We start from the raw sequence: 54,001 nt of genomic DNA, 5'->3' as shown, positions 1-54,001 counted from the left end.
GTGAATGGGGAGGGCGGGCGTGAATGAGATTGAGTTCTAGTTTGTTGGGTAGGTGTTTGTTGTTTAAAGAGTTGTTGTGTCTGTGGGGGCAGATTGTTCCGTTACTGTTTGTCAGTGGACATCTGTGGGTGATGCTTGGCTTTGGGATTTGGTGGGGGCTGCGTGGGCGTATTGGTAGTACCGGGGGTGCAACCTTTGCTGCTTGCGGTAGCGCTTTTGGCTTTTTTCCAAGTGTTGAGCGTTTGATAAGTCAAATGTTGGGAGCAAGCCAAATAGCCGACCAGTCTCTTTCAGGTGTACATATCCATTCCTGCGGTAACGGCCGCTTAGGGTTTTGCCCTTAACGGCGAGTCCCTTTTTGATCGTTCCCACGCTCCGCGTTCCGCTTTTTAAGCCTTCGGCAACTCCTACAGGGGGACTACGTGGGTTTTGGTCTGGCATAAAAAACGGCGATCACTTCGGTGATCGCCGTTTTTGTGTACGGGTTATCGAATCAAGGCATCAACACTTCAATCGAACCATCCGCCGTCATGCTGACCTGACTTGTACCAGCTTCGACTTCCGGCGTAACCGGCGCACCGTCCATGCTCGCCGCTTTCATCATCATCGGCCCACGCATGTACGGTTGTGGATAACCGTTGCTGTTCAAATTCAGGTTAACGATTTTATAACCCTTGCCACCCAACGCGTCGGTCGCCAATTGAGCACGGGCCTTGAAGGCTGTCACGGCTTCTTTAAGCAGCGCATCTTCGCTGGCCTGGCGGGTTGGTGTGGCGATGGCGAAGTCCATGCCACCCATTTTCAGGTCGGTGAGCAGTTCGCCGGTCAGTTTCGACAGCGCCGCGAAGTCGGAGCTTTCCAGGCGCAGTTCGGCGCGTTCGCGCCAGCCGGTGATTTTCTGGCCCTTGGTGTCGTAGATCGGGTAGCTGTTGCGGCTGCCCTGGCGCAGGGTGACTTCCTTGACCTGTTTGGCCTGGGCCAGCGCTTTGTTCATGGTGGTGCTGACGTCGGCGGCGAGTTTGGCCGGGTCGGTGTTTTGTTCTTCGGTGTAGAGGGTCACGATCATCAGGTCGCGGGCGACTTCCTGACTGACTTCGGCGCGCAGGGCGATCTGGTTGTAATGAAGTTCGTCGGCGGCCAGGGCCGGGAGGCTGGCGACGGTGCCAACGCTAAGGGCAAGAAGGGCGGCGCTGCGGCTGAAACTGTGCATGAAAACTCCTTGGACGGTGCGCAGGGGTTAAGGTCCGAGCCTGCGTGAAACCATCAGACTCTAGCTTTTATGATCCGGTTCGCACAGTTACAACTTCTATACAGATCGACGCGATCTCCTGTAGCAGCTGCCGAAGGCTGCGTTCGAGCGCGAAGCGGTCGCAATTGGGCTGACGCGTTTTGCATGACGGAATGAGGTCTCAGGTTTTACGCCCGCTTCGCGGCCGAACGCAGCCTTCGGCAGCTGCTACAAGGCTTTGTGTTGGCTGAAGGCCTGTGGCCGTTTGCCGCACTTTTGCCTGACTGCCCCCGTGCTTGGTTATACTCCGTGCGATCCGCCTGGAGCGCTCATCAGGAGAGCTCATGCTCGCCCCCGTTCAAATCACTTCCGCAACTCGCCAGAATCTCTGGCGGCTGACGTTTATCCGCACCTTGGTGTTGGCCGCTCAGGCCGGCTCCGTGGGCCTGGCGTACTGGCTCGACTTGCTGCCGCTGCCTTGGTTTCAACTGGCCGCGACCCTCGGTTGCTCAATGTTGCTGTGCGCGTTCACGGCGATTCGCTTGCGCACCTCATGGCCGGTTACCGAACTCGAATACGCCGTGCAACTGGCCTGCGACCTGTTTATCCACAGTGCCTTGCTGTATTTCTCCGGCGGCTCGACCAACCCCTTCGTCTCTTATTACCTGGTGCCGCTGACCATCGCCGCCGTGACGTTGCCGTGGCGTTATTCGGTGATTCTGTCCGGTATCGCGTTGACGATGTACACCTTGCTGCTGGCGCGCTTCTATCCGCTGCAAACCTTCCCGATCGCTCGTGAAAACCTGCAGGTTTACGGGATGTGGCTGAGTTTCGCCCTGGCCGCGGCGGTCATCACCTTCTTCGCTGCACGCATGGCCGAAGAGCTGCGCCGTCAGGAAGAACTGCGTGCCATCCGTCGCGAAGAGGGCCTGCGCGATCAACAACTGCTGGCCGTCGCCACCCAGGCCGCCGGTGCTGCCCATGAGCTGGGCACGCCGCTGGCGACCATGAGTGTGTTGCTCAAGGAAATGCGTCAGGACCATCACGACCCGATGTTGCAGGACGACCTGAGCGTGCTGCAGGATCAGGTCAAACTCTGCAAAGAAACCTTGCAGCAACTGGTGCGCGCCGCCGAGGCGAATCGTCGATTGGCCGTGGAGATGCAGGACGTCACCGATTGGCTCGACGAAGCCCTGAACCGCTGGCACCTGATGCGCCCGGAAGCCAGTTATCGTTTCCAGCGACTGGGCCAAGGCACCGTGCCGCGCATGGCACCGCCACCGGACCTGACCCAGGCGCTGCTGAATTTGCTCAACAACGCCGCCGACGCTTGCCCCGAAGGGTTGCAAGTGACGCTGGACTGGAATGCCGAGGACTTGACCATCAGCATTCGCGACCACGGCGCCGGTGTGCCGCTGGCCATCGCCGAGCAGATCGGCAAGCCGTTTTTTACCACCAAGGGCAAAGGTTTCGGCCTGGGCCTGTTTTTGAGCAAGGCCAGCGTGACACGCGCCGGCGGCTCAGTGAAACTCTACAGTCATGAGGAAGGCGGCACGCTCACCGAGCTGCGCCTGCCCCGTGTCGCCCGAGGAGACGAACATGAGTGACGATATCCAAGTCGAAGGCGAAGGCGAAGAACTGCCGCATTTGCTGCTGGTAGACGACGACGCAACTTTTACCCGGGTGATGGCCCGTGCCATGGCCCGCCGCGGCTTTCGCGTCAGCACCGCCGGTTCCGCCGAAGAAGGCCTGACCATCGCTCAGGCTGACCTGCCAGACTACGCCGCGCTGGACCTGAAAATGGACGGCGATTCCGGCCTGGTGCTGTTGCCCAAGCTGCTTGAGCTGGACCCGGAAATGCGCGTGGTAATCCTCACCGGTTACTCGAGCATCGCCACCGCCGTCGAGGCGATCAAGCGCGGCGCCTGCAATTACCTGTGCAAACCGGCGGACGCCGATGACGTGTTGGCCGCGCTGCTCTCCGAGCACGCCGACCTCGACACGCTGGTGCCGGAAAACCCGATGTCGGTGGATCGCCTGCAGTGGGAGCACATCCAGCGCGTGCTGACCGAGCACGAAGGCAACATCTCCGCTACTGCCCGCGCCCTGGGCATGCACCGCCGCACCTTGCAGCGCAAATTGCAGAAGCGCCCGGTTCGTCGTTGAGTTGTAGTTTTTTTGAGGGAGTGGCGAATAAACCATGCTCATGGAGTGTCGTTTATTCGCCCCTTTATGCCTCTACGGCAAGATCCGGACGGTCAATGGATCAGAGAGGTGTTCAACACCTTCGGATTTCATGTAGAACTTGATTTCGACTTCTCGATGGATGTGCGGGCGCATTTCGTTGATAGGCAAGTCGGCCTTTAATGCATTCGCTGATGATGTGTAGCCACTGTCCCATTTCTTGTCAGTCCCTAGAAAAACGGCTTGAAACTTGTATTCAGCACCTGGTGGCCATACACCCCCGGAGCCAATTCTGATCTCAGTGGTTTCACCTAACCCACTGAGGAAGAACGCTCCATTTTTTACGGCTGGCGCCTCTGGCATCGGGTATGTAGGCTTGGTTTTATTGTTCATCGAAATAGCTCCTTTGTATGCGTTTTAACCAGATTGCCCTGCGCACGTCATGGCGACGGGTTGCGATCAGTAGGCCCGAGATATCGCTACCTCTCTACTGTCATATCTGACAGTGGCGACCGGCGGCAACCAATTGGGGGTTACTTGTCAAAATGGCCTCAACGCTGAACCGCCCCTGAACAATTGTTGTCACACAGCGTTACAACACATGCCGATCATCTATGATCGGTTCGTGTGTGTTCTTTTCTTTATCGAGCCTTTTCCATGAATCAGAACGCTGAATATTCCGCGGTCAATGATGCTGTGCGCGGGCAGTTTTTTCGCAAAGTCTGGGCGATGACCACGCCTTACTGGCGCAGTGAAGAGAAGGGCAAGGCCTGGACGTTGCTGATCGCCGTGATCGCGCTGTCGCTGTTCAGTGTGGCGATTTCGGTGTGGATCAACAGTTGGTACAAGGATTTTTACAACGCCCTGCAAAAGAAGGACGAGGCAGCGTTCTGGCAGTTGATCCTGTATTTCTGCGGCATTGCGGCGGTGGCCATTCTCGGCGCGGTGTATCGGCTCTACCTGACCCAGATGCTGACCATCCGCTGGCGGGCCTGGCTCACCGAGAAGCATTTTACCCGTTGGCTCGCCAACAAGAATTACTACCAGCTGGAGCAGGGCGGTTACACCGATAACCCGGACCAGCGGATTTCCGAAGACCTCAATAAATTCACCACCAACACGTTGGGCCTGGGGCTCGGGTTGATTCGCAACATCGTCAGCCTCGTATCGTTCTCGATCATTCTGTGGGGCGTGTCGGGCAGTATCGAAGTGTTTGGTTTCACGATTCCCGGTTACATGTTCTGGTGCGCGCTGGTTTATGCCGCCGTCGCCAGTTGGCTGACGCATTTGATTGGCCGTCGCTTGATAGGCCTCAACAACAACCAGCAACGCTTCGAAGCCGACCTGCGTTTCTCCATGGTTCGGATTCGCGAGAATGCCGAAAGCATTGCGCTGTACAACGGCGAGCCTAATGAGAACCGCCGCTTGAGCAGCCGTTTCGGGATGGTCTGGCACAACTACTGGGACATCATGAAAGTGTCCAAGCGCCTGACCTTCTTCACTTCCGGTTATGAGCAGATCGCAGTCATCTTCCCGTTCATGGTCGCCGCGCCGCGTTACTTCACTGGCAAGATCGAGCTGGGTGAGCTGATGCAAATCAACTCGGCGTTCGCTAACGTCCAGGACAACTTCAGTTGGTTCATCACGGCGTACCAGGACCTTGCCGAATGGCGCGCCACCTGTGATCGTCTGCTCAGTTTCCGCCAGGCCATGACCGACAACGAAGAGCGTGCGCCGGCCATCGATGTACAGAATTCGGGGTCGGCGTTGAAGGTGCATAACCTTGGCCTCGACCTCGCTGACGGTCGTCACCTGCTGACCAACGCCGACATGACCGTGGAGGAGGGCGAGCGCGTCATGCTCAGCGGCCGCTCCGGCAGCGGTAAATCCACTTTGTTTCGAGCGATGGGGCACCTTTGGCCGGCTGGCCACGGCAGTATTCGTCTGCCGACGGGGCGTTATCTGTTCCTGCCGCAAAAACCGTATCTGCCGATTGGCAGCCTGCGTGAAGCGCTGAGTTATCCACAGTCGGGCGATACGTATCCGCACGAGCGCTACGTTCATGTGCTGGAAGCCTGCCGTTTGCCGCATCTCGTTGCCCGTCTGGACGAAGCCAATCACTGGCAGCGCATGTTGTCGCCGGGTGAGCAGCAACGTCTGGCCTTCGCTCGTGCGCTGCTTTACGCACCGCAATGGCTGTACATGGACGAAGCGACCTCGGCGATGGACGAGGAGGACGAAGCGTCGCTGTATCAGACCTTGATCGATGAGATTCCGGGCTTGAGCATTGTCAGCGTCGGGCATCGCAGCAGCCTGAAGCGCTTCCATCCACGGCATGTTCGTATCGAGAATGGCCATCTGGTGGACCAAGCCGTGACCGCGTAAACACCACAACCTCTGTAGGAGCAGCCTTCGGCAGCTCCTACGGGTCGGGGTGATCGTACAACCGCGTTGAGCTATGATGCGGTTTCAGCCGCAACTTTCGAGAAAGACGTTCACCATGGAAAACCCGATCGACGCACCACGCCTCCCTCGCAAGCGACGCAGCCTCGCTCAGGAACTGGTGACGGTGCTGTCCGAGCAGATCCGCGACGGTCACCTCAAGCGTGGCGACAAGTTGCCCACCGAGTCGGCGATCATGGATGCCCATGGCGTCAGCCGCACCGTGGTGCGCGAAGCGATTTCCCGTTTGCAGGCGGCAGGCCAGGTTGAAACCCGCCACGGCATCGGCACCTTCGTGCTCGACACCCCAAGCCCGAGCGGTTTCCGTATCGACCCTGCGACCGTGGTCACGCTGCGTGACGTGCTGGCGATTCTGGAACTGCGCATCAGCCTGGAAGTGGAATCCGCCGGCCTTGCCGCGCAACGCCGCAGCCCCGAGCAGTTGGCATTGATGCGAGCTGCGCTGGATGCATTGAATGAAAGTGTCTCCCATGCCAGCGATGCCGTGGCGTCCGACTTCCAGTTCCACCTGCAAATCGCCCTGGCGACCGGCAACCGCTATTTCACTGACATCATGACCCACCTGGGCACCAGCATCATTCCGCGCACACGCCTCAACTCCGCGCGCCTGGCCCATGACGATCAGCAGCACTACATGAATCGTCTGAGCCGTGAGCACGAAGAAATTTACGATGCAATTGCGCGCCAGGATTCGGATGCGGCGCGGGCAGCAATGCGCTTGCATCTGACGAACAGTCGGGAGCGGCTGCGCCATGCGCATGAAGAGGCGGAGGCGCAGCGGGGTTAAGGCTTAGGTTTATAAAGCTCGGTTTCAAGTGTGACGCGTTCGATCGGTTGATCGATTTCGAAAGGGATGGTCAGCGTTCTTTTGGTGACGATGTACTGCTCATCGAGACCTTCGAATTGCAGTACGTCCGTCGCATAAATAATGCCGTCGAACATGAAGTTCTGACGTTTGCCGATGGGATGCTTCAATGTATAGGTAATGTTCACGCTCTACTCCTGCGTCGTGAGCGGCTGCGCCATGTGCATGAAGAGGCAGAGGCGCAGCGCTGATTGCGGTTTATGGTTTTAGTTGAACAACCAGATCAGCGGAATGAGCCTGATTACCAGAGGCACTGGTTACGCTGTATTGCAGTTTAGCGGTGGCGTCTAAAACTAGACCTTTCGCAAATGTTTCTTTCGGAATAGAGAAAGTGACGGGTTTTCCCACCGAGGCTTGCGTCAGTGCGATCAAACCGACCCAAGTATTGCCGGTTGAAGTTTGTACCGTGAATTCAACATTGTCGCCTGCTGCAGCATACGGATATGGCCAAACCACACCATGTGCCGGGTCAATCAGGTTATGAACGTAAAGTACCCCTTCGACGGCTTCTTTAAGCACCGGTGCTTCGAGGGCTTTCAGTTGTGCAGTCATGATCAAAATCCTTTTAACGTTTTATCAAACCGTTTGAATAGGCGCGAATGCAGTGCTGCGTTGGCGGAGCCGGTTCGTTAACCCCGGAACCATTTAGGCCGCAGCGACAGTTGTTCGGCTACTGTCATAAATGACAGTGCCGACGAGTGGTGGGTGAAATGGGCTGAGTAATGAGATCGTTCCCACGCTCTGGGAACGATCAGGTGCGGGGAATCAGCCGGTCCTGAGAATCGAACGATCCACTCTCACGGCCCACTCAGAAGCCCCAGCTTTGGCATCGAATGTCACATGCCCATGCTCATCAACTACCGCCCGAGCAATCGGCACTCCCTTGGCCAACAACTCCAACGGCGCCCCCTTCAGCGATTGGCCCGAGGCCAATTCCAGTTTCAATTTGATAGTCATCATCGATCTCCTTATCAGGCAACGTTGCCAGTCGGTTTGTAATCCTTGAGCAGCAAATAAGTGCTCCAGCCCCACCAGTCGTCCACGGTGGCGGTGTCGTTCAGGTTGTTGACGTCCTTGCGCCGCAGCACCTTGTTGCCCTCGACCCTGAACAGCGGCGAGAAGTTGCTCGCCGAGTTCAATACTGCTTGCAGATCAGGCATCTTTTTCAAGGCGCCGAAATTGGCGGCCGACGGTGCGATTCCACTGAGATAAGCCGCGAACACTTCATCCGCCGACACCTGAACCGCCTGATTCACCTGGGTGCGATTGGCGCTGGAGAGGCCGTCGAAGTAGCGTTTGTCCCCATACGCGCGCCATTGATCGCCGTTGCCATTGCGCACATTGAGGCCGAACTTGCTGTCTTCGTCGTGCATGAAACGCGTGATCAACGAACCCAGATCGCTGGGTGTAACCACCGCTGCCAATTGCTTGCGCGGCACTCGCAGGTGGCCGGCGGAAAACAGGTCGGTCAGGTAGTGATCGGCAAAAGCGTTCATCGCATAGGCCAGCTCCAACTGCTTTTCATCGCCGCTGGTGTGGGCCAGAACCGCTTGTTGCACCGCTGCGGTGTGCCCGGCGATATAGGCCAGCAGCGCCCATTCGGCGAAGTGATCGGCATTGTTGGCGGCCAGTTTCAGGTAGCGGCCAAATGGGAACAACGCCGAGACGACACTGCCGCCGCCGGTGATCTTGTTCCACTCTTCCGACAACGTATCACCGAGGGCGTCATAGGCTTCGTGAGGTTGTTTACCGTCCTTGATCGCCTGCTTGATCGCGGCGATTTCCTTTTGCATGACACCGAGGATCAGCTTGGCCTCGGCGTTAGAAGCAGGCAGTACGGCCAGCGAGTTAAAGGCGTTGGTAAAGCGCTGGATTCGGTCGGCGCCTGTCGCGCCTTCGCTTATCGGTTGATCGGGAATTCCATAGAAATCACCCCCCAGCGCAACGACCTGGCCATAGGTCAGCGCTAGCCCATTGGGTAAATGCAGCTCCACCTGTGAAGCCGGGATAGCAGGTGCGTCCTTGATGAAACGCAGCAGTGTGCTGTCGCCGATAGAGGTGTGTTCGCCACCCTCGAACCTCAGCTGTGGCTTGCCTTTCAGGGCTTTACCGGGGGCTGTGGTCAGCGACGCGGGAAGGGCAGGCGCAGAGTTGTGATGATCAGCAATCTGCAAGCCCACGTGTTGGTTTTCCTCAATGAGAGGGATGCCATGTTCGGTAAAAAGATCATCCAGTTCGGCAATGACCTGTTTTGGTTTTTCCTTCGGTTGTGCGTGTAGACCTGACATTTCTATCTCCTTGATATGTCGTCGGTACGATCAAAAAATAACTGTATGTATATACAGTTATCTGGATCATAGATGAGAAATTTCCTACGTCAAGAAAATACCTTTCCGACTCAAATTCTGCGGTTGGCGATGAAATGCAGTTGACGGTTGTTATTTAAGTTGTGCGATGACCTACAACTTCGGCGAAGGCTGAACGGTTTTCTCACACACATACGTCGCTACCCAGGGTGTTCGAATAATGAATCCACAAGAACTGAAGTCCATCCTCTCTTCCGGTCTGCTGTCTTTCCCGGTTACCGATTTCAATGCTCAGGGCGACTTCCATCGCGCGGGCTATATCAAACGTCTTGAATGGCTGGCCCCATTCGGCGCCTCGGCATTGTTCGCCGCGGGCGGCACCGGTGAGTTCTTCTCTCTGGCGGCCAGCGAATATTCGGAAATCATCAAGACTGCCGTCGACACCTGCGAAACCAGCGTGCCGATTCTGGCCGGCGTTGGCGGTTCGACTCGTCAAGCCATCGAATACGCACAGGAAGCCGAGCGTCTGGGCGCCAAAGGCCTGTTGTTGCTGCCGCACTACCTGACCGAAGCCAGCCAGGACGGCGTTGCGGCCCACGTTGAAGCTGTGTGCAAATCGGTAAAAATCGGCGTGGTGGTTTACAACCGCAACGTCTGCCGCCTGACCGCGCCACTGCTGGAACGTCTGGCCGAGCGCTGCCCGAACCTGATCGGCTACAAGGATGGCCTGGGCGATATCGAGTTGATGGTGTCGATCCGTCGCCGCCTCGGTGATCGCTTCAGCTACCTGGGCGGTTTGCCGACCGCCGAAGTCTACGCCGCAGCCTACAAGGCACTGGGCGTACCGGTTTACTCCTCGGCGGTGTTCAACTTCATCCCGAAGACCGCGATGGATTTCTACCACGCCATTGCCCGCGAAGATCACGCCACCGTTGGCAAGATCATCGACGACTTCTTCCTGCCGTACCTGGACATCCGCAACCGCAAAGCCGGTTACGCGGTGAGCATCGTCAAGGCCGGGGCAAAAATTGCAGGCTATGACGCAGGTCCTGTGCGTGCGCCGCTGACTGATCTGCTGCCAGAAGAGTACGAAGCTCTGGCCGCGCTGATCGACAAGCAAGGCGCGCAATAACAACCGATTAAACAAGGCCGCTGAGTGATTAGCGGCTTTTTGTGTGAGGACTTCTTTTTAAGGGGAAGGTCTGTGACTGATTCAAAGCGTTTCGATAACTACATCGGTGGCCAATGGGTTGCCGGCGCCGACTACTCCACCAACATCAACCCGTCGGAGTTGACCGACACCATCGGTGAATACGCCAAGGCCGATCTGGCCCAGGTTCACGCCGCCATCGACGCCGCTCGCGCCGCGTTCCCGGCGTGGTCCACTTCGGGCATTCAGGCTCGCCACGATTCGCTGGATAAAGTCGGCAGCGAAATCCTCGCCCGCCGCGAAGAGCTCGGCACCTTGCTGGCTCGGGAAGAGGGCAAGACTCTGCCCGAAGCCATCGGCGAAGTGACCCGCGCCGGCAACATTTTCAAGTTCTTCGCCGGTGAATGCCTACGCCTGTCCGGCGACTATCTGCCGTCGGTGCGTCCGGGTGTGAACGTCGAAGTGACTCGCGAAGCGCTGGGCGTGGTCGGTCTGATCACACCATGGAACTTCCCGATCGCGATCCCAGCGTGGAAAATCGCCCCGGCCCTGGCCTACGGCAACTGCGTCGTGCTGAAACCGGCCGATCTGGTGCCGGGTTGCGCCTGGGCGCTGGCTGAAATCATTTCCCGCGCAGGCTTCCCCGCCGGCGTGTTCAACCTGGTGATGGGCAGCGGTCGAGTGGTTGGCGATGCGCTGGTTCAGAGCCCGAAAGTCGACGGCATCAGCTTCACCGGTTCCGTGGGCGTCGGTCGTCAGATCGCGGTCAGCTGCGTGTCGCGCCAGGCCAAGGTTCAACTGGAAATGGGCGGCAAGAACCCGCAGATCATTCTCGACGACGCCGACCTCAAGCAAGCGGTCGAGCTGTCGGTGCAGAGCGCGTTCTACTCCACCGGCCAGCGTTGCACGGCATCGAGCCGCTTTATCGTCACCGCCGGGATTCACGACAAGTTCGTCGAAGCCGTGGCCGAGCGCATGAAGTCGATCAAGGTCGGTCACGCGCTGAAAACCGGCACCGACATTGGTCCGGTGGTTTCCCAGGCTCAGCTTGAACAAGACATGAAGTACATCGACATCGGCCAGTCCGAAGGTGCACGTCTGGTCAGCGGCGGTGGTCTGGTGACTTGCGACACCGAAGGTTACTACCTCGCGCCAACCCTGTTTGCCGACAGCGAAGCCGCGATGCGTATCAGCCGTGAAGAAATCTTTGGCCCGGTGGCCAACGTTGTTCGCGTTGCCGATTACGAAGCAGCGCTGGCCATGGCCAACGACACCGAATTCGGCCTGTCGGCGGGCATCGCCACCACGTCGTTGAAGTACGCCAACCACTTCAAGCGCCACTCCCAGGCCGGGATGGTGATGGTCAACCTGCCGACGGCGGGCGTGGATTACCACGTTCCATTCGGTGGGCGTAAAGGTTCATCCTATGGCTCCCGCGAGCAAGGTCGCTACGCGCAAGAGTTCTACACCGTGGTGAAGACCAGCTACATCGGCTCCTGATACATCGCGGTGTCCGGCTCAACCGAACACCGCAACCCCCTGTAGGAGCTGTCGAGTGCAACGAGGCTGCGATCTTTGCTTTTAAAGATCAAAAGATCGCAGCCTCGTTGCACTCGACAGCTCCTACAGGGAATGCACCCGTTTCACCCGCGCATAAAAATAATCAGTGGGAGTACATCTACATGCAAGCGACCAAACCGACCCATGTCCGCTATTTGATTTTGCTCATGCTTTTTCTGGTGACCACGATCAACTATGCCGACCGGGCTACCATCGCCATCGCGGGCTCCAGCCTGCAAAAAGACCTCGGCATCGACGCGGTCACCCTCGGTTACATCTTCTCTGCATTCGGTTGGGCCTACGTGGCCGGGCAAATTCCCGGTGGCTGGTTGCTGGACCGTTTCGGCTCGAAAAAAATCTACGCGCTCAGCATCTTCACCTGGTCGCTGTTCACCGTGCTGCAGGGCTATGTCGGTGAGTTCGGCATGTCCACGGCGGTGGTTGCGCTGTTCATGCTGCGCTTCCTGGTGGGCCTGGCCGAAGCGCCATCCTTCCCCGGTAACGCACGCATTGTGGCGGCCTGGTTCCCGACCGCTGAACGCGGTACGGCGTCTGCGATTTTCAACTCGGCGCAATACTTCGCCACGGTGCTGTTTGCGCCGCTGATGGGTTGGATCGTTTACAGCTTCGGCTGGCAGCACGTGTTCATCGTCATGGGGGTGATCGGCATCATCTTCTCGGGGATCTGGCTGAAGGTGATCTACAGCCCGCGCCAGCACCCGATGATCAACGACGCCGAGTTCAAGCACATCGCCGATAACGGCGGCATGGTCGACATGGACCAGGACAAAGGCAAAAAGGTCGACGGTCCGAAGTGGGACTACATCCGCCAGTTGCTGACCAACCGCATGATGCTCGGCGTGTATCTGGGCCAATACTGCATCAACGGCATCACCTACTTCTTCCTGACCTGGTTCCCGGTGTACCTGGTGCAAGAGCGCGGCATGACCATCCTCAAGGCCGGTTTCATCGCCTCGTTGCCGGCGATCTGCGGCTTCATTGGTGGCGTGCTCGGCGGCGTGATTTCCGACTACCTGCTGCGCAAAGGCCATTCCCTGACCTTCGCCCGCAAGGCGCCGATCATTGCTGGCTTGCTGGTCTCCAGCAGCATCGTGGCCTGTAACTACGTGGACGTTGAATGGATGGTTGTCGGCTTCATGGCCTTGGCATTCTTTGGCAAAGGCGTGGGTGCGCTGGGTTGGGCCGTGGTGTCTGACACCTCGCCAAAACAGATAGCCGGTCTCAGTGGTGGTCTGTTCAACACCTTCGGCAACATCGCTTCGATCACCACGCCGATTGTCATCGGCTACATCATCAGCTCCACTGGTTCGTTCAAATGGGCGCTAGTGTTTGTCGGTTGCAACGCCCTGGTGGCGGTATTCAGCTACCTGGTGATCGTGGGTCCGATCAAACGTGTGGTACTCAAGGAGCCGCCCGTCAGCGGTCCTGAAACCAATAACAAATTGTCTCAAGCGCATTCCTGAGGAGCGGCGTCATGCAGTTGATTGAACATTCCGACTCGCCGCGCTACATCCGCCTGCACGAGCGGGACAACGTCGTGATCGTGGTCAATGACCAAGGCGTCCCGGCCGGTACCGAGTTCCCGGATGGCCTGGTGACGGTGGACTTCGTGCCGCAGAGCCACAAGGTCACCCTCGAGGACATTCCCGTGGGTGGCCAGGTGATTCGTTACGGCCAGACCATCGGCTACGCGTTGCAGCCGATTCCGCGCGGCAGCTGGGTAAAGGAAGATCAACTGCGCATGCCCACCGCGCCACCGCTGGACAGCTTGCCGCTGTCCACCGAAGTGCCGGCAGCGCAGGCACCGCTGGAAGGCTTCACGTTCGAGGGTTATCGCAACGCCGACGGCACCGTCGGCACGCGCAACATTCTCGGGATTACCACGACTGTTCAGTGTGTCACTGGCGTGCTGGACCATGCGGTCAAGCGCATCAAGGACGAGTTGCTGCCCAAGTATCCGCACGTCGATGACGTAGTCGCGCTGACCCACAGTTACGGCTGTGGTGTAGCGATTACCGCGACTGACGCGTACATCCCGATCCGCACGGTGCGCAACCTCGCGCGCAACCCGAACCTGGGTGGCGAGGCGCTGGTGATCAGCCTGGGCTGCGAGAAATTGCAGGCCGGGCAGGTGATGCACGAGAACGACAGCTCGGTGGATTTGAGTGATCCGTGGTTGTACCGCTTGCAGGATTCCAGTCACGGTTTCACCGAGATGATCGAGCAGATCATGGCGTTGGCCGAAACCCGTTTGAAGAAGCTCGATCAGCGTCGCCGGGAAACCGTGCCGGCGTCCGAGCTGATTCTGGGCATGCAGTGCGGCGGCAGCGATGCGTTTTCCGGCATCACCGCCAACCCGGCGTTGGGTTATGCCTCGGACCTGTTATTGCGCGCAGGTGCGACGGTGATGTTTTCCGAAGTCACCGAAGTGCGCGACGCGATTTACCTGCTGACTTCCCGCGCAGAGACTGAGGAAGTTGCTCAGGAACTGGTGCGGGAAATGGATTGGTACGACCGTTACCTGGCCAAGGGCGAAGCGGATCGCAGCGCCAACACCACGCCGGGGAACAAGAAGGGCGGGTTGTCGAACATTGTCGAGAAGTCCCTGGGCTCGATCGTCAAATCCGGCAGCAGCGCAATCAACGGGGTGCTGGGTCCTGGTGAGCGGTTCAAGCGCAAAGGCCTGATTTTCTGTGCGACCCCGGCCAGTGACTTTGTCTGCGGGACGTTGCAATTGGCGGCGGGGATGAACCTGCATGTGTTCACTACCGGGCGTGGCACGCCGTATGGTTTGGCGATGGCACCGGTGGTGAAGGTGTCGACCCGGACCGAGCTGGCGCAGCGCTGGCCGGACTTGATCGACATCGATGCCGGACGGATTGCGACCGGGCGCGCCTCGATTGAAGACCTTGGCTGGGAGTTGTTTCACTACTACCTGGATGTGGCTTGTGGGAAGCAGCAGACGTGGGCGGAGAAGCACAGGCTGCATAACGACATTACCTTGTTCAACCCTGCGCCCATCACTTAAGACCGAGTCGCCTGCATCGCGAGCAAGCTCGCTCCCACAGGTTCAGCGCAATCCTTGTGGGAGCGGGCTTGCTCGCGAAGGCGGCCGACCAGACGGCGAAGGACCGGGTGGCTTATCATTAGCCCCCTAACGACGCTCACCCAAGGTTACCCCCGGCATGCTGGCTATCTTCCTCGAAACCCTGAACATCACCGCGCCGGTGTTTGCCATGCTGTTTCTGGGTGTGCTGCTCAAACGCATCGACTGGATCAACGACAACTTCATCCACACTGCGTCGGCCCTGGTGTTTAACGTCACCATGCCGGCGTTGCTGTTTCTGGGCATCCTGCATGCCGACCTGCACGCCGCGTTGCAACCGGCGCTGCTGATCTATTTCTCGCTGGCGACGCTGGTGTGTTTTGCCATCGCCTGGGGCTGGGCGATCTGGAAGTGCCCGCGGGAAGACCGGGGGATCTACACCCAGGGCGCCTTTCGCGGCAATAACGGGGTGATCGGCCTCGCGTTGGCGGCAAGCATGTACGGCGACTACGGGATATCCCTCGGTGCGATTCTCGCGGCGTTGGTCATCCTGTTTTACAACACGCTCTCGACCATCGTGCTGGCGGTGTACAGCCCGGTGATCAAGTCCGACCCCTGGAGTATCTGCAAAAGTGTGATGGTCAATCCGCTGATCATCAGCGTGTTTGCGGCGGCGCCGTTTGCCTACTTCCAGATCAGCTTGCCGGGATGGCTTGAGAAGTCCGGCCAATACCTGGCGCAAACCACCCTGCCATTGGCGCTGATCTGCATTGGCGGCACGCTGTCGCTGGCGGCCCTGCGCAAAAGCGGCAACATGGCGCTGAGTTCAAGCCTGGTGAAGATGATCGGCCTGCCGGTGCTGGCGACACTGGGGGCGTGGCTCTGGGGCTTTCGTGGTGCGGAGTTGGGGATTCTGTTTCTGTACTTCGGCAGCCCGACCGCCGCGGCCAGTTTTGTCATGGCCCGTCAGGCCAATGGCAATCATGAACTGGCGGCAGCGATCATCGTGATCACCACGTTGATGGCAGCGGTCACCACCAACATCGGAATCTTCCTGTTGCAGTGGGGCGGGTGGATTTAGCTTCAAGATTTGCGGTGTTTTGAAGGGCCTCATCGCGGGCAAGCCCGCACACACATTTGGAATGCATTCCCCTGTGGGAGCGGGCTTGCCCGCGATGGCGTTGGACCTGCCACCGTAAATGCCGGCGACTTACTCCGGCTTCTGGTAAGTATCGATCACTTCCTGCGCCGCGCGAAACGCATCGATGGCCGCCGGTACACCGGCATACACCGCGCAATGCAGCAGCGCTTCACGAATCTCTTCCACGGTGCAGCCATTGTTCAGCGCGCCGCGCACGTGACCTTTCAATTCCTGCGGGCACTTCAATGCGGTCAGCGCGGCGAGGGTGATCAGGCTGCGGGTTTTCAATGGCAAACCTTCGCGGTTCCAGACGCTGCCCCAGGCGTGCTCGTTGACGAAATCCTGCAGCGGTTGAGTGAACTCGGTGGCATTGCCCAGCGCACGGTCGACGAAGGCGTCGCCCATTACTTGGCGGCGTACTTCAACCCCAGGCTTTTTATCATCGGTCATGGCAATTCCTTATTGTGGTGTTGGCGACGCCAGGCGCGCAGCGACGTGAACAGCAAAAACGCCATCAGCGCCGGCAGGACAAAAAACAGCATCAGGTGTTCAAGCTTGCCGGCCAGCGGCATGCCGGTGGTGAATGACACCACGTGCAGACCGTAAGCCAGATACAAGCCCAAAAACAGCAGACCTTCGGCGCGGGTCACCCGGTAACCGGAATAGAACACCGGCAGGCACAACACCGCGACGCCGAGCATCACCGGCAAGTCAAAATCCAGGGCGTTGGGCGATACCGACAGCGGTGTCGGAGCGATCAACGCGGTGAAACCCAGCACGCCCAAGAGATTGAACAGGTTGCTGCCGATCACGTTGCCCACGGCGATGTCGCGTTGACCGCGCAAGGCGGCGATCAATGAGGTGGCCAGTTCCGGCAGGGAGGTGCTGACAGCGACAATGGTCAGGCCGATGATCCGCTCCGACAACCCCAGATCGGTCGCGACCGAAACCGCCGCGCCCAGCAGCAGGTGCCCGGCGTAGACCAGCATCGCCAATCCCGTGACGATCATCAGCAGACTGCTGAGCCAGGGCGCTTGCGGGACTTCGTGGGTCGTCGATTGCGGGCGGGCCGAGTGTCGCGACTGGCGCAGCAGCAGGCCCAGATACAGCGCCAGTGCCGCGAGCAGCATCACGCCATCGGCGCGGGTCAGTTCTTCGTTCCACGCCAATACGAACACCAGCAGGCTGGCGCCGATCATCAGCGGAATATCCAGGCGCACCAGTTGCCGTGAAACCCGCAGCGGGATGATCAGCGCCGAGAGCCCGAGTGTGACGAGGATGTTGAAGATGCTACTGCCGATCACGCTGCCGACGGCGATGTCGGCGTTCTGCGCCAGGGTGGCTTGCAGGCTGACTGCCATCTGCGGTGCGCTGCTGCCGAGGGCGACGATGGTCAGGCCGATAATCAGCGGTCGTACATGCAGGCGCGCGGCGAGGCGCACGGCGGCGCGCACCATCAGCTCGGCGCCGGCGATCAGCAACAGCAGGCCACTGAGCAATTCAATCACGCTGATCAGGGGTAAATCGGCAAGTCCGAAAATGGTCAGCGCTCCGTCTATCAGTCGTCGAGGGCTTGCACGCGAACCTTCGCGGTGCCGCTTCTGAGCATACCCAGTTGTTCGGCCGCTTCATGTGAAACATCGATCAGGCGCCCACGGGTGTGCGGCCCGCGATCGTTGATGCGAACCACGCAGGACTTGTCGTTGTTCAGATTGGTGACCTTCACCCGCGTGCCAAAGGGCAACTGGCGATGGGCGGCGGTCAGGGAATTCTTGTTGAAACGCTCGCCACTGGCGGTGCGTTTACCTTGGTGTTTGGCGCCGTAATACGAGGCAACGCCGGTCTTGTCGTAGCCGTGTGGATCAACAACATCCGTGCTGGCGCAACCGGCCAGCAGAGAGAGCAGGGCGCAGGCACTGAACAGACGTTTCATAAAAAAGTGTTCCCGAAACAAATGTGGGAGCGAGCCTGCTCGCGATGGCGGACTGTCAGTCACATCAATGTTGGATGTGCCGCCGTCATCGCGAGCAAGCTCGCTCCCACAGGGGGTAGAGCCAGTTTTGAGTGCTGGCTCCATGCTCATCAGCCTTCGAGCTTGCTTTTCAGCAGTTCGTTAACCTGTTGCGGGTTGGCCTTGCCTTTGGAGGCTTTCATCGCCTGGCCGACGAAGAAGCCGAACATCTTGCCGCGTTTGGCTTCGTCTGCCGCGCGATATTGTTCAACCTGTTCGGCATTGGCCGCGAGCATTTCGTCCAACACTGCCGAGATCGCGCCCGTGTCGGTCACTTGCTTCAGGCCGCGCTTGTCGATGATCTCGTCCGCGCTGCCTTCGCCGTTGGCCATCGCTTCAAACACAACCTTGGCGATTTTGCCGGAGATAGTGTTGTCGGTGATGCGCAGCAGCATGCCGCCCAGTTGTTCGGCCGAGACCGGCGACTGATCGATGTCCAGGCCCTGTTTGTTCAACAGGCTGCCCAATTCAACCATCACCCAGTTGGCCGCCAGCTTGGCGTCGCCGCCGATGCTCACGACTTTCTCGAAGTAATCGGCTTGCTCGCGGCTGGTGGCCAGGACGCTGGCGTCGTAGACCGACAGACCGAACTGCGCCTGGAAGCGCTCGCGTTTCTGCGGTGGCAATTCCGGCAAGGTGGCGCGCACGTCGTCGAGGAACGAGTCTTCGATGACCACCGGCAGCAGGTCCGGATCGGGGAAGTAACGGTAGTCGTTGGCTTCCTCTTTGCTGCGCATCGGACGGGTTTCGTCCTTGTTCGGATCGTACAGACGGGTTTGCTGGATCACCCTGCCGCCGTCTTCGATCAGCTCGATCTGACGCTGCACTTCGGTGTTGATCGCCTTCTCGATGAAACGGAACGAGTTGACGTTCTTGATCTCGCAGCGCGTGCCGAATTCAACCTGGCCTTTCGGACGGATCGACACGTTGCAGTCACAACGCAGCGAACCTTCGGCCATGTTGCCGTCGCAAATGCCCAGATAGCGGACCATCGCGTGGACAGCCTTGACGTAAGCCACGGCTTCCTTGGCACTGCGCATGTCCGGCTCGGAAACGATTTCCAGCAGCGGCGTGCCGGCGCGGTTCAGGTCGATGCCGGTGGCGCCGCTGAATTCTTCGTGCAGGCTTTTACCGGCGTCTTCTTCCAGGTGCGCGCGGGTGATGCCGACGCGTTTGACCGTGCCGTCTTCCAGCGCGATGTCCAGGTGGCCTTTGCCAACGATCGGCAATTCCATCTGGCTGATCTGGTAGCCCTTCGGCAGGTCCGGGTAGAAATAGTTTTTACGGGCGAACACGTTGTGCTGACCGATCTCGGCATCGATGGCCAGACCGAACATCACCGCCATGCGCACTGCTTCCTGGTTCAGCACCGGCAATACGCCAGGCATACCGAGGTCAATCAGGCTGGCCTGGGTGTTCGGCTCGGAACCGAAGGTGGTGGAGCTACCGGAAAAGATTTTCGACCGGGTGGTGAGCTGGGTGTGAATCTCCAGCCCGATCACGACTTCCCATTGCATGTGTTTCTCCTCAGAAGCCGGTTGGGGTGCGGGTGTGCCAGTCAGTGTTGAGCTGATACTGGTGGGCAACGTTCAACAGGCGACCTTCCTGGAAATACGGGGCGAGCAATTGCACGCCGACCGGCAGGCCGTCGACAAAACCTGCCGGCATGGACAAGCCCGGCAGACCGGCGAGGTTGGCGGTGATGGTGTAGACGTCTTCCAGGTACGCAGCAACCGGGTCGCTGCTCTTGGCGCCAAGCTTCCAGGCCGGGTTTGGTGTGGTTGGGCCGAGGATGATGTCGACCTCATTGAAGGCAGCCATGAAGTCGTTCTTCACCAAACGGCGAATCTTCTGCGCCTTCAGGTAGTAAGCGTCGTAGTAACCGGCGGACAACGCGTAGGCGCCGACCATGATCCGGCGCTGCACTTCCGGGCCGAAACCTTCGCCACGGGAACGCTTGTACAGGTCTTCCAGGTTTTTCGGGTCTTCGCAGCGATAACCGAAACGCACGCCGTCGAAACGCGACAGGTTGGAAGACGCTTCTGCCGGGGCGATCACGTAGTACGCAGGGATCGCGTGTTGCATGTTCGGCAGGCTGATTTCCTTGACCACGGCACCGAGCTTTTCCAGCTCCTTGACGCTGTTGTGGATCAGCTCGGCAATGCGCGGGTCGAGACCGGCGCTGAAATACTCTTTAGGAACGCCGATGCGCAGGCCTTGCAGCGAACCGTTGAGGCCGGCGCTGTAATCCGGCACGGGCTCGTCGATGCTGGTGGAGTCTTGCGGGTCGAAACCGGCCATGCCTTGCAGCAGGATTGCGCAGTCTTCGGCCGTGCGCGCCAATGGGCCGCCCTGATCGAGACTGGAGGCGTAGGCGATCATGCCCCAGCGGGAAACGCGACCGTACGTCGGTTTCAGACCGGTCAGGTTGGTAAACGCGGCCGGCTGGCGGATCGAGCCGCCGGTGTCGGTCGCAGTGGCGGCCGGCAACAGGCGAGCGGCAACGGCCGCGGCCGAACCACCGGACGAACCGCCGGGCACGTGTTCCAGGTTCCACGGGTTTTTCACTGCGCCGTAGTAGCTCGACTCGTTGGCCGAACCCATGGCGAATTCGTCCATGTTGGTCTTGCCCAGCGTCACGGCACCAGCGGCGGCCAGCTTGGCAACGACAGTGGCGTCGTACGGTGCTTTAAAGTTGTCGAGCATCTTCGAGCCGCAGCTGGTGCGGATGCCTTGGGTGCAGAACAGGTCTTTGTGGGCGATCGGCGCACCAAGCAGGGCGCCGCTCTCACCATTGGCCCGGCGTGCGTCAGCGGCTTTCGCCTGCTGGAGCGCCAGGTCTTCGGTGAGGCTGATGAAACTGTTGAGCTGCGGATCGAGCTGGGCGATACGCGCCAGCAGGGTTTTGGTCAGCTCTTCGGAAGAAAACTTTTTATCGGCGAGACCGCGGGCGATCTCGGCCAGAGTCAATTGATGCATTGCAGGCTCTTTCCCTTTAGTCGATGACTTTCGGAACCAGGTACAGGCCGTTTTCGACCGCTGGTGCGATGGACTGATAGGCCTCGCGATGATTGGTCTCGGTCACGACGTCTGCACGCAGGCGCTGGCTGGCTTCCAGTGGGTGGGCGAGCGGCTCGATACCATCGGTATTGACCGCCTGCATTTCGTCGACCAGCCCCAGAATGCTGTTCAGGGCCGAAGTGATGTGTGGAAGATCGGCATCATTAAGGCCAAGACAGGCCAGATGAGCGATTTTTTCCACGTCGGAGCGTTCAAGCGTCATGGGATTCTCCAGTGGAAGGAAAACAGAACGGATGCTATCCGTGTGTTAGATTGTCGGAACACTACCGCATTTCTACGGTCATAAGGCCGCGATTGTGGGGGTTGGTGCACAGAAAAGCGGCCAATTTAACATATTGGCGCCTTGCCCAAAATCCCTGTCGTTGTTAGAGTTTGCCGCACTTTTTTACCCACGCGTTGCCTAGGGTCCCTTTCCCATGTTCAAGAAACTGCGTGGCATGTTTTCCAGCGATCTTTCCATTGACCTGGGCACTGCCAACACCCTTATTTACGTGCGCGAGCGCGGTATCGTCCTGAATGAGCCCTCGGTTGTGGCTATTCGGACACACGGTAACCAGAAAAGTGTCGTTGCTGTCGGCACCGAGGCCAAGCGCATGCTCGGCCGTACGCCGGGCAACATTGCTGCCATTCGTCCGATGAAGGATGGCGTGATCGCCGACTTCAGCGTTTGCGAAAAGATGCTGCAGTACTTTATCAACAAGGTTCACGAAAACAGCTTCCTGCAGCCTAGCCCTCGCGTGCTGATCTGCGTTCCGTGCAAATCCACCCAGGTTGAGCGTCGTGCCATCCGTGAGTCGGCCCTCGGTGCCGGTGCCCGTGAAGTGTTCCTGATCGAAGAGCCAATGGCGGCTGCGATCGGTGCCGGCTTGCCGGTTGAAGAAGCTCGCGGCTCGATGGTTGTCGATATCGGTGGTGGTACCACTGAAATCGCGCTGATCTCCCTGAACGGTGTGGTTTACGCCGAGTCCGTACGGGTTGGCGGCGACCGCTTCGACGAAGCGATCATCACTTACGTGCGTCGCAACTACGGCAGCCTGATCGGCGAATCCACTGCCGAGCGCATCAAGCAGGAAATCGGTACTGCCTACCCGGGCGGCGAAGTTCGCGAAGTCGACGTTCGTGGCCGTAACCTGGCCGAAGGCGTTCCACGCGCATTCACCCTGAACTCCAATGAAGTGCTGGAAGCTCTGCAAGAGTCCCTGGCCACCATCGTTCAGGCTGTGAAGAGTGCTCTGGAGCAATCGCCTCCGGAACTGGCTTCCGATATCGCCGAGCGTGGTCTGGTACTGACCGGTGGTGGCGCTTTGTTGCGTGACCTCGACAAGTTGCTGGCCCAGGAAACCGGTCTGCCGGTGATCGTTGCCGAAGATCCGCTGACGTGCGTTGCTCGCGGCGGTGGCCGTGCATTGGAAATGATGGATAAACACACCATGGACCTGCTGTCGAGCGAGTGATCTCGCCCGACGCATCTATGCTGTTGAGCGCGCAGGCAGCACTTTGCAGTGCTGCCTGTTGGCGTTTATCTTCTGTCAGTCTGCATCCAGGCCGGTTTGATGCCGTATGAATAAAGAGAACATTTGCCTGGGAGGAGCGGCTTATTAAACCGCTTTTCACCAAAGGGCCTTCACTGGGCGTGCGCTTGTTGGTGCTGGTCGTGCTATCGGTCGCGCTGATGGTGGTCGATGCCCGCTTCACACTGCTCAAGCCAGTGCGTAGCCAAATGTCGCTGGTACTGATGCAGTCTTACTGGATCACCGACCTGCCACAGCGGCTATGGCAGGGTGTGGCCAGCCAGTTTGGCAGCCGTACCGAGCTCGTCGCCGAAAACGAAAAACTCAAAACCGAAAACCTGCTGTTGCAGGGCCGCATGCAAAAGCTTGCCGCCCTCACCGAGCAGAACGTTCGGCTGCGCGAGTTGCTCAATTCCTCCGCGCTGGTGAACGAGAAGGTCGAAGTGGCCGAGCTGATCGGCATGGACCCCAACCCCTTCACCCACCGCATCATCATCAATAAAGGTGAGCGCGACGGTGTGGTCCTCGGTCAGCCGGTGCTCGATGCCCGTGGCCTGATGGGCCAGGTGGTCGAGTTGATGCCGTACACCTCTCGTGTGCTGTTGCTGACTGACACCACTCACAGCATTCCGGTGCAGGTGAACCGCAACGGTCTACGGGCGATTGCCAGCGGCACCGGCAACCCGGAACGCCTGGAGCTGCGTCACGTAGCCGATACCGCCGACATTAAAGAAGGCGATCTGCTGGTCAGCTCCGGTCTGGGGCAGCGGTTCCCGGCGGGTTACCCGGTAGCGACGGTCAAGGAAGTGATTCACGATTCCGGTCAGCCGTTCGCTATTGTGCGTGCCGTGCCGACCGCCGCCTTGAACCGCAGCCGTTACCTGTTGCTGGTGTTCACCGACGGCCGCACAGCCGAAGAGCGCGCCAACGAAGCTGCCCAGGCTCAAGAAGCCTTGGACCAGCACGGTGGTGGACCGATCATTCCAGCGACAGTACCAAAACCTGCCATTGTCCCGGCTGCTGTTGCTGCGCCGGCGATTCCGGTAGCGCCGACGGCTGCCCCTGCTGCCATAACCCCGGCCAAACCTGCGGCAAATCCCGCTCCTGCGAAACCTGCCGCCAGCAAGCCGCCCGCGACGCAACCTGCGGCCGCTAAACCGCCGGCCACGCAACCCGCTGCCGTGAAGCCTGCAGCCAAACCGCCTGTCTCTGCGCCGGCTACCACTGGGGGACGAGAATAATGGTTGGTGCTACTGCCTCCCGAAACGGCTGGATGGTCTGGCTGACGTTCGCCATAGGCATGCTGCTCAGCGTTTCGCCGCTGCCGCAATTCATGGAAATCCTCCGTCCACTGTGGCTGGCCTTGCTGCTGGCATTCTGGGCGTTAGCCATGCCGCAGAAAGTCGGGATGGTCACCGCGTGGAGCCTGGGCCTGGCCGAAGACGTGCTTTATGGCACGCTGCTGGGCCAGAACGCATTGATCCTGACGCTTATCACGTACCTGGTGCTGGCGCTGCAACAGCGCCTGCGCATGTTCCCGATGTGGCAACAGAGCCTGGTAATCCTGGTGATCTTCGGCCTCGCGCAGCTTGTTCAATTATGGCTCAGTGCCCTGACCGGTAATCGTCAGCCGACGCTGGCGCTGGTCTTGCCGGCACTGGTCAGCGCATTGCTCTGGCCGTGGATCAGTTACGGTTTGCGCGGTTTGCGTCGACGCTACAAAATCAATTAATTCGGTCCGGCATTTGCCCGCACCGGCACTAGACAAGGAGAGGTCTTGATGAAACAGCTGTACCTCGCCTCAGGCTCGCCGCGTCGGCGTGAACTGCTCACGCAGATCGGCGTGCCGTTCTCCGCCATCAGTGCGGACATCGATGAAACCCCTTTAGAAAATGAATCCCCGTCGGCCTATGTCGAGCGCCTGGCGTGCGGCAAAGCCGAGGCCGGGCGTGGGACCGTCGTGTCCGCCGCAGATTTTTGCGTGCTGGGCGCCGACACCGCCGTGGTGCTGGACGGAAAAATTCTCGGCAAGCCGGTTGATGAAGCGCAAGCGTGCGCCATGCTTATGATGTTGTCCGGGTGTGAACATGAAGTCCTGACGGCGATTGCGGTGCGAGAGGGTGAGCGTTGCGAGTCTCGGGTCGTGCGCAGTCTGGTGCGTTTTCGCAACATCAGTCGCGATGAAGCGGTGGCCTACTGGGCCAGCGGCGAGCCGCAGGACAAGGCCGGCGGCTACGGCATTCAGGGGCTCGGCGCGGTGTTTGTCGCCGGGCTCAATGGCAGTTACTCGGCGGTGGTCGGGTTACCGCTGTGCGAAACCGCTGAGCTGCTTGGCCATTTCGGCATACCCTGTTGGCAAACCCTTAACGCGCGTTGAGCGTCGTACTGACAAGATGCGGCCATTATCGTGAACATGCCTGAACGAGACCCTGCCATGAGTGAAGAGATCCTGATCAACATCACGCCGATGGAATCGCGCGTGGCGGTGGTTGAAAACGGTGTTCTGCAAGAGGTCCACGTCGAGCGCACGCAAAAGCGCGGGATCGTCGGCAACATCTATAAAGGCAAGGTCGTGCGGGTATTGCCCGGCATGCAGGCCGCTTTCGTCGACATCGGTCTGGACCGCGCCGCGTTCATTCATGCCTCGGAAATTTCCCTGCGCGAAGGCCCGGCGGTCGAGAGCATCAGCGCTCTGGTTCATGAAGGCCAGAGCCTGGTGGTGCAAGTGACCAAGGACCCGATCGGCTCAAAAGGCGCGCGCCTGACGACTCAGTTGTCGATTCCATCGCGTTATCTGGTGTACATGCCGCGCACTGCACACGTCGGCATTTCGTTGAAGATTGAAGACGAAGCCGAGCGCGAACGTCTCAAACAAGTGGTCACTGATTGCGTGGCCAAAGAAGGCATCCAAGAGGCCGGTGGCTTCATCCTGCGTACCGCTGCCGAAGGTGCCGGTGCCGATGAAATCCTCATGGACATCCGCTACTTGCGTCGTCTCTGGGATCAGATCAACGAGCAGATCAAAACCATCAGCGCGCCGAGTGTGATCTACGAAGACCTCGGCCTGGCGCTGCGCACCTTGCGTGATCTGGTGAGCCCGAAGATCGAGAAGATCCGCATCGACTCCCGGGAAACCTTCCAGAAAACCACACAGTTCGTCGCCGAACTGATGCCGGAAATCGCCGATCGTCTTGAGCATTACCCGGGTGAGCGGCCGATTTTCGACCTGTACGGCGTCGAAGACGAAATCCAGAAAGCCCTGGAGCGCAAAGTCCCGCTGAAGTCCGGCGGTTACCTGGTGGTCGATCCGGCGGAAGCCATGAGCACCATCGACGTCAACACCGGGGCGTTCGTCGGTCATCGCAACCTCGAAGAAACCATTTTCAAGACCAACCTCGAAGCCGCGACTGCCATTGCTCGCCAGCTGCGCCTGCGCAACCTGGGCGGGATCATCATCATCGACTTCATCGACATGGAAGATGAAGAGCACCAGCGTCAGGTGCTGCGCACACTCGAGAAGCAACTGGAGCGCGATCACGCCAAGACCAACATCATCGGCATCACCGAGTTGGGCCTGGTGCAGATGACTCGCAAGCGCACCCGTGAAAGTCTTGAACAAGTGCTGTGCGAGCCGTGCAGCAGCTGTCAGGGCCGCGGCAAGCTCAAGACGCCGGAAACCGTTTGCTACGAGATTTTCCGCGAAATCCTCCGAGAAGCTCGCGCCTATCAGGCGGAAGGCTATCGTGTATTGGCAAACCAGAAAGTGGTCGACCGTTTGCTCGATGAAGAATCGGGCAATGTCGCCGAGCTCGAAGGTTTTATCGGACGCACCATCCGGTTCCAGGTGGAAACCATGTATTCCCAGGAACAATACGACGTGGTGCTGCTCTGAATCGCTGTCTTTTACCCGTACTAGAACGGCTGGCCTCAGCTTTTTGCAGTATTTTTGCCATGGGAGCCAACTGACATGGAACGTCTGACACGCATTTTGGCCGCACTGACCCGCTGGGGTTTGGGGCTGTGTGCGTTGGTATTGGTGTTGATGGCCTTGTACGTCAGCCTCGGACGAGAGCTGACGCCGCTGGTGGCCGAGTACCGTGCCGAAGTCGAATCCAAAGCCAGCGCTGCCTTGGGTATGCCGCTGAATATCGGCGAACTGGAAGGCAACTGGAGCGGTTTTGCTCCGATTATGCTGGCTCACGACGTGATGGTTGGCGAGGGCGCCAATGCCTTGCGTCTGGATCAGGTGCGCGCGGTGCCGGATCTTTGGGCCAGTCTGATGGCTCGTGAAGTGCGCATCGCTCACCTGGAACTCAGCGGTCTGAAGGTCAGCCTCAAGGAAAGCGAGGACGGGACTTGGGCGCTGGAAGGTTTACCTGTTCAGCAGGATCAGCCGCTGGATCCCGAGCAATTGCTCACTCGCATGCAGATGGTTCAACAACTGTCGGTGCTTGATAGCCAGGTTACTTTGCAGCCACTGCAAGAGCAGCCTCTAACCCTGACTTACGTCGGGCTGAATCTGAAAACCGGCGTCTCCCGCCAGCGACTCGACGCCCGTTTGACCCTGCCCGACGGACAACCGGTGGCTATCAGTCTGCGTACCCGTCTGCGCGCCAGTGAATGGAAAGACGGCGAGGCCGAAGCTTATTTGAGCCTGCCGCAAAGCGACTGGTCGAAATGGTTGCCTGAGCGCCTGACCCAACAATGGAATTTTTCCGAGTTCAAGGCCGGCGGCGAGCTTTGGGTGAACTGGAACAAGGGCGCCCTGCAAAGTGCTGCGATTCGCTTGAACGCGCCGCAACTCAAGGGCGCGTACGCCGAGCGCAAGCCGATCCAGATCAACAATCTGGCGCTCAATGGCTATTTCCAGCGCAGTTCCGAAGGCGTCCTGATCACCCTGGACTCGCTGGCCATGACCCTCGGCGAGACCCGTTGGGAATCGCATCTGCAACTCAAACAAAACGCGGCGACCGACAAGACTGAAGAGCTATGGCATCTGCAAGCCGACCGCCTCGATCTCACCCCGATCACCCCGATTCTGAATGCCTTGGGGCCGCTGCCCGAAGGCATTGCCACCGCCGTCGAGCGACTCAAAGTGACCGGTGGCCTGCGCAACGTACTGATCGACTTCCGGCCCAATGCAACCGACGACAGCAAATTCAGCTTTGCCGCCAACCTGGATCGGGTCGGCTTCGATGCCTATCACGGCGCTCCGGCGGCGCGAAATGTCAGTGGCAGCATCAGTGGTGATCTGGGCGGTGGCGAGCTGCGCATGGACAGCAAGGATTTTTCCCTGCACCTGGACCCGATCTTCGCCAAGCCATGGCAGTACATTCAGGCCAATGCCCGGCTGACCTGGAAGCTCGATAAAGAAGCCTTCACCTTGATCGCGCCGTACCTGAAGGTGCTGGGCGAGGAGGGCAAGATTGCCGGCGACTTTCTGATCCGCCTGCATTTCGACCACACCCAGGAAGACTACATGGACCTGCGGGTCGGTCTGGTGGACGGCGACGGTCGATACACCGCCAAGTATTTGCCGACAATGCTCAGCCCGGGGCTGGACGAATGGCTGCGTACGGCGATTCTCAAAGGTGCGGTGGACGAAGGCTTCTTCCAGTACCAGGGTTCGCTGAACCATGGGGCCGCCGAGACTGCCCGCAGCATCAGCCTGTTCTTCAAGGTTCACGACGCCGAACTGGCCTTCCAGCCAGGCTGGCCACCTGTCAGCAACGTCACGGGTGACGTGTTTGTTGAAGACAGCGGTGTGCGGGTCCTGGCCAGTAAGGGTCAACTGCTCAATACCCAGGTCAGCGACATTTACGTCAATATTCCCCACGCGCCAGCGGGGCAAAACGTCCATCTGTTCCTCGACGGCGGATTCGCCGGCGGGTTGGGCGATGGCCTGAAGATTCTCCAGGAAGCGCCGATCGGCACCGCAGCCACCTTTGCCGGTTGGGAAGGCGAGGGCGATCTGCGGGGCAAACTGAAACTGGACATTCCATTGGTCAAAGGCGAGCAGCCGAAGATCCTAGTCGACTTCAAGACCGCCAAGGCCCGTCTGAAACTGGCCGAGCCAACCCTGGAGCTGACTCAGCTCAAGGGTGATTTCCGTTTCGACAGCACCAAGGGTTTGAGCGGGCAAAACATCACCGCGCGCGCCTTCGATAAACCGGTTACTGCACAGATTTTCGCCGATGGCGGCCCCGGCAACCTCAAGACTCGCGTCGCCGCCTCGGGCCAGGTCGAGGTCAAGAAACTGACTGACTGGCTGAGTGTGACTCAGCCGTTGCCAGTGTCCGGTGTGATCCCTTATCAGCTGCAACTGAACCTTGATGGGGCCGACAGTCAATTGATGGTCAGCTCCAACCTCAAGGGCGTAGCAATCGATTTGCCGGCGCCGTTCGGCATGGCGCCCGACGTCGGCCGCGACACCACGTTCCGCATGACCCTGCAGGGGGCCGAGCGGCGCTACTGGGTCAACTACGGTGAGCTGGCGAACTTCACGTTTGCGGCGCCGGCCGGCAACTTTGCCGACGGTCGTGGCGAGTTGTTCCTGGGGGGCGGTAATGCCGTGCTACCCGGCGCCAAAGGCCTGCGGGTGCGCGGTGTGCTGTCGGAACTGGATGTCCGCCCCTGGAAGGACCTGCTAGACAAGTACGCCGGCCAGGATCCGGGCGGCAACGCCAAACAGTTGCTCAGCAGCGCGGACTTCAAGGTCGGAAAACTCAGCGGGATCGGTACCACGCTCGATCAGGCGTCGGTGCAGTTGAACCGAAAACCTGCCGCGTGGGCCTTGCAACTCGACAGCCAGCAGGTCAAGGGCAGCGCCAGCATCCCCGATGCGAAAGGCGCGCCGATTGCGATCAACCTGCAATACGTGCGTTTACCAGCGCCAGACCCGGCGGTCCTGGCCGACGAAAACGCGCCAGATCCGCTGGCCTCGGTGGATCCGACGAAGATCCCGGCGCTGGATATCACCATCAATCAGCTGTTCCAGGGCAAGGACCTCGTCGGGGCCTGGTATCTGAAAGTCCGTCCGACCGCCAAGGGCATTGCGTTTAATACGCTGGATCTGGGCCTCAAGGGCATTCTCCTGCAGGGCAGCGGCGGTTGGGAAGGCATGCCCGGTTCCAGCAGCAGTTGGTACAAGGGCCGGATCAGCGGCAAGAATCTCGCCGATGTACTGAAGGGCTGGGGCTTTGCGCCGAGTGTCACCAGTGAAGAATTTCATATGGATGTCGATGGTCGCTGGCCCGGTTCGCCGGCCTGGCTGGCCACCAAGCGCTTCTCTGGAACCCTCGATGCTTCACTGAATAAAGGCCGGTTTGTTGAGGTCGAGGGCAGCGCCCAGGCGTTGCGCGTGTTTGGCTTGCTGAACTTCAACTCCATCGGCCGCCGGCTGCGTCTGGACTTCTCCGACCTGTTCGGCAAGGGCTTGAGTTATGACCGGGTCAAAGGCCTGCTGGTCGCGACCAATGGTGTATACGTGACGCGTGAGCCGATCCGGCTGACCGGTCCGTCGAGTAACATCGAACTCAACGGGACGCTGGACCTGGTGGGCGATAAGGTCGATGCCAAGTTGCTGGTGACGTTGCCTGTGACCAACAACCTGCCGATTGCCGCGCTGATCGTCGGTGCACCGGCTATCGGCGGCGCGCTGTTCCTGATCGATAAGCTGATCGGTGACCGTGTGGCGCGTTTCGCCAGCGTCCGATACACCGTCAAGGGGCCGTGGAAAGAGCCGAAAATCACCTTCGACAAGCCTTTTTGACAACGCCACGCCTCAGGCCGATGGAGTAGCATGGCCGTAAGTCCCCTGTAGGAGCTGACGAGTGAAACGAGGCTGCGATCTTTTGATTTTGCCTTTTAAGATCAAGATCAAAAGATCGCAGCCTCGTTTCACTCGTCAGCTCCTACAGGTATGTGTTGATTCCAGATCAGGAAAAGGCCATGTCTTTTGCGGTGATTCAAATGGTCAGCCAGAGCGATGTACTGGTCAATCTGGCCCAGGCCCGTCGGCTGCTCGAACAAGCGGCAGCCGGTGGCGCGCAGTTGGCTGTGCTTCCGGAAAACTTCGCCGCCATGGGCCGTCGCGACACTGCCGACATCGGCCGCGCCGAGGCGTTGGGCGAAGGCCCGATCCTGCCATGGTTGAAACAGACCGCCCGCGACCTCAAGTTATGGATAGTGGCCGGCACGTTGCCGTTGCCGCCGGTGGATCAGCCGACGGCCAAAGTGCATGCCTGCTCGCTGCTGGTGGATGAGCACGGCGAAACCGTTGCACGGTATGACAAGTTGCACCTTTTCGACGTCGATGTGGCGGACAATCGCGGGCGTTATCGCGAATCCGATGACTATGCTTATGGCAGTGGGGTAGTCGTGGCGGACACGCCTGTCGGTCGAGTCGGGCTGACAGTGTGTTACGACCTGCGCTTCCCGGAGCTGTACAGCGAATTACGCGCTGCCGGTGCGGAGTTGATTACCGCGCCGTCGGCCTTTACCGCGGTGACCGGCGCGGCGCATTGGGAGGTGTTGATTCGCGCGCGGGCCATCGAAACTCAATGTTATGTGCTCGCGGCTGCCCAGGGTGGGACGCATCCGGGGCCGCGAGAAACCTTTGGCCATGCCGCGATTATCGACCCGTGGGGACGTGTGCTGGCGCAAAAGGATCAAGGCGAGGCCGTGCTGCTGGCCGAACGCGATAGCAGCGAACAGGCGTCCATCAGGGCGCGGATGCCGGTGTCCAGTCACCGGCGATTTTTCTCGCAGGGCGCTCAGCGACCTGCCTCAGAACGATGAATTTAAGGCGTAAAGCATATGAGCGAGTTGTTGTCCTCAGTCAGTGAACACCTCCTGGCGCCCGGCGGCGTAACAATCGAGAGCCTGCAAGGTGTGCTCGGCGATCTGGCCGGCCCGGGCATCGATGCCGCCGATCTGTATTTCCAGGGGCAGATTTCCGAGTCCTGGGCGCTGGAAGACGGGATCGTCAAGGAAGGCAGCTTCAATCTCGACCAAGGTGTCGGTGTGCGAGCGCAATCGGGTGAGAAAACCGGTTTTGCCTACAGCAATGCCATTACCCTCGAAGCCCTTGGCGCCGCGGCCCGTGCGGCGCGTTCGATCTCCCGCGCCGGTCAGAACGGCACGGTGCAAGCGTTCACGACTCAGGATGTCGCCCAGTTGTACGGGCCGGACAACCCGTTGGAAGTGATGACCCGTGCCGAGAAGGTCGAACTGCTCAAGCGTATCGACGTCGCGACTCGCGCCCTCGACCCGCGTATCCAACAAGTCACCGTGAGCATGGCCGGCGTCTGGGAGCGAATCCTCGTGGCTTCCACTGACGGTGGCCTGGCTGCCGATGTACGGCCGTTGGTGCGCTTTAACGTCAGTGTGATCGTCGAGCAGAACGGTCGCCGTGAGCGCGGCGGTCATGGCGGTGGCGGTCGTACCGATTACCGTTATTTCCTCAGCGATGACCGCGCCATGAGCTACGCCCGTGAAGCGTTGCGTCAGGCTCTGGTCAACCTCGAAGCCATCCCTGCGCCGGCCGGTACGTTGCCGGTGGTGCTGGGTTCGGGCTGGTCGGGTGTGTTGCTGCACGAAGCGGTCGGCCACGGCCTGGAAGGCGACTTCAACCGCAAGGGCAGTTCGGCCTACAGCGGGCGCATGGGCGAAATGGTAGCGTCCAAACTATGCACCATCGTCGATGACGGCACGCTGGCCGGTCGTCGCGGCTCCCTGAGCGTCGATGATGAAGGCACCCCGACCGAGTGCACGACACTGATCGAAAACGGCGTACTCAAAGGCTATATGCAGGACAAGCTCAACGCCCGTCTGATGGGTGTGGCCCGTACCGGTAACGGTCGCCGTGAATCCTACGCGCACCTGCCGATGCCGCGCATGACCAACACCTACATGCTGGCTGGCGAAAGCGACCCGGCGGAAATCATCGCCTCGGTGAAGCGCGGCATCTACTGCGCCAATCTCGGCGGCGGTCAGGTGGACATCACCAGCGGCAAATTCGTGTTCTCCACCAGCGAGGCGTACCTGATCGAAGACGGCAAAATCACTGCCCCGGTCAAAGGCGCGACGTTGATCGGCAATGGCCCTGAAGCCATGAGCAAGGTGTCGATGGTCGGTAACGATCTGGCGCTGGACAGCGGCGTGGGGACGTGTGGCAAGGATGGGCAGTCGGTGCCGGTGGGTGTCGGCCAGCCAACGCTGAAAATCGATGCGATCACTGTGGGTGGCACAGGCGCATAAGGATGAAGACATCCTCTGTAGGAGCTGCCGAAGGCTGCGATCTTTTGATTTTGCTTTTAAGAAACAAGATCAAAAGATCGCAGCCTTCGGCAGCTCCTACAGTGGATTGGCGTTACTCAGCGCAAACCGCGTTGAGTCTCGTCCAGCTCACGGATGTACTTGAAGATTTTACGGCTCGATGCCGGTGGCTTATTGGTCGCCAGTTCGTGCTGGGCCTGACGGATCAGGGAGCGCAATTGCTGACGATCAGCCTCCGGGTAGTCGACCACGAACTTCTCCAGGACCGCATCGTCGCCCGCGATCAAGCGATCGCGCCAGCGTTCCAGGCCATGGAAACGTTCGTTGTACTGCCGAGTGGAGGCATCGAGTTGATCGAGCAGAGTCAGAATGGCGTCAGTGTCCTGATCGCGCATCAGTTTGCCGATGAACATAAGGTGCCGTTTACGCGCGATATTCGCGGTGTGCTTGGAGGCATCGCCCAGAGCCCGGCGCAAAGCGTCGGTCAACGGCAGTTTTGCCAGCAAGTCAGGCTTGAGCGTTGTAAGGCGCTCGCCAAGGTCAACCAGAGCATGAAGCTCGCGTTTAACCTGGGATTTGCTTTTTTCTCCCGTATCGAGGGAGTCGTCGTAAGAATCAACCATGGTGGCCGTCCGCAAAGAAACGCCGCCATGATAACCAGTCGGGGGCCGCTTGTCCGGCCCGGTCGCTCGAAGGCCCCAGCCGAAAGCAGAATTTGAGTGGAGAACAGCATGAGTGCAGTTGAAAGCGTCGGCCCACAAGCGTTGCCGGCACTGCAAGAACAAGTCGAGCAGATCATCGCTGAAGCCAAGCGCCAGGGTGCCAGTGCCTGTGAAGTGGCGGTGTCCCTGGAGCAGGGCCTGTCGACCTCGGTGCGTCAGCGTGAAGTCGAAACCGTCGAATTCAACCGCGATCAGGGCTTCGGCATCACCTTGTACGTTGGCCAGCGCAAGGGCTCGGCCAGCACGTCCGCCAGCGGTCCGGAGGCGATTCGCGAAACCGTCGCCGCCGCCCTGGCCATCGCCAAGCACACGTCTGAAGACGAAGCTTCGGGCCTGGCAGACGCCGCGCTGATGGCCAAGGATCTGCAGGATTTCGACCTGTTCCACGAATGGGACATCACCCCGGAGCAAGCCATCGAGCAGGCCCTGGCCTGTGAAGCGGCGGCGTTTGCCACCGACAGCCGGATCAAGAACGCCGATGGCACCACCCTCAGCACCCATCAGGGCTGCCGTGTCTACGGCAACAGCCACGGTTTTATCGGCGGCTACGCGTCGACCCGGCACAGCCTGAGCTGCGTGATGATCGCCGAGGCCGACGGCCAGATGCAGCGCGATTACTGGTATGACGTGAACCGTCAGGGCAATTTGCTGGCCGACCCGGTGAGCATCGGCCAGCGTGCCGCGCAACGGGCGGCGAGCCGTCTGGGCGCGCGTCCGGTGCCGACCTGCGAAGTGCCGGTGCTGTTTTCTGCGGAACTGGCCGGTGGTTTGTTCGGCAGTTTCCTCTCGGCGATTTCCGGCGGCAGTTTGTATCGCAAATCCTCGTTCCTTGAAGGTACGCTGGGGCAGAAACTGTTCCCGGAATGGCTGACCATCGATGAGCGTCCGCACTTGATGCGCGCCATGGGCAGTTCGGCGTTCGATGGTGATGGTTTGGCCACTTACGCCAAACCGTTCGTCGAGAAAGGTGAGTTGGTGTCGTACATTCTTGGCACGTACTCCGGCCGTAAACTCGGGATGCCGAGCACCGCCAACGCTGGCGGCGTGCACAACCTGTTCGTCACCCATGGCGACGAAGACCAGGCAGCCTTGCTGCGCCGCATGGGCCGCGGCCTGCTGGTAACTGAATTGATGGGCCAGGGCCTGAACATGGTCACTGGCGATTACTCCCGTGGCGCGGCGGGTTACTGGGTCGAGAATGGTGAAATCCAGTTTGCGGTCCAGGAAGTGACCATCGCCGGCAACATGCGTGACATGTTCAAGCAGATCGTTGCGGTGGGTAATGACCTGGAATTGCGCAGCAACATTCGCACAGGTTCGGTGCTGATCGAGCGGATGACGGTAGCTGGCAGCTAACGCTTACCCGTTACGCAAAAAGGCGCGCCACCCATCGTTGGGTGGTGCGCCTTTTTTGTGCGTCGATTTTCTCGGGGTTGTTTTGGTTCTCATTATCATCTAATAATAAATCTCATTACCGAATGAGCCCGGATCATGAGTTCTGCCTTGCACGAGCAGCCTTACCTCGAAAGCTGGCGCTGGATGAGTCGCCAGATCCGTTGCGCGATCGACCCTGACGAGCCTCGCCTGATCGAACATTACCTGGCCGAAGGCCGGTATCTCGCTTGTTGCACGGCTACCTCTCCCTGGACCATCGCCGAAACTTCTTTCCGCCTGTTACTCGACACCGCCGCCGATGTCGCGCTGCCCTGGCACTGGCGCACCTTTTGTCTGGACCAGGCCTGGCGGCCGTTGCGCGATCTGGAACGCCTCTCTCTGTGCAAATGCCGCCTCAAGCGCTGGCAAAGCTACACCTGGCAACTGGCGACCTGCGAGTTGCAGCCCTCGATTCCTCTCATAGAACTGGTGCAAGGATTTTCTGATGAGTAGGGTCTGTCATCAGTTATTTCCTATGCCGCGCCGGGCCTGCTGTGGTGCAGGGCAAGGCGCGAGGAGCGTGGTTTGGTCATTCCAAATAAGCTCCGAGCAACGCAGCCCTGCGCCACAGCAGGCCCGGCCCTCCGGGTTGTGTCTGAAAGCGGGCCAGACTGCGTTGCAGTCCTTGGCAAGGGAAAAACATTACCAGCGGACTGCGCCTTGCCTGGCCCGCTTTCATACACAACGCGGCATAGGAAATAACTGATGACAGACCCTCAGACACGTATTGAGCGCGACAGCATGGGCGAGCTTCAAGTGCCAGTGGACGCCCTCTACGGCGCACAGACCCAACGTGCAGTGGATAACTTCCCCATCAGCGGCAAACCGATGCCGGTGCAGTTTATCCGCGCGCTGATTCTGGCCAAGGCTGCCGCTGCCCGAGCCAACGTCGAGCTCGATCAAATCAGCGAATCCCAAGGCAAAGCCATCGTCGATGCGGCACTGGGCTTGCTCCAAAGCGACTTCATGCAGCATTTTCCGGTGGATATCTTCCAGACCGGTTCCGGCACCAGTTCGAACATGAACGCCAACGAAGTTATCGCCACCTTGGCCAGTCGCCTGCTCGGCGAGCCGGTGAACCCCAACGATCACGTCAATTGCGGCCAAAGCAGCAACGACATCATCCCGACCACCATCCACGTCAGTGCTGCGTTGGCGGTGCACGAGCAATTGTTGCCGGCGCTGGTGGGTCTGGTTCAGGTGATCGAGCGCAAGGCCGATGAGGTTCATCACCACGTCAAAACCGGCCGCACTCACTTGATGGACGCGATGCCGGTGCGCATGAGCCAGGTGCTCAGCGGTTGGGCGCAGCAGCTCAAGGCCAACATCGGTCATCTGCAGGATCTGCTGCCGAGTCTGCAATCCCTGGCTCAGGGCGGCACGGCAGTGGGCACCGGAATCAACGCTCATCCGCAATTTGCAGCGCGTTTCAGTGAGCAACTGAGCAAGCTGACCCAAATGCAATTCAAACCGGGCGAGGATCTGTTTGCGCTGATCGGCTCTCAGGACACGGCGGTCAGTGTTTCCGGTCAGCTCAAGGCCACGGCCGTTTCGCTGATGAAAATCGCCAACGACCTGCGCTGGATGAACTCCGGCCCGCTGGCCGGTCTTGGTGAAATCGAGCTCGAAGCCTTGCAGCCGGGTTCTTCGATCATGCCAGGCAAGGTCAACCCGGTGATCCCGGAAGCGACCGCCATGGTCGCCGCTCAGGTCATCGGCAATGACACGGTTATCACCATCGCCGGTCAGTCGGGCAACTTCGAGCTGAACGTGATGCTGCCGATCATCGCCCAGAACCTGCTGAGCAGCATCGAGTTGCTGACCAACTCCAGCCATCTGCTGGGTGAAAAGGCCATCGCCAGCTTCAAGGTCAACGAAGCCAGGCTCAAGGAAGCGCTGTCGCGTAACCCGATCCTGGTCACCGCACTCAACCCGATCATTGGTTACCAAAAAGCTGCGGAGATCGCCAAGAAGGCCTATCAACAGGGCCGTCCGGTGATCGATGTCGCTCTGGAGCACACCGACCTGACCCGCAGCCAGCTTGAGGTTTTGCTGGACCCGGAAAAACTCACCGCAGGCGGCGTGTAATCACCGCAACCGCTTTGGAGGCTCACCATGGAGCACTGGAAACGCACGATCGAAAGGGCTAATCGCTGTTTCATGCTGGGCGAACTGGTCGATGCCCGCGAGGCTTACTTGCAGGCATTGGCGCTGGCCCAGGTGTTGTTCGAGCGCTGGGCAGATGCCGACGAGGCGGTCGCGGCCTGCGTGATTTCCCACCACAACCTGGCGGATCTGCATTTGCGTCTGAACCAGCCTGAGGAGAGCGCCGAGTACCTGTGCGCCATCCATCAGCGATTGTTGCAGACCATGCAGGACCCACGACTGGCGCCGGCCCTGCGTGAAGCAGCGTTGCGCCAGAGCAGCAAAACCTACGTCGAGCTGCTGAATTTCATCAGCGAACACGGCGAATACCCGCGCACCCACCGTTTGCTGCATATCGACGCTGCCTCACCTGCGCCTTTACATCATGGAGTTCATTGAAATGGCTTTTACCTTGCCTGCCTTGCCCTACGCCTACGACGCCCTGGAACCGCACATCGATGCGCAGACCATGGAAATCCACTACACCAAGCACCACCAGACTTACATCAACAACCTCAACGCTGCGGTGGAAGGCACCGAGTTTGCCGAGTGGCCGGTGGAGAAACTCGTGTCAGCTGTCCAGCAACTGCCGGAGAAGCTGCGCGCGGCGGTGATCAATCAGGGCGGCGGGCATGCCAACCATTCGCTGTTCTGGGAAGTGATGGCGCCCAACGGCGGCGGCAATCCTGAAGGCTCCCTGGCTGAGGCGATCGATGAGCAACTGGGCGGCCTGAGCAGTTTCAAGAAAGCCTTTACCAAAGCCGCGCTGACTCGTTTCGGCAGCGGCTGGGCGTGGCTCAGTGTGACGCCGCAAAAGACGCTGGTCGTTGAAAGCAGCGGCAATCAGGACAGTCCATTGATGAACGGCAATACGCCAATCCTCGGCCTGGATGTCTGGGAGCACGCTTATTACCTGCAGTACCAGAACCGTCGGCCGGAATACATCAACGCGTTCTACAACGTGATCAATTGGCCTGAAGTCGCTACGCGCTATCAGGCTGCACTGGTTTAAGACTTCTGCAAAAACAATCCAAGGCTGGCTATGGGCACTGAAACACTGGCGATCGGAAGTGGACGAATGTTTCGTTACGCATTCGGATCGCTATTACTGCTGGCAGGCATGACGTTATTGGTTGCCCAAGGCTTGGCATGGCTGGACCTCGAGCCGAAACTGCTGCGCGCGCTGCAAGGCGGGGCGATCTGCGCTTTGGGCACTGCCTTGGGCGCGGTGCCCGTGCTGGTGATTCGACGGATGCCCCAAACGGTCAGCGATACGCTGCTCGGCTTCGGGGCCGGGGTAATGCTCGCGGCGACAGCGTTTTCGTTGATCGTTCCGGGGATCTCTGCCGCTGAAGACCTGGGGCTGACGCCTTGGGCGGCCAGCGGACTGATCAGTTTCGGCATCATGCTGGGTGCGTTCGGGCTGTTTCTGGTGGATCGAAAGGTCTCCGGGGCCAGCCCGGAAATGTTGGTTGGCACTCTGGAACGGCCAGTGATTCCACCGCGTATCTGGTTGTTTGTGTTTGCCATCATCGCCCACAACATCCCCGAAGGCATGGCGGTTGGTGTGTCGGCGGGGGGTGGCATGCCCGACGCCGATAGCCTGGCCATGGGCATCGCCTTGCAGGATGTGCCGGAAGGTCTGGTGATCGCGCTGGTTTTGGCCGGGGCAGGGATGTCGCGGGTCAAGGCGTTCCTGATTGGTGCTGCGTCAGGTCTGGTCGAGCCGGTCTTCGCGTTGTTGTGCGCCTGGCTAGTGAGCCTGGCCGAACTGTTGTTGCCCTTGGGGTTGGCACTGGCGGCCGGGGCAATGTTGCTGGTGGTCACCCATGAAGTCATCCCCGAGTCGCGCCGCAATGGTCATGACAAGCTTGCAAGTCTTGGGTTGCTGATCGGGTTTTGCTTGATGATGGTGATGGATACGGCGTTGGCTTAACGGCTCAACACGAACTATGTAGCAGCTGCCGAAGGCTGCGTTCGGCTGCGAAGCAGTCGTAAAATTGGGCTCCGCAGTATGTCAGGCAGACCGCGTGAGCAGGGTTTACGACTGCTGCGCAGCCGAACGCAGGCTTCGCCAGCTGCTACAGGGCGAGTGTTATTCGCCTTCGCCGAAGTAGTCGTTGATCAAATCCACCAATGCCTGCAGCGCCTCATCAGCTTGTTCACCTTCGGTGCTCAGGTGGATTTTGGTGCCCTTGCCCGCAGCGAGCATCATCATTGCCATGATGCTTTTTCCGTCGACCGTGGATTCCGGCGTGCGTCCTACTCTGATCGTGCAATCCTTGAACTCACCGGCGACGCCAACGAATTTTGCAGAAGCGCGGGCATGCAGGCCCAGCTTGTTGATGATTTCAATTTCCAGAGCAGGCATCGCGGTGTGAATCCTTTAGCTGAGGTCGCGGTGGCGAACCTGGACGTTCTTCAGAGATTTTTGCAGGGCTTGGCCCAGACGTTCGGTCAGGTAGACGGAGCGGTGATGGCCGCCGGTGCAGCCAATGGCAATGGTGACATAAGCGCGGTTGCTGGCGGCAAAGCGGGGTAGCCACTTGAACAAGTAGGTGGAGATGTCCTGGAACATCTCTTCGACGTCCGGCTGTGCCGCCAGGTACTCGACAACCGGTTGGTCGAGCCCGGATTGATCGCGCAACTCTGGCTTCCAGTAAGGGTTCGGCAGGCAGCGCACGTCGAATACCAGATCAGCGTCCACCGGCATGCCACGCTTGAAGCCGAAAGACTCCACCAGGAACGCCGTACCGGGTTCCGGCTGGTTCAGCAGGCGCAGCTTGATGGTATCTCGCAGCTGATACAGGTTCAGGTTGGTGGTGTTTACTTTGAGATCGGCGAGGTCGGCAATCGGCCCGAGCAGGGCGGTCTCATCGTTGATGGCCTCGGCCAGCGAGCGATTGGCATTGCTCAGCGGGTGACGACGGCGGGTTTCCGAGAAACGTTTGAGCAAGGTTTCTTCGTCGGCGTCCAGATAAAGCACATCACACTGGATATGCCGGCTGCGCACTTCTTCCAGCAGTTCGGGAAACCGCGACAAGTGACTCGGCAAGTTACGCGCATCGATCGATACGGCAACCAGCGGTTGCGCCAGTTCGGTGTGGATCAACGCGCGTTCGGCCAGTTCCGGCAGCAGGCCGGCGGGCAGGTTGTCGATGCAGTAGTAGCCGTTGTCCTCGAGAACATCGAGTGCGGTACTTTTACCTGAGCCGGAGCGGCCACTGACGATGATCAAGCGCATGATTAATGACCGTTTTGCTCGTCCAGGACAACCTGATACAAGGCTTCATTGCTCGGGGCGCTGCGCAGTTTTTCGCGCACTTCCTTGCGATCGAGCATGCTGGCGATCTGGCGCAGTAACTCCAGGTGCGCATCGGTAGCCGCCTCAGGGACCAGCAGAACGAACAGCAGGTCAACCGGGGCGCCGTCGATGGCGTCGAAATCAATGGGTGCGTCAAGGTGCATCAATGCACTGATGGGCGAGGTGCAACCCTTCAGGCGGCAGTGTGGGATGGCGATGCCGTTGCCAAAACCGGTGGAACCGAGTTTTTCACGGGCAATCAAAGCCTCGAAGACATCTTGCATCTCCAGATCCGGCACTTCCCGGGCGATCAGGTTGGCAATTTGCTCGAGGGCTTTCTTTTTACTGCCGCCCGGCACGTTCACGAGAGAACGGCCGGGGGTCAGGATGCTTTCAAGTCGGATCATGGGTTGGGAGTGTTAACGACCGGTCGCGCCCTGGAGGAGGCTTTGGGTCTTTTCCTTATGCTTTTTGAGTTGTTTATCCAGCTTGTCGGTCAGTGCGTCGATCGCCGCGTACATATCGGTATGCTCCGCGTTTGCGACCACTTCATTGCCGGGAATATGCAGCGTGGCTTCGATTTTCTGCTTGAGCTTTTCGACCGTCATCGTGACCTGCACGTTGGTGATCTTGTCGAAATGCCTCTCTAATCGTTCGAGTTTTTCGCCGATGTAGGTGCGAAGAGGTTCGGTCACTTCCAGTTGGTGTCCACTGATGTTGACTTGCATACAGCTTCTCCTTCGTTGCCAGTGCATAAAGCGGCAGGCAGAAATGCCTGCCACTGGAACGCTGTGGCGTGGCTCTACATCAACCGCTTGCGTTCGCTCGAAGGCGCGATCCCGAGGGATTCGCGGTACTTGGCGACGGTGCGGCGAGCCACCTGAATGCCTTGTGCCTCCAGTAAACCAGCGATCTTGCTGTCACTCAACGGCTTTTTCTGATTTTCCGCGGCAACCAGTTTTTTGATGATCGCGCGGATCGCCGTGGACGAGCATTCACCGCCCTCTGAGGTGCTGACGTGGCTGGAGAAAAAGTATTTCAGTTCATATATGCCCCGTGGGGTATGCATGAATTTCTGCGTAGTCACCCGTGAAATCGTCGACTCGTGCATGCCCACCGCTTCGGCGATGTCATGCAGGACCAGCGGTTTCATGGCTTCGTCGCCGTATTCAAGAAAGCCGCGCTGATGCTCGACGATTTGAGTGGCGACTTTCATCAGGGTTTCGTTGCGGCTTTGCAGGCTCTTGATGAACCAGCGGGCCTCTTGCAACTGATTGCGCATGAAGGTGTTGTCGGCACTGGTGTCGGCGCGGCGCACGAAACCGGCGTATTGAGCGTTGACCCGCAGTCGTGGCACGGATTCCTGGTTCAGTTCCACCAGCCAGCGCTCGTTGTCCTTGCGTACGATCACGTCGGGAACGACGTATTCGGCTTCGCTGGACTCGATTTGCGAGCCTGGGCGCGGGTTGAGGCTCTGCACCAGTTCAATCACTTGGCGCAGTTCGTCTTCCTTGAGCTTCATGCGACGCATCAGCTGGCTGTAATCGCGGCTGCCGAGCAGGTCGATGTAATCGGTGACCAGGCGTTTGGCCTCGACCAGCCAAGGCGTCTTGGCGGGCAACTGGCGCAATTGCAGCAGCAGGCATTCGCCCAGGTTGCGGGCGCCGATGCCAGCGGGTTCGAATTGCTGGATGCGGTGCAGGACGGCTTCGATTTCGTCCAGTTCGATGTCCAGTTCCGGGTCGAAGGCTTCGAGAATCTCCTCGAGGGTTTCGTCCAGGTAGCCCTGATTGTTGATGCAGTCGATCAGGGTCACGGCGATCAGGCGATCGGTGTCGGACATCGGGGCCAGGTTCAGTTGCCACAACAAGTGGCTTTGCAGGCTTTCGCCGGCCGATGTACGGGTGGTGAAATCCCACTCGTCGTCATCGTTGCTCGGCAGGCTGCTGGCGCTGGTCTGGTAGACGTCTTCCCACGCGGTGTCGACGGGCAGTTCGTTGGGAATGCGCTCGTTCCAATCGCCTTCCTCGAGGTTGTCCACCGTCGGGGCGGTTTCCTGGTAGGAGGGTTCCGAAACATCGGCGTTGGGTGGCTGTTCGGCTTTGTCGGCCAAGGGGTCGGCGTTATCGAAGTCGTCGCCTTCTTCCTGGCGTTCGAGCATCGGATTGGACTCCAGGGCCTCCTGGATTTCCTGTTGCAGGTCCAGGGTCGACAATTGGAGCAGGCGGATGGCCTGTTGCAGCTGCGGTGTCATCGTCAGCTGCTGGCCCATTCTCAAGACTAGCGATGGTTTCATGGCAGGGGCTTAACACCTTATTCGCCGGCGCACATGCGCCATCCACTACAGGGCGCCGGAGCGCCAAACATAAGCAAATTATATGCCCGAAACTGCAGCGTTTGCCTAGAGCGCTGTAACAATAAAAAAATGTTGATTTTTTATCGAGACAAGCGCCCGAGCAACCAGCCAGACACCTCAGTGCTTACAGGCGGAACTCATGGCCCAGATACACTTCCTTGACCAGGTCGTTGGCCAGGATGGTGGCAGAGTCACCTTCGGCGATCAGCTGACCATCGTTGACGATGTAGGCGGTTTCGCAGATATCCAGGGTTTCACGGACGTTGTGGTCAGTGATCAGCACCCCAATGCCCTTGGCCTTGAGGTGATAGATGATCTGCTTGATGTCGCCCACCGAAATCGGGTCCACGCCTGCGAACGGTTCGTCGAGCAGGATGAATTTCGGGTTGGTGGCCAGTGCTCGGGCGATTTCCACACGGCGGCGTTCACCACCGGACAGGCTCATCCCGAGGTTGTCGCGGATGTGGCTGATGTGGAATTCCTGCAGCAGGCTTTCCAGCTCTTTGCGACGACCGACCTTGTCAAGTTCCTTGCGGGTCTCGAGGATCGCCATGATGTTGTCGGCTACCGAGAGTTTGCGGAAGATCGATGCTTCTTGCGGAAGATAGCCGATACCGGCCTTCGCACGACCGTGCATAGGCTGGTGGCTGACATCCAGGTCGTCGATCAGTACGCGGCCCTGATCGGCCTGTACCAGGCCGACAATCATGTAAAAGCAGGTGGTCTTGCCGGCGCCGTTGGGACCCAGCAGGCCGACGATCTGACCGCTGTCGATCGACAGGCTGACGTCACGCACGACCTGGCGGCTCTTGTAGCTCTTGGCCAGATGCTGAGCTTTCAGAGTTGCCATTACTGGGCCTTTTGCTCGTCGGTTTTCTTCTTCGGCTGGATCACCATGTCGATGCGCGGACGCGACTCGGTGACCTTGTTGCCCGTCGCGCGACCGGCGCTCGCAAGCTTTTTGACCGTGTCGTAGACGATTTTCTCGCCTTGGGTGACGTTATTGTCTTTGTCGATGACTTTGGCACGATCGATCAATACGACGCGGTTTTGCGAGGCGTGGTACTGGATGGTCACTCCGTAGCCCTGAACCGGCTTGGTGTCGCCAGCCGTCTGCATCTGCTCGAAGTAGGCCAGATTGCCCACCGAAGTCACCACGTCGATGTCGCCGGCCGGGGTGCGGGTGATGGTTACAGTATTGCCTTTAACAATCATCGAGCCCTGGGTAATGATCACGTCACCTTTATAGGTGGCAATACCATTCTTGTCGTCCAGTTGGGCATCGTCGGCCTGGATGCGGATAGGCTGCTCTTGATCGTTCGGCAGAGCCCAGGCGCTCACGCTTCCCAGTGCTGCGCTCAGACCGAGCAAAATAGGGAGGGTTTTAACGAGCCTCATACTGTCCTCTTACGTTAGATAGCAGGTGTATCCTGCTTTCTTTCAAATACGCTTTCATTCCCTTGCCAGTCGACACACCACCAGCGCCGTCGATTCTAACGGGTTGCTCGGTCTGCGCATATTGCTGCTGCGGGAACACTGTCATGCGGGTGGTGGTAATCAGGGTCTTGCGGTTTTTCTCGTCGAAGCGCGTGATGCGCACCGAGTCAATCAGTTCGACCTGAGTGCCGTCGGGATTCACTTCGCCGTGCTCGCTCTGGACGTGCCACGGGAACTCGGTGCCGCGGAACATGTTCAGGTCGGGATTGGTCAACAGCGTCACTTCGGTGGCTTTCAGGTGTTCAACCTTGTCGGACGTCATTTCGTATTGCAGTTTGCCGTCCGGCAGGTACTGCACGCTGTGGGCGTTGATCGCGTAATAGTCGATCGCGGTTTCATCGATCTTTGCCACCGGCTGATCGAGGAAGCGTTCCGGGCTGATGTTCCAGTAGCCGACCGCCGCGAATATCGCTGCGATGCAACCGAACACCAGGAATTTGCGAATCTTTTTGCTCAGCATAGTTGGCTCACAGGTACGCGGCGTTGGCCGCATCTAGGCGGCCCTGCGCGCGCAGGATCAATTCGCAGAATTCGCGAGCGGCACCCTCGCCACCGCGGGCCTGGGTGATGCCGTGGGCGTGTTCACGGACGAAACTGGCAGCGTTTGCCACCGCCATACCCAGGCCGACGCGGCGAATCACTGGCAGGTCCGGCAGGTCGTCGCCGAGATAGGCGACTTGCTCATAGCTTAGGTTGAGTTGGGCAAGAAGCTCGTCGAGCACCACCAGTTTGTCTTCGCGCCCCTGGTACACGTGTGGAATACCGAGGTTCTTCGCTCGTCGCTCGACTACCGGGGTCTTGCGGCCGCTGATGATAGCGGTCTGCACACCGGCTGCCATCAACATCTTGATGCCTTGGCCGTCGAGGGTGTTGAACGTCTTGAATTCGCTGCCGTCTTCGAGGAAGTACAGGCGTCCGTCGGTCAGTACGCCATCGACGTCAAAAACCGCCAGTTTGATGTTCTTGCCGCGTTGCAACAGGTCGGTGCTCATCACATTACTCCTGCACGCAGCAGATCGGACAGGTTGAAGGCGCCGATCGGACGGTCCTCCTTGTCCACCACTACCAGCGCGTTGATTCGATGGTCTTCCATGATTTTCAGGGCTTCGGCTGCCAGCATATCGGCCCGGGCGGTCTTGCCGTGAACAGTCATGACCTCGTCGATGGTCGTATGGTGGATGTCGATGGTCCGGTCAAGGGTGCGGCGCAAGTCGCCGTCGGTGAAGATCCCGGCCAGTTTGCCGTCGGCCTCCACAATCGCGGTCATGCCCAGGCCCTTGCGGGTCATTTCCATCAAGGCGTCCTTGAGTAGCGTGCCACGTTGCACTTGGGGCAGTTCTGCGCCGGCGTGCATGACGGTTTCCACTTTCAGCAGCAGGCGTCGGCCAAGTGCGCCGCCGGGGTGGGAAAAAGCGAAATCTTCAGCGGTAAAACCGCGTGCTTCCAGCAGCGCAACGGCCAGGGCGTCGCCCATGACCAGCGCGGCAGTGGTCGACGAGGTCGGTGCCAGGTTGAGCGGACAGGCTTCGTGCTCGACGTGCACGTTGAGGTTGACCTCGGCAGCCTTCGCCAGCGGTGAATCAGGGTTGCCGGTCATGCTGATCAATTGAATGCCCAGGCGTTTGATCAGCGGCAGCAGGGTGACGATTTCATTGGTAGAGCCGGAGTTCGACAGCGCCAGGATGATGTCGTCGCGGGTGATCATGCCCATATCGCCGTGGCTGGCTTCGGCCGGGTGCACGAAAAAGGCCGTGGTGCCGGTGCTGGCCAGGGTGGCGGCGATCTTGTTGCCGATGTGCCCCGATTTGCCCATGCCGACCACAACCACGCGCCCTTTGCTGGCCAGAATCATCTCGCAAGCGCGTACGAAATCTGCGTCGATACGGGGCAACAAGCCTTGTACGGCTTCCAGTTCGAGGCGGATGGTGCGTTGTGCTGATTGAATCAGGTCGCTGGATTGGCTCATGTCAGAAATCGTATAGCCTGATGAAAAGGCGGCGATTATAACGGTAATGATCGAAACCCTCACGCAAGTTCGTCGCGCTTTGTCATTCCATGTTACCGAATACCCCTAAATAGAAGCTTTTACCCCGTCATGTTCCTCAACATGGCCCGGCTTGGGCCTTGGGCGCTTGGCCTTTGCAGTGATATAGTTCGCCGCCAGTTCGGCCTGCCCGGGAGGTATGTGCTTTCGCCAGAAAGTCAGGCGTCCGAGTGAGAGGCTGCATCGCAAGGAGTTTAGATGAGTGCCGATAAAGCCTACGCGGTCGAGCTGAAGGGACTGACCTTCAAGCGCGGAACGCGCAGCATTTTCAATAACGTCGATATACGTATCCCGCGCGGCAAGGTCACCGGCATCATGGGGCCTTCCGGGTGTGGCAAGACTACGCTGTTGCGGCTGATGGGCGCACAGTTGCGGCCCACCAAAGGCGAAGTCTGGGTCAATGGACAGAACCTGCCGAAACTGTCGCGCAGTGATCTGTTCGATGCGCGAAAGCACATGGGCGTGCTGTTTCAGAGTGGTGCACTGTTCACCGATCTCGATGTGTTCGAGAACGTCGCCTTTCCGCTGCGCGTTCATACCGAACTGCCGGAAGAGATGATCCGGGACATTGTCCTGCTCAAATTGCAGGCCGTGGGCTTGCGTGGCGCCATCGACCTGATGCCTGACGAGTTGTCCGGCGGCATGAAACGTCGTGTCGCTCTGGCCCGGGCGATTGCCCTCGATCCGCAAATCCTCATGTATGACGAGCCCTTTGTCGGCCAGGACCCCATCGCCATGGGCGTACTGGTGCGCCTGATTCGCCTGCTCAACGATGCGCTGGGCATCACCAGTATCGTGGTCTCCCACGACCTGGCCGAGACCGCGAGCATCGCCGATTACATCTATGTCGTCGGCGAAGGCCAGGTGTTGGGGCAGGGCACTCCCGAGGAGTTGATGAACTCGCAGGAGCCACGCATCCGTCAATTCATGACAGGCGAGCCTGACGGTCCGGTCGCCTATCACTTTCCAGCGACGGATTACCGCGCAGATCTTCTGGGGCAGCGTTGATGCGCAAGATTTCACTAATAGAACGGGTTCGCCGGTTCGGCCACTCTGGCATTGACGTGCTGGGGGTGTTCGGCCGTTCGGCGATATTCCTGTTTCATGCCTTGCTTGGCCGTGGCGGCATTGGCGGCGGTTTTGGCTTGCTGATCAAGCAACTGCATTCGGTGGGCGTAATGTCCCTGGTGATCATCGTGGTCTCCGGGGTATTCATCGGCATGGTGCTGGCGCTGCAAGGCTTTAATATTCTATCCAGCTACGGTTCGGAGCAGGCGGTCGGCCAGATGGTTGCCCTGACGCTGTTGCGCGAACTGGGGCCCGTGGTCACGGCGTTGTTATTCGCCGGGCGCGCCGGTTCGGCATTGACTGCCGAAATCGGCAACATGAAGTCCACCGAGCAGTTGTCCAGTCTGGAAATGATTGGTGTTGACCCGCTCAAGTACATCATTGCCCCCCGCCTGTGGGCCGGCTTCATTTCCCTTCCTGTGCTGGCGATAATCTTCAGCGTGGTGGGCATCTGGGGTGGTTCATGGGTGGCCGTCGACTGGCTGGGCGTCTATGAAGGTTCCTACTGGTCGAATATGCAGAACAGCGTGACCTTTGCTGACGATGTGCTCAACGGCATCATCAAAAGCATTGTTTTCGCCTTTGTCGTGACCTGGATCGCCGTATTCCAAGGCTATGACTGCGAGCCCACTTCCGAGGGGATCAGTCGTGCCACTACCAAGACCGTGGTGTATGCCTCTTTGGCCGTACTCGGCCTGGACTTTATTCTGACCGCCTTGATGTTTGGAGATTTCTGATGCAAAACCGCACCCTGGAAATCGGTGTCGGCCTTTTCTTGCTGGCTGGCATCCTGGCTTTGCTGTTGCTGGCGTTGCGGGTGAGTGGCCTGTCCCCGAGCGCAACCACCGATACTTATAAAACTTACGCGTATTTCGACAATATCGCCGGTTTGACTGTCAGAGCTAAAGTGACCATGGCCGGTGTGACCATCGGCAAGGTCACGGCGATCGATCTGGACCGCGACAGTTTCACCGGTCGAGTGACCATGCAGCTGGAAAAGCGCGTAGATAACCTGCCGACTGACTCCACTGCATCTATCCTGACCGCTGGTCTGTTGGGCGAGAAGTACATCGGTATCAGCGTGGGCGGGGAAGAAACCTTGCTCAAGGATGGTTCAACCATCCACGACACGCAGTCGTCGTTGGTGCTTGAGGACCTGATCGGTAAATTTCTGCTCAATACCGTAAGCAAAGACGCCAAATGAGGAGCTTTTGAATGATCTCTACCTTGCGACGTGGCCTGTTGGTATTACTCGCAGCCCTGCCGTTGGTGGCTAACGCCGTGGCGGCGCCTTCGGCGCACGATCTGGTACAGGACACCACGACCCGGTTGCTGGCGGATCTTGCCGCCAACAAAGAAAAGTACAAACAAGATCCGCAAGATTTTTATACCGCGCTGAACACCATCGTCGGGCCTGTGGTGGATGCCGAAGGCATTTCCAAAAGCATCATGACGGTCAAGTATTCACGCAAAGCCACGCCTGCGCAGATGAAGACCTTTGAAGAAAATTTCAAAAAGGGTCTGTTCCAGTTTTATGGCAACGCTTTGCTCGAGTACAACAATCAGGGGATCGTCGTCGACCCTGCCAAGGATGAGTCGGGAGACCGTACAAGCGTTGCCATGACGGTCAAGGGTGCCAACGGTGCGATCTTTCCTGTGTCTTACACACTCGAAAAGATCAGTGGCGAGTGGAAACTGCGTAACGTAATCATCAACGGCATTAACATCGGCAAGTTGTTCCGTGATCAGTTCGCTGATGCGATGCAGCGCAATGGTAACGACCTGGACAAGACCATCAATGGTTGGGCCGGGGAAGTCGCCAAAGCCAAGGAAACCAGCCAGAAGCAAACCACTGAGACGCAAGCTCAATGAGTGTGTCGGCCATTCGCATGAGCGAATCCGGCGAGCTGGCGCTTAGCGGCATGCTGGATTACCGCACCGGCCCTGGCTTGCGCAAGCAGGGGCAGGCGCTGATCAACTCCAGCAAGGCCGCTGCACTGGTGGTCGATTGCTCGGCAGTGTTGAAATCCAGCAGTGTCGGCTTGTCGCTGCTGCTGTGCTTCATGCGTGATGCAGAGGCGGCCGGCAAGGCGCTGAGCATCCGCGGGATGCCAGAAGACATGCGCGAAATCGCTCAGGTCAGCGAATTGACCGAGCTGTTGGCGCATCCCTAACCGCATCTATGAAGAAGCCCCCCGTCAGAGTCCTGCTTCGCGGGGTTCGCAGGCGCGGGGCTTTTTTGTATGATGTCCGACCCGCGCGCACAGGGCGCCGATTGAGGTTGAGCATGCAGGCCGTAGAAGTGAAGAGCTTCCTTGAAGGAAAGCTGCCAGGAACCCTAGTAGAAGTCGAGGGCGAAGGCTGCAACTTTCAGCTGAACGTGATTAGCGATGAACTGGCGGCGTTGAGCCCGGTGAAGCGTCAGCAGCAGATCTATGCCCATTTGAACCCATGGATCACCGATGGCAGCATCCATGCGGTCACTATGAAATTTTTCAGCAGCGCGGCCTGGGCCGAGCGCACCTGAGCCCAAGGGCGTCGAGATTCTTATGGATAAATTGATAATTACCGGTGGCGTTCGTCTTGATGGCGAAATCCGCATCTCCGGGGCAAAGAACTCTGCCCTGCCGATCCTGGCTGCAACCTTGCTGTGCGATGGCCCGGTGACTGTTGCCAACCTGCCGCACCTGCACGACATCACCACCATGATCGAGCTGTTCGGTCGTATGGGCATCGAGCCGGTGATCGACGAGAAACTCAGCGTCGAAATCGACCCGCGCACCATCAAGACCCTGATCGCTCCGTACGAACTGGTGAAAACCATGCGTGCGTCGATCCTGGTGCTGGGCCCGATGGTTGCGCGTTTTGGTGAAGCCGAAGTCGCACTGCCTGGCGGTTGCGCCATTGGTTCGCGTCCGGTTGACCTGCACATTCGTGGCCTCGAAGCCATGGGTGCGGTCATCGACGTCGAAGGCGGCTACATCAAGGCCAAGGCGCCTGAAGGTGGCCTGCGCGGTGCGCACTTCTTCTTCGACACCGTCAGTGTGACCGGTACCGAAAACATCATGATGGCGGCCGCTCTGGCCAAGGGCCGCAGCGTTCTGGCAAACGCCGCTCGCGAGCCTGAAGTCATCGACCTGGCGAACTTCCTGATCGCCATGGGCGCCAAGATCACTGGCGCCGGCACTGACACCATCACCATCGATGGCGTCGAGCGTCTGCACCCGACCACTTACAAAGTGATGCCTGACCGTATCGAGACCGGCACTTACCTGGTCGCAGCTGCTGTGACCGGCGGTCGTGTGAAGGTCAAGGACACCGATCCGACCATCCTCGAAGCCGTTCTTGAGAAACTCAAGGAATCGGGTGCCGAAATCACCTGCGGCGAAGACTGGATCGAGCTGAACATGCACGGCAAGCGGCCAAAAGCCGTTAACGTGCGCACCGCTCCGTACCCGGCATTCCCGACCGACATGCAAGCGCAGTTCATCTCCCTCAACGCCATTGCCGAAGGCACTGGTGCTGTGATCGAGACGATCTTCGAAAACCGCTTCATGCACGTTTACGAACTGCACCGCATGGGCGCCAAGATCCAGGTCGAAGGCAACACTGCCATCGTCACCGGTACCGAAAAGCTCAAGGGCGCGCCAGTCATGGCCACCGACCTGCGTGCTTCGGCCAGCCTGGTGATCTCGGCGTTGATCGCTGAGGGTGACACCCTGATCGACCGCATCTACCACATCGACCGTGGTTACGAGTGCATCGAAGAGAAACTGCAGATGCTCGGCGCCAAGATCCGCCGCGTACCGGGCTAGTTTCTGTTGCATGGGCACAGGGACGTGCCCGTTGGTTTCGTTTCAAGTCGAGGGTGTCTTTTCATTATTGAGAAAGCCCTCGAAGTGTGTCCGGCGCCATTTGCGACCGGGCATCAGTAGCCTGATAAGGACTGACGTTTCCCATGTTGACCATCGCACTGTCCAAGGGCCGCATCCTTGACGACACCCTGCCGCTTCTGGCTGAAGCGGGCATCGTGCCGACCGAGAATCCGGACAAGAGCCGCAAGCTGATCATCCCCACGACTCAGGCTGATGTACGTCTGCTGATCGTGCGCGCCACCGATGTGCCGACTTACGTCGAACATGGTGCCGCTGACCTGGGCGTCGCCGGTAAAGATGTGCTGATGGAATATGGCGGCCAGGGTTTGTACGAGCCGTTGGACCTGCGAATTGCCCTCTGCAAGCTGATGACCGCCGGCCGTGTCGGCGATGTCGAGCCCAAGGGCCGCCTGCGTGTGGCGACCAAGTTCGTCAACGTTGCCAAGCGCTACTACGCCGAACAGGGCCGTCAGGTCGACATCATCAAGCTCTATGGCTCGATGGAACTGGCGCCGCTGATCGGTCTGGCAGACAAGATCATAGACGTGGTCGACACCGGCAACACCCTGCGCGCCAATGGCCTGGAACCCCAGGATTTCATTGCCGACATCAGCTCCCGGCTGATCGTCAACAAAGCTTCGATGAAAATGCAGCACGCCCGTATCCAGGCGTTGATCGACACCCTGCGCAAGGCAGTGGAGTCTCGACACCGCGGCTGACTCACCCGCGCGGCCATAAACCGCGCCCGTCTATCCGCCTCATAGCCAGAATTCTCAGGTGCCCAAGCGGAAACGACTGCTAAGTTAGGGCGCCTGAGTTTTTGCCAATTCTATGAGGCTCTCGCTATGACCGCACCGACTGCAATTCGCCGACTCAACGCTGCTGACCCGGATTTCGCACATCATCTGGATCATCTGCTGAGCTGGGAAAGTGTGTCTGACGACTCGGTCAATCAGCGGGTGCTGGACATCATCAAGGCCGTGCGCGAGCGTGGCGATGCGGCGCTGGTGGAATTCACCCAGAAGTTCGACGGCCTGCAGGTCGCGTCCATGGCGGAACTGATCCTGCCTCGTGAGCGCCTGGAACTGGCCCTGACCCGAATCACCGTGCCTCAGCGTGAAGCGCTGGAAAAAGCCGCGTCCCGAGTACGCAGCTACCACGAGAAACAGAAACAGGATTCCTGGAGCTACACCGAAGCCGACGGCACCGTGCTGGGCCAGAAAGTTACGCCGCTGGATCGCGCCGGCCTGTATGTACCGGGCGGCAAGGCGTCTTATCCGTCCTCGGTACTGATGAACGCGATTCCGGCCAAGGTGGCCGGTGTGACCGAAGTGGTCATGGTGGTGCCGACGCCTCGTGGCGAAATCAACGAGCTGGTGCTGGCCGCAGCCTGCATCGCCGGCGTCGACCGCGTGTTCACCATTGGCGGCGCTCAAGCGGTCGCCGCGCTGGCTTACGGCACCGAAAGTGTGCCGAAGGTCGACAAGGTGGTCGGTCCGGGCAACATCTATGTCGCCACCGCCAAGCGCCACGTGTTCGGCCAGGTCGGCATCGACATGATCGCCGGCCCATCCGAAATCCTCGTGGTCTGCGACGGCCTGACTGATCCGGACTGGATCGCCATGGACCTGTTCTCCCAGGCTGAGCACGACGAAGATGCCCAGGCGATTCTGGTCAGCCCGGACGCCGAGTTCCTCGACAAGGTCGCCGCCAGCATTGCCAAACTGCTGCCGACCATGGAACGCGCCGAGATCATCGAAACGTCGATCAATGGCCGTGGTGCGCTGATCAAGGTCCGCGACATGGACCAAGCCATCGAAGTGGCCAACCGCATCGCGCCGGAACACCTTGAGTTGTCCGTCGCTGATCCGCAGGCCTGGCTGCCGAAGATTCGCCACGCTGGCGCGATCTTCATGGGCCGTCACACCTCCGAAGCCTTGGGCGACTACTGCGCAGGTCCCAACCACGTGTTGCCAACCTCCGGCACCGCGCGTTTCTCCTCGCCGCTGGGTGTGTACGACTTCCAGAAGCGTTCGTCGATCATCTTCTGCTCCGAGCAGGGTGCGTCGGAACTGGGCAAAACTGCTTCCGTGCTGGCCCGTGGCGAGTCGCTGACCGCTCACGCGCGGAGTGCCGAATACCGCATCCTTGACGAAGACTTTTCACAAGGGCAGGGGAACTGAACATGAGTAAATTCTGGAGCCCGTTCGTCAAGAATCTGGTGCCTTATGTACCGGGCGAGCAGCCGAAACTGGCGAAGCTGGTGAAGCTCAACACCAACGAAAACCCGTACGGTCCATCGCCAAAAGCCTTGGCGGCGATGCAGACCGAACTGAACGACAATTTGCGTCTGTACCCGGACCCGAACAGTGATGTGCTCAAGCAAGCAGTCGCCAAGTACTACGGCGTGCAGAGCAATCAGGTGTTTCTCGGCAACGGTTCCGATGAAGTCCTGGCGCACATCTTTCACGGTTTGCTGCAACACGATCTGCCGCTGCTGTTCCCGGACATCAGCTACAGCTTCTATCCGGTTTACTGCGGGTTGTACGGCATCGCCTTCGACGCGGTGCCGCTGGACGAGCAGTTCCAGATCAACCCGGCAGACTACGCCAAGCCGAACGGCGGGATCATCTTCCCGAATCCGAACGCACCGACGGGCTGCCTTTTGGCGCTGGATGCCGTGGAGCAAATCCTCAAGGCCAGCCCGAATT

Annotated in this window: 56 protein-coding genes; 33 read left to right on the top strand and 23 right to left on the bottom strand. The window is 59.2% G+C overall.

Annotation, left to right across the window (positions count from 1 at the left end):
- Window positions 1-493: 493 nt before the first annotated feature.
- Window positions 494-1,210 (bottom strand): SIMPL domain-containing protein, encoded by a 717-nt coding sequence (locus tag WLY71_RS10970; RefSeq protein ID WP_347803556.1) that lies wholly within the window; start codon window positions 1,208-1,210, stop codon window positions 494-496.
- A 362-nt stretch (window positions 1,211-1,572) separates the two neighbouring features.
- Here WLY71_RS10970 and WLY71_RS10965 point away from each other — a divergent pair, with 362 nt between their 5' ends.
- Both WLY71_RS10965 and WLY71_RS10960 read left to right on the top strand, forming a co-directional pair.
- On the top strand, window positions 1,573-2,835 hold the full coding sequence (locus WLY71_RS10965; RefSeq protein ID WP_095129467.1) for an ATP-binding protein: 1,263 nt from the start codon (window positions 1,573-1,575) through the stop codon (window positions 2,833-2,835).
- A complete protein-coding gene (locus tag WLY71_RS10960; protein ID WP_045061485.1) occupies window positions 2,828-3,394 on the top strand; it encodes a response regulator transcription factor in 567 nt (188 codons plus the stop codon). Before WLY71_RS10965 ends, WLY71_RS10960 begins: the two co-directional genes overlap by 8 nt.
- 72 nt (window positions 3,395-3,466) lie before the next feature.
- Here the strand turns inward: WLY71_RS10960 and WLY71_RS10955 are convergent, their stop codons facing one another.
- Window positions 3,467-3,805: a hypothetical protein gene (locus tag WLY71_RS10955; RefSeq protein ID WP_347803555.1), complete on the bottom strand. Its 339-nt coding sequence runs from the start codon at window positions 3,803-3,805 to the stop codon at window positions 3,467-3,469.
- A gap of 264 nt (window positions 3,806-4,069) precedes the next feature.
- Here WLY71_RS10955 and WLY71_RS10950 point away from each other — a divergent pair, with 264 nt between their 5' ends.
- A complete protein-coding gene (locus WLY71_RS10950; RefSeq protein WP_347803554.1) occupies window positions 4,070-5,797 on the top strand; it encodes an ABC transporter ATP-binding protein/permease in 1,728 nt (575 codons plus the stop codon).
- Window positions 5,798-5,912: 115 nt separating this feature from the next.
- Window positions 5,913-6,662 carry a FadR/GntR family transcriptional regulator gene (locus WLY71_RS10945; protein ID WP_046045828.1) on the top strand — a complete coding sequence of 250 codons (750 nt, stop codon included), beginning with the start codon at window positions 5,913-5,915 and terminating at the stop codon, window positions 6,660-6,662.
- Here WLY71_RS10945 and WLY71_RS10940 read toward each other — a convergent pair.
- From WLY71_RS10940 to WLY71_RS10925, 4 genes are all read right to left on the bottom strand, one after another.
- Complete coding sequence (locus WLY71_RS10940) at window positions 6,659-6,868, bottom strand: hypothetical protein (protein WP_347803553.1); 210 nt, start codon at window positions 6,866-6,868, stop codon at window positions 6,659-6,661. The two genes, WLY71_RS10945 and WLY71_RS10940, sit on opposite strands and share 4 nt — an antisense overlap.
- Window positions 6,869-6,938: 70 nt before the next feature.
- A complete protein-coding gene (locus WLY71_RS10935; RefSeq protein WP_347803552.1) occupies window positions 6,939-7,292 on the bottom strand; it encodes a hypothetical protein in 354 nt (117 codons plus the stop codon).
- 213 nt (window positions 7,293-7,505) lie between these two features.
- Window positions 7,506-7,697: a hypothetical protein gene (locus WLY71_RS10930; RefSeq protein ID WP_347803551.1), complete on the bottom strand. Its 192-nt coding sequence runs from the start codon at window positions 7,695-7,697 to the stop codon at window positions 7,506-7,508.
- Window positions 7,698-7,711: 14 nt separating this feature from the next.
- The gene (locus tag WLY71_RS10925) at window positions 7,712-9,028 is read right to left on the bottom strand and encodes a phospholipase (protein ID WP_347803550.1); all 1,317 of its coding nucleotides are present in this window, start codon (window positions 9,026-9,028) and stop codon (window positions 7,712-7,714) included.
- A gap of 238 nt (window positions 9,029-9,266) precedes the next feature.
- Here WLY71_RS10925 and kdgD point away from each other — a divergent pair, with 238 nt between their 5' ends.
- From kdgD to WLY71_RS10900, 5 genes are all read left to right on the top strand, one after another.
- Entirely contained in the window at window positions 9,267-10,178 is a 912-nt protein-coding gene (gene kdgD / locus WLY71_RS10920; protein WP_347803549.1) for a 5-dehydro-4-deoxyglucarate dehydratase, read from the top strand.
- 72 nt (window positions 10,179-10,250) lie between these two features.
- Window positions 10,251-11,696 carry an aldehyde dehydrogenase family protein gene (locus tag WLY71_RS10915; protein ID WP_347803548.1) on the top strand — a complete coding sequence of 482 codons (1,446 nt, stop codon included), beginning with the start codon at window positions 10,251-10,253 and terminating at the stop codon, window positions 11,694-11,696.
- Window positions 11,697-11,878: 182 nt separating this feature from the next.
- Window positions 11,879-13,240 (top strand): MFS transporter, encoded by a 1,362-nt coding sequence (locus tag WLY71_RS10910; RefSeq protein WP_347803547.1) that lies wholly within the window; start codon window positions 11,879-11,881, stop codon window positions 13,238-13,240.
- A gap of 11 nt (window positions 13,241-13,251) precedes the next feature.
- The gene (garD, locus tag WLY71_RS10905; protein ID WP_347803546.1) at window positions 13,252-14,805 is read left to right on the top strand and encodes a galactarate dehydratase; all 1,554 of its coding nucleotides are present in this window, start codon (window positions 13,252-13,254) and stop codon (window positions 14,803-14,805) included.
- A 157-nt stretch (window positions 14,806-14,962) separates the two neighbouring features.
- Entirely contained in the window at window positions 14,963-15,904 is a 942-nt protein-coding gene (locus tag WLY71_RS10900) for an AEC family transporter (protein WP_347803545.1), read from the top strand.
- Between the two features lie 129 nt (window positions 15,905-16,033).
- Here WLY71_RS10900 and WLY71_RS10895 read toward each other — a convergent pair whose 3' ends face one another.
- The 6 genes from WLY71_RS10895 to gatC all read right to left on the bottom strand — a co-directional run bounded on the left by WLY71_RS10895 (window position 16,034) and on the right by gatC (window position 21,258).
- Window positions 16,034-16,414, bottom strand: a complete 381-nt coding sequence (locus tag WLY71_RS10895; RefSeq protein ID WP_123365263.1) for a carboxymuconolactone decarboxylase family protein — start codon at window positions 16,412-16,414, stop codon at window positions 16,034-16,036.
- Window positions 16,411-17,472 carry a calcium/sodium antiporter gene (locus tag WLY71_RS10890; protein WP_347803544.1) on the bottom strand — a complete coding sequence of 354 codons (1,062 nt, stop codon included), beginning with the start codon at window positions 17,470-17,472 and terminating at the stop codon, window positions 16,411-16,413. The genes WLY71_RS10895 and WLY71_RS10890 overlap by 4 nt, the downstream gene beginning before the upstream one ends.
- 50 nt (window positions 17,473-17,522) lie before the next feature.
- Window positions 17,523-17,897, bottom strand: coding sequence for a septal ring lytic transglycosylase RlpA family protein (locus WLY71_RS10885; protein ID WP_347803543.1), 375 nt, complete (start codon window positions 17,895-17,897; stop codon window positions 17,523-17,525).
- A gap of 149 nt (window positions 17,898-18,046) precedes the next feature.
- Window positions 18,047-19,492 (bottom strand): Asp-tRNA(Asn)/Glu-tRNA(Gln) amidotransferase subunit GatB, encoded by a 1,446-nt coding sequence (gatB, locus tag WLY71_RS10880; protein ID WP_347803542.1) that lies wholly within the window; start codon window positions 19,490-19,492, stop codon window positions 18,047-18,049.
- A gap of 10 nt (window positions 19,493-19,502) precedes the next feature.
- A complete protein-coding gene (gatA, locus tag WLY71_RS10875; RefSeq protein ID WP_129438508.1) occupies window positions 19,503-20,954 on the bottom strand; it encodes an Asp-tRNA(Asn)/Glu-tRNA(Gln) amidotransferase subunit GatA in 1,452 nt (483 codons plus the stop codon).
- 16 nt (window positions 20,955-20,970) lie between these two features.
- Complete coding sequence (gene gatC, locus WLY71_RS10870) at window positions 20,971-21,258, bottom strand: Asp-tRNA(Asn)/Glu-tRNA(Gln) amidotransferase subunit GatC (protein ID WP_008026876.1); 288 nt, start codon at window positions 21,256-21,258, stop codon at window positions 20,971-20,973.
- A 214-nt stretch (window positions 21,259-21,472) separates the two neighbouring features.
- On the opposite strand from gatC, the gene mreB reads away from it, so the two are divergent.
- The 8 genes from mreB to tldD all read left to right on the top strand — a co-directional run bounded on the left by mreB (window position 21,473) and on the right by tldD (window position 32,827).
- Window positions 21,473-22,510 carry a rod shape-determining protein MreB gene (mreB, locus tag WLY71_RS10865; RefSeq protein ID WP_002555108.1) on the top strand — a complete coding sequence of 346 codons (1,038 nt, stop codon included), beginning with the start codon at window positions 21,473-21,475 and terminating at the stop codon, window positions 22,508-22,510.
- 143 nt (window positions 22,511-22,653) lie between these two features.
- Window positions 22,654-23,808 (top strand): rod shape-determining protein MreC, encoded by a 1,155-nt coding sequence (gene mreC, locus WLY71_RS10860; protein WP_347803557.1) that lies wholly within the window; start codon window positions 22,654-22,656, stop codon window positions 23,806-23,808.
- Window positions 23,808-24,299 carry a rod shape-determining protein MreD gene (gene mreD / locus WLY71_RS10855; protein WP_347803541.1) on the top strand — a complete coding sequence of 164 codons (492 nt, stop codon included), beginning with the start codon at window positions 23,808-23,810 and terminating at the stop codon, window positions 24,297-24,299. Before mreC ends, mreD begins: the two co-directional genes overlap by 1 nt.
- A gap of 48 nt (window positions 24,300-24,347) precedes the next feature.
- Window positions 24,348-24,944, top strand: a complete 597-nt coding sequence (locus WLY71_RS10850) for a Maf family protein (protein WP_347803540.1) — start codon at window positions 24,348-24,350, stop codon at window positions 24,942-24,944.
- A gap of 57 nt (window positions 24,945-25,001) precedes the next feature.
- The gene (rng, locus tag WLY71_RS10845) at window positions 25,002-26,459 is read left to right on the top strand and encodes a ribonuclease G (RefSeq protein ID WP_033058026.1); all 1,458 of its coding nucleotides are present in this window, start codon (window positions 25,002-25,004) and stop codon (window positions 26,457-26,459) included.
- Between the two features lie 75 nt (window positions 26,460-26,534).
- Window positions 26,535-30,338, top strand: a complete 3,804-nt coding sequence (locus WLY71_RS10840) for a YhdP family protein (RefSeq protein WP_347803539.1) — start codon at window positions 26,535-26,537, stop codon at window positions 30,336-30,338.
- 179 nt (window positions 30,339-30,517) lie between these two features.
- The gene (locus WLY71_RS10835; protein WP_347803538.1) at window positions 30,518-31,366 is read left to right on the top strand and encodes a carbon-nitrogen hydrolase family protein; all 849 of its coding nucleotides are present in this window, start codon (window positions 30,518-30,520) and stop codon (window positions 31,364-31,366) included.
- An 18-nt stretch (window positions 31,367-31,384) separates the two neighbouring features.
- Window positions 31,385-32,827 carry a metalloprotease TldD gene (gene tldD / locus WLY71_RS10830; protein WP_347803537.1) on the top strand — a complete coding sequence of 481 codons (1,443 nt, stop codon included), beginning with the start codon at window positions 31,385-31,387 and terminating at the stop codon, window positions 32,825-32,827.
- Between the two features lie 116 nt (window positions 32,828-32,943).
- Here the strand turns inward: tldD and yjgA are convergent, their stop codons facing one another.
- Window positions 32,944-33,468: a ribosome biogenesis factor YjgA gene (gene yjgA, locus WLY71_RS10825; protein WP_347803536.1), complete on the bottom strand. Its 525-nt coding sequence runs from the start codon at window positions 33,466-33,468 to the stop codon at window positions 32,944-32,946.
- Between the two features lie 108 nt (window positions 33,469-33,576).
- Here yjgA and pmbA point away from each other — a divergent pair, with 108 nt between their 5' ends.
- The 6 genes from pmbA to WLY71_RS10795 all read left to right on the top strand — a co-directional run bounded on the left by pmbA (window position 33,577) and on the right by WLY71_RS10795 (window position 39,082).
- Window positions 33,577-34,923, top strand: coding sequence for a metalloprotease PmbA (pmbA, locus tag WLY71_RS10820; RefSeq protein WP_134422008.1), 1,347 nt, complete (start codon window positions 33,577-33,579; stop codon window positions 34,921-34,923).
- Window positions 34,924-35,058: 135 nt separating this feature from the next.
- Window positions 35,059-35,454, top strand: a complete 396-nt coding sequence (locus tag WLY71_RS10815; RefSeq protein WP_347803535.1) for a FagA protein — start codon at window positions 35,059-35,061, stop codon at window positions 35,452-35,454.
- Window positions 35,455-35,706: 252 nt separating this feature from the next.
- Window positions 35,707-37,089, top strand: coding sequence for a class II fumarate hydratase (locus WLY71_RS10810; protein ID WP_347803534.1), 1,383 nt, complete (start codon window positions 35,707-35,709; stop codon window positions 37,087-37,089).
- Window positions 37,090-37,116: 27 nt separating this feature from the next.
- Window positions 37,117-37,545, top strand: coding sequence for a DUF2753 family protein (locus tag WLY71_RS10805; protein WP_008148865.1), 429 nt, complete (start codon window positions 37,117-37,119; stop codon window positions 37,543-37,545).
- Between the two features lies 1 nt (window position 37,546).
- On the top strand, window positions 37,547-38,158 hold the full coding sequence (locus WLY71_RS10800) for a superoxide dismutase (protein WP_347803533.1): 612 nt from the start codon (window positions 37,547-37,549) through the stop codon (window positions 38,156-38,158).
- A gap of 30 nt (window positions 38,159-38,188) precedes the next feature.
- Window positions 38,189-39,082 carry a ZIP family metal transporter gene (locus WLY71_RS10795; protein WP_347803532.1) on the top strand — a complete coding sequence of 298 codons (894 nt, stop codon included), beginning with the start codon at window positions 38,189-38,191 and terminating at the stop codon, window positions 39,080-39,082.
- Between the two features lie 159 nt (window positions 39,083-39,241).
- Here the strand turns inward: WLY71_RS10795 and WLY71_RS10790 are convergent, their stop codons facing one another.
- The 10 genes from WLY71_RS10790 to WLY71_RS10745 all read right to left on the bottom strand — a co-directional run bounded on the left by WLY71_RS10790 (window position 39,242) and on the right by WLY71_RS10745 (window position 46,269).
- Window positions 39,242-39,517, bottom strand: a complete 276-nt coding sequence (locus tag WLY71_RS10790; protein ID WP_347803531.1) for an HPr family phosphocarrier protein — start codon at window positions 39,515-39,517, stop codon at window positions 39,242-39,244.
- A 15-nt stretch (window positions 39,518-39,532) separates the two neighbouring features.
- The gene (rapZ, locus tag WLY71_RS10785; RefSeq protein WP_347803530.1) at window positions 39,533-40,390 is read right to left on the bottom strand and encodes an RNase adapter RapZ; all 858 of its coding nucleotides are present in this window, start codon (window positions 40,388-40,390) and stop codon (window positions 39,533-39,535) included.
- Window positions 40,391-40,392: 2 nt separating this feature from the next.
- Window positions 40,393-40,857 (bottom strand): PTS IIA-like nitrogen regulatory protein PtsN, encoded by a 465-nt coding sequence (gene ptsN / locus WLY71_RS10780; protein ID WP_347803529.1) that lies wholly within the window; start codon window positions 40,855-40,857, stop codon window positions 40,393-40,395.
- Between the two features lie 12 nt (window positions 40,858-40,869).
- Window positions 40,870-41,178, bottom strand: coding sequence for a ribosome hibernation-promoting factor, HPF/YfiA family (gene hpf, locus WLY71_RS10775; RefSeq protein WP_007941242.1), 309 nt, complete (start codon window positions 41,176-41,178; stop codon window positions 40,870-40,872).
- 74 nt (window positions 41,179-41,252) lie between these two features.
- Window positions 41,253-42,746: an RNA polymerase factor sigma-54 gene (locus WLY71_RS10770; protein WP_347803528.1), complete on the bottom strand. Its 1,494-nt coding sequence runs from the start codon at window positions 42,744-42,746 to the stop codon at window positions 41,253-41,255.
- 184 nt (window positions 42,747-42,930) lie between these two features.
- A complete protein-coding gene (lptB, locus tag WLY71_RS10765) occupies window positions 42,931-43,656 on the bottom strand; it encodes an LPS export ABC transporter ATP-binding protein (protein WP_347803527.1) in 726 nt (241 codons plus the stop codon).
- The gene (lptA, locus tag WLY71_RS10760) at window positions 43,656-44,204 is read right to left on the bottom strand and encodes a lipopolysaccharide transport periplasmic protein LptA (protein WP_283182962.1); all 549 of its coding nucleotides are present in this window, start codon (window positions 44,202-44,204) and stop codon (window positions 43,656-43,658) included. The genes lptB and lptA overlap by 1 nt, the downstream gene beginning before the upstream one ends.
- Window positions 44,191-44,763, bottom strand: coding sequence for an LPS export ABC transporter periplasmic protein LptC (gene lptC / locus WLY71_RS10755; protein ID WP_150658803.1), 573 nt, complete (start codon window positions 44,761-44,763; stop codon window positions 44,191-44,193). The genes lptA and lptC overlap by 14 nt, the downstream gene beginning before the upstream one ends.
- Before the next feature lie 7 nt (window positions 44,764-44,770).
- Window positions 44,771-45,295 (bottom strand): KdsC family phosphatase, encoded by a 525-nt coding sequence (locus WLY71_RS10750; protein WP_033057989.1) that lies wholly within the window; start codon window positions 45,293-45,295, stop codon window positions 44,771-44,773.
- The gene (locus tag WLY71_RS10745; protein WP_008150750.1) at window positions 45,295-46,269 is read right to left on the bottom strand and encodes a KpsF/GutQ family sugar-phosphate isomerase; all 975 of its coding nucleotides are present in this window, start codon (window positions 46,267-46,269) and stop codon (window positions 45,295-45,297) included. Before WLY71_RS10745 ends, WLY71_RS10750 begins: the two co-directional genes overlap by 1 nt.
- A 276-nt stretch (window positions 46,270-46,545) precedes the next feature.
- Here WLY71_RS10745 and WLY71_RS10740 point away from each other — a divergent pair, with 276 nt between their 5' ends.
- From WLY71_RS10740 to WLY71_RS10695, 10 genes are all read left to right on the top strand, one after another.
- Window positions 46,546-47,355 carry an ATP-binding cassette domain-containing protein gene (locus WLY71_RS10740; protein WP_008150748.1) on the top strand — a complete coding sequence of 270 codons (810 nt, stop codon included), beginning with the start codon at window positions 46,546-46,548 and terminating at the stop codon, window positions 47,353-47,355.
- Window positions 47,355-48,152 (top strand): lipid asymmetry maintenance ABC transporter permease subunit MlaE, encoded by a 798-nt coding sequence (mlaE, locus tag WLY71_RS10735; RefSeq protein WP_347803526.1) that lies wholly within the window; start codon window positions 47,355-47,357, stop codon window positions 48,150-48,152. The genes WLY71_RS10740 and mlaE overlap by 1 nt, the downstream gene beginning before the upstream one ends.
- A complete protein-coding gene (mlaD, locus tag WLY71_RS10730) occupies window positions 48,152-48,619 on the top strand; it encodes an outer membrane lipid asymmetry maintenance protein MlaD (RefSeq protein WP_131061201.1) in 468 nt (155 codons plus the stop codon). Before mlaE ends, mlaD begins: the two co-directional genes overlap by 1 nt.
- A gap of 11 nt (window positions 48,620-48,630) precedes the next feature.
- Window positions 48,631-49,287 (top strand): MlaC/ttg2D family ABC transporter substrate-binding protein, encoded by a 657-nt coding sequence (locus WLY71_RS10725; protein WP_347803525.1) that lies wholly within the window; start codon window positions 48,631-48,633, stop codon window positions 49,285-49,287.
- Window positions 49,284-49,589 carry an STAS domain-containing protein gene (locus tag WLY71_RS10720; protein ID WP_347803524.1) on the top strand — a complete coding sequence of 102 codons (306 nt, stop codon included), beginning with the start codon at window positions 49,284-49,286 and terminating at the stop codon, window positions 49,587-49,589. The genes WLY71_RS10725 and WLY71_RS10720 overlap by 4 nt, the downstream gene beginning before the upstream one ends.
- A 113-nt stretch (window positions 49,590-49,702) precedes the next feature.
- Window positions 49,703-49,942, top strand: a complete 240-nt coding sequence (locus WLY71_RS10715; protein ID WP_007912386.1) for a BolA family protein — start codon at window positions 49,703-49,705, stop codon at window positions 49,940-49,942.
- A gap of 22 nt (window positions 49,943-49,964) precedes the next feature.
- Window positions 49,965-51,230 (top strand): UDP-N-acetylglucosamine 1-carboxyvinyltransferase, encoded by a 1,266-nt coding sequence (gene murA, locus WLY71_RS10710; protein ID WP_046045865.1) that lies wholly within the window; start codon window positions 49,965-49,967, stop codon window positions 51,228-51,230.
- A gap of 143 nt (window positions 51,231-51,373) precedes the next feature.
- Window positions 51,374-52,009 (top strand): ATP phosphoribosyltransferase, encoded by a 636-nt coding sequence (gene hisG, locus WLY71_RS10705; RefSeq protein WP_007901570.1) that lies wholly within the window; start codon window positions 51,374-51,376, stop codon window positions 52,007-52,009.
- 126 nt (window positions 52,010-52,135) lie between these two features.
- Window positions 52,136-53,473 (top strand): histidinol dehydrogenase, encoded by a 1,338-nt coding sequence (gene hisD, locus WLY71_RS10700; RefSeq protein WP_347803523.1) that lies wholly within the window; start codon window positions 52,136-52,138, stop codon window positions 53,471-53,473.
- A 2-nt stretch (window positions 53,474-53,475) separates the two neighbouring features.
- A partial coding sequence (locus tag WLY71_RS10695; protein ID WP_347803522.1) for a pyridoxal phosphate-dependent aminotransferase occupies window positions 53,476-54,001 on the top strand: 526 nt, incomplete at its 3' end.

Origin of the sequence: Pseudomonas rossensis (assembly GCF_039888995.1) — a bacterium.
Taxonomy (GTDB): Bacteria; Pseudomonadota; Gammaproteobacteria; order Pseudomonadales; family Pseudomonadaceae; genus Aquipseudomonas; species Aquipseudomonas rossensis.
Note: the sequence above shows the minus strand (reverse complement) of the source record. Positions and strands in the feature narration are given on the sequence as shown.

Coding starts and splice junctions, on each gene's coding strand:
- WLY71_RS10970 (WP_347803556.1), bottom strand. CDS start 1,210: ATGCACAGTTTCAGCCGCAGCGCCGCCCTTCTTGCCCTTAGCGTTGGC.
- WLY71_RS10965 (WP_095129467.1), top strand. CDS start 1,573: ATGCTCGCCCCCGTTCAAATCACTTCCGCAACTCGCCAGAATCTCTGG.
- WLY71_RS10960 (WP_045061485.1), top strand. CDS start 2,828: ATGAGTGACGATATCCAAGTCGAAGGCGAAGGCGAAGAACTGCCGCAT.
- WLY71_RS10955 (WP_347803555.1), bottom strand. CDS start 3,805: ATGAACAATAAAACCAAGCCTACATACCCGATGCCAGAGGCGCCAGCC.
- WLY71_RS10950 (WP_347803554.1), top strand. CDS start 4,070: ATGAATCAGAACGCTGAATATTCCGCGGTCAATGATGCTGTGCGCGGG.
- WLY71_RS10945 (WP_046045828.1), top strand. CDS start 5,913: ATGGAAAACCCGATCGACGCACCACGCCTCCCTCGCAAGCGACGCAGC.
- WLY71_RS10935 (WP_347803552.1), bottom strand. CDS start 7,292: ATGACTGCACAACTGAAAGCCCTCGAAGCACCGGTGCTTAAAGAAGCC.
- WLY71_RS10930 (WP_347803551.1), bottom strand. CDS start 7,697: ATGACTATCAAATTGAAACTGGAATTGGCCTCGGGCCAATCGCTGAAG.
- WLY71_RS10925 (WP_347803550.1), bottom strand. CDS start 9,028: ATGTCAGGTCTACACGCACAACCGAAGGAAAAACCAAAACAGGTCATT.
- kdgD (WP_347803549.1), top strand. CDS start 9,267: ATGAATCCACAAGAACTGAAGTCCATCCTCTCTTCCGGTCTGCTGTCT.
- WLY71_RS10910 (WP_347803547.1), top strand. CDS start 11,879: ATGCAAGCGACCAAACCGACCCATGTCCGCTATTTGATTTTGCTCATG.
- garD (WP_347803546.1), top strand. CDS start 13,252: ATGCAGTTGATTGAACATTCCGACTCGCCGCGCTACATCCGCCTGCAC.
- WLY71_RS10900 (WP_347803545.1), top strand. CDS start 14,963: ATGCTGGCTATCTTCCTCGAAACCCTGAACATCACCGCGCCGGTGTTT.
- WLY71_RS10895 (WP_123365263.1), bottom strand. CDS start 16,414: ATGACCGATGATAAAAAGCCTGGGGTTGAAGTACGCCGCCAAGTAATG.
- WLY71_RS10885 (WP_347803543.1), bottom strand. CDS start 17,897: ATGAAACGTCTGTTCAGTGCCTGCGCCCTGCTCTCTCTGCTGGCCGGT.
- gatB (WP_347803542.1), bottom strand. CDS start 19,492: ATGCAATGGGAAGTCGTGATCGGGCTGGAGATTCACACCCAGCTCACC.
- gatA (WP_129438508.1), bottom strand. CDS start 20,954: ATGCATCAATTGACTCTGGCCGAGATCGCCCGCGGTCTCGCCGATAAA.
- gatC (WP_008026876.1), bottom strand. CDS start 21,258: ATGACGCTTGAACGCTCCGACGTGGAAAAAATCGCTCATCTGGCCTGT.
- mreB (WP_002555108.1), top strand. CDS start 21,473: ATGTTCAAGAAACTGCGTGGCATGTTTTCCAGCGATCTTTCCATTGAC.
- mreD (WP_347803541.1), top strand. CDS start 23,808: ATGGTTGGTGCTACTGCCTCCCGAAACGGCTGGATGGTCTGGCTGACG.
- WLY71_RS10850 (WP_347803540.1), top strand. CDS start 24,348: ATGAAACAGCTGTACCTCGCCTCAGGCTCGCCGCGTCGGCGTGAACTG.
- rng (WP_033058026.1), top strand. CDS start 25,002: ATGAGTGAAGAGATCCTGATCAACATCACGCCGATGGAATCGCGCGTG.
- WLY71_RS10840 (WP_347803539.1), top strand. CDS start 26,535: ATGGAACGTCTGACACGCATTTTGGCCGCACTGACCCGCTGGGGTTTG.
- WLY71_RS10835 (WP_347803538.1), top strand. CDS start 30,518: ATGTCTTTTGCGGTGATTCAAATGGTCAGCCAGAGCGATGTACTGGTC.
- tldD (WP_347803537.1), top strand. CDS start 31,385: ATGAGCGAGTTGTTGTCCTCAGTCAGTGAACACCTCCTGGCGCCCGGC.
- yjgA (WP_347803536.1), bottom strand. CDS start 33,468: ATGGTTGATTCTTACGACGACTCCCTCGATACGGGAGAAAAAAGCAAA.
- pmbA (WP_134422008.1), top strand. CDS start 33,577: ATGAGTGCAGTTGAAAGCGTCGGCCCACAAGCGTTGCCGGCACTGCAA.
- WLY71_RS10815 (WP_347803535.1), top strand. CDS start 35,059: ATGAGTTCTGCCTTGCACGAGCAGCCTTACCTCGAAAGCTGGCGCTGG.
- WLY71_RS10810 (WP_347803534.1), top strand. CDS start 35,707: ATGACAGACCCTCAGACACGTATTGAGCGCGACAGCATGGGCGAGCTT.
- WLY71_RS10805 (WP_008148865.1), top strand. CDS start 37,117: ATGGAGCACTGGAAACGCACGATCGAAAGGGCTAATCGCTGTTTCATG.
- WLY71_RS10800 (WP_347803533.1), top strand. CDS start 37,547: ATGGCTTTTACCTTGCCTGCCTTGCCCTACGCCTACGACGCCCTGGAA.
- WLY71_RS10795 (WP_347803532.1), top strand. CDS start 38,189: ATGGGCACTGAAACACTGGCGATCGGAAGTGGACGAATGTTTCGTTAC.
- WLY71_RS10790 (WP_347803531.1), bottom strand. CDS start 39,517: ATGCCTGCTCTGGAAATTGAAATCATCAACAAGCTGGGCCTGCATGCC.
- rapZ (WP_347803530.1), bottom strand. CDS start 40,390: ATGCGCTTGATCATCGTCAGTGGCCGCTCCGGCTCAGGTAAAAGTACC.
- ptsN (WP_347803529.1), bottom strand. CDS start 40,857: ATGATCCGACTTGAAAGCATCCTGACCCCCGGCCGTTCTCTCGTGAAC.
- hpf (WP_007941242.1), bottom strand. CDS start 41,178: ATGCAAGTCAACATCAGTGGACACCAACTGGAAGTGACCGAACCTCTT.
- WLY71_RS10770 (WP_347803528.1), bottom strand. CDS start 42,746: ATGAAACCATCGCTAGTCTTGAGAATGGGCCAGCAGCTGACGATGACA.
- lptB (WP_347803527.1), bottom strand. CDS start 43,656: ATGGCAACTCTGAAAGCTCAGCATCTGGCCAAGAGCTACAAGAGCCGC.
- lptA (WP_283182962.1), bottom strand. CDS start 44,204: ATGAGGCTCGTTAAAACCCTCCCTATTTTGCTCGGTCTGAGCGCAGCA.
- lptC (WP_150658803.1), bottom strand. CDS start 44,763: ATGCTGAGCAAAAAGATTCGCAAATTCCTGGTGTTCGGTTGCATCGCA.
- WLY71_RS10750 (WP_033057989.1), bottom strand. CDS start 45,295: ATGAGCACCGACCTGTTGCAACGCGGCAAGAACATCAAACTGGCGGTT.
- WLY71_RS10745 (WP_008150750.1), bottom strand. CDS start 46,269: ATGAGCCAATCCAGCGACCTGATTCAATCAGCACAACGCACCATCCGC.
- WLY71_RS10740 (WP_008150748.1), top strand. CDS start 46,546: ATGAGTGCCGATAAAGCCTACGCGGTCGAGCTGAAGGGACTGACCTTC.
- mlaE (WP_347803526.1), top strand. CDS start 47,355: ATGCGCAAGATTTCACTAATAGAACGGGTTCGCCGGTTCGGCCACTCT.
- mlaD (WP_131061201.1), top strand. CDS start 48,152: ATGCAAAACCGCACCCTGGAAATCGGTGTCGGCCTTTTCTTGCTGGCT.
- WLY71_RS10725 (WP_347803525.1), top strand. CDS start 48,631: ATGATCTCTACCTTGCGACGTGGCCTGTTGGTATTACTCGCAGCCCTG.
- WLY71_RS10720 (WP_347803524.1), top strand. CDS start 49,284: ATGAGTGTGTCGGCCATTCGCATGAGCGAATCCGGCGAGCTGGCGCTT.
- WLY71_RS10715 (WP_007912386.1), top strand. CDS start 49,703: ATGCAGGCCGTAGAAGTGAAGAGCTTCCTTGAAGGAAAGCTGCCAGGA.
- murA (WP_046045865.1), top strand. CDS start 49,965: ATGGATAAATTGATAATTACCGGTGGCGTTCGTCTTGATGGCGAAATC.
- hisG (WP_007901570.1), top strand. CDS start 51,374: ATGTTGACCATCGCACTGTCCAAGGGCCGCATCCTTGACGACACCCTG.
- hisD (WP_347803523.1), top strand. CDS start 52,136: ATGACCGCACCGACTGCAATTCGCCGACTCAACGCTGCTGACCCGGAT.